General features: G+C 63.8%; 57 protein-coding genes, 1 tRNA gene and 1 pseudogene (2 of these 59 only partly in view). 21 read left to right on the top strand and 38 right to left on the bottom strand.

From position 1 onward, the window contains the following. A protein-coding gene (locus HUV48_RS11645) for a putative bifunctional diguanylate cyclase/phosphodiesterase (protein ID WP_225871667.1) crosses the window boundary here: on the top strand, positions 1 to 2,232 show its 3' portion. 87 nt of this gene lie to the left of the window's left edge; only the last 2,232 of its 2,319 coding nucleotides appear in the window; the start codon falls outside the window, past its left edge; its stop codon occupies positions 2,230 to 2,232. Positions 2,233 to 2,247: 15 nt separating this feature from the next. On the opposite strand, the gene purQ is transcribed toward HUV48_RS11645, so the two are convergent. The 3 genes from purQ to HUV48_RS11630 all read right to left on the bottom strand — a co-directional run bounded on the left by purQ (position 2,248) and on the right by HUV48_RS11630 (position 6,148). After that, a complete protein-coding gene (purQ, locus tag HUV48_RS11640; RefSeq protein ID WP_176267964.1) occupies positions 2,248 to 2,919 on the bottom strand; it encodes a phosphoribosylformylglycinamidine synthase subunit PurQ in 672 nt (223 codons plus the stop codon). Further along, positions 2,919 to 3,155, bottom strand: coding sequence for a phosphoribosylformylglycinamidine synthase subunit PurS (gene purS, locus HUV48_RS11635; RefSeq protein ID WP_176267963.1), 237 nt, complete (start codon positions 3,153 to 3,155; stop codon positions 2,919 to 2,921). Before purS ends, purQ begins: the two co-directional genes overlap by 1 nt. A 98-nt stretch (positions 3,156 to 3,253) precedes the next feature. Beyond that, on the bottom strand, positions 3,254 to 6,148 hold the full coding sequence (locus tag HUV48_RS11630) for a M16 family metallopeptidase (RefSeq protein ID WP_225871666.1): 2,895 nt from the start codon (positions 6,146 to 6,148) through the stop codon (positions 3,254 to 3,256). A 76-nt stretch (positions 6,149 to 6,224) separates the two neighbouring features. Between HUV48_RS11630 and HUV48_RS11625 the strand changes: the two genes are divergently transcribed. Beyond that, the gene (locus HUV48_RS11625; RefSeq protein ID WP_176267962.1) at positions 6,225 to 7,103 is read left to right on the top strand and encodes a diacylglycerol/lipid kinase family protein; all 879 of its coding nucleotides are present in this window, start codon (positions 6,225 to 6,227) and stop codon (positions 7,101 to 7,103) included. A 9-nt stretch (positions 7,104 to 7,112) separates the two neighbouring features. Here the strand turns inward: HUV48_RS11625 and purC are convergent, their stop codons facing one another. Together purC and HUV48_RS11615 are read right to left on the bottom strand one after the other, a co-directional pair. Next, positions 7,113 to 7,916 (bottom strand): phosphoribosylaminoimidazolesuccinocarboxamide synthase, encoded by an 804-nt coding sequence (purC, locus tag HUV48_RS11620; protein ID WP_176267961.1) that lies wholly within the window; start codon positions 7,914 to 7,916, stop codon positions 7,113 to 7,115. Between the two features lie 144 nt (positions 7,917 to 8,060). Further along, positions 8,061 to 9,413, bottom strand: a complete 1,353-nt coding sequence (locus HUV48_RS11615) for a cation:proton antiporter (protein ID WP_318656094.1) — start codon at positions 9,411 to 9,413, stop codon at positions 8,061 to 8,063. Positions 9,414 to 9,457: 44 nt separating this feature from the next. On the opposite strand from HUV48_RS11615, the gene HUV48_RS11610 reads away from it, so the two are divergent. From HUV48_RS11610 to HUV48_RS11600, 3 genes are all read left to right on the top strand, one after another. Beyond that, on the top strand, positions 9,458 to 10,381 hold the full coding sequence (locus HUV48_RS11610) for a phosphoenolpyruvate carboxykinase (ATP) (protein ID WP_176267959.1): 924 nt from the start codon (positions 9,458 to 9,460) through the stop codon (positions 10,379 to 10,381). A 116-nt stretch (positions 10,382 to 10,497) separates the two neighbouring features. Beyond that, positions 10,498 to 11,445 (top strand): ABC transporter ATP-binding protein, encoded by a 948-nt coding sequence (locus HUV48_RS11605; protein ID WP_176267958.1) that lies wholly within the window; start codon positions 10,498 to 10,500, stop codon positions 11,443 to 11,445. Next, the gene (locus HUV48_RS11600) at positions 11,442 to 12,206 is read left to right on the top strand and encodes an ABC transporter permease (RefSeq protein WP_176267957.1); all 765 of its coding nucleotides are present in this window, start codon (positions 11,442 to 11,444) and stop codon (positions 12,204 to 12,206) included. Before HUV48_RS11605 ends, HUV48_RS11600 begins: the two co-directional genes overlap by 4 nt. A 13-nt stretch (positions 12,207 to 12,219) precedes the next feature. Here HUV48_RS11600 and HUV48_RS11595 read toward each other — a convergent pair whose 3' ends face one another. Then, complete coding sequence (locus HUV48_RS11595; protein WP_176267956.1) at positions 12,220 to 12,990, bottom strand: N-formylglutamate amidohydrolase; 771 nt, start codon at positions 12,988 to 12,990, stop codon at positions 12,220 to 12,222. A gap of 89 nt (positions 12,991 to 13,079) precedes the next feature. Between HUV48_RS11595 and HUV48_RS11590 the strand changes: the two genes are divergently transcribed. From HUV48_RS11590 to HUV48_RS11570, 5 genes are all read left to right on the top strand, one after another. After that, on the top strand, positions 13,080 to 13,934 hold the full coding sequence (locus HUV48_RS11590) for a transglutaminase-like domain-containing protein (RefSeq protein ID WP_176267955.1): 855 nt from the start codon (positions 13,080 to 13,082) through the stop codon (positions 13,932 to 13,934). A 61-nt stretch (positions 13,935 to 13,995) separates the two neighbouring features. Beyond that, the gene (locus HUV48_RS11585; protein WP_176267954.1) at positions 13,996 to 14,544 is read left to right on the top strand and encodes a fasciclin domain-containing protein; all 549 of its coding nucleotides are present in this window, start codon (positions 13,996 to 13,998) and stop codon (positions 14,542 to 14,544) included. Between the two features lie 32 nt (positions 14,545 to 14,576). Beyond that, positions 14,577 to 15,641 (top strand): serine hydrolase domain-containing protein, encoded by a 1,065-nt coding sequence (locus HUV48_RS11580; RefSeq protein ID WP_176267953.1) that lies wholly within the window; start codon positions 14,577 to 14,579, stop codon positions 15,639 to 15,641. Positions 15,642 to 15,756: 115 nt separating this feature from the next. Further along, a complete protein-coding gene (locus HUV48_RS11575; protein ID WP_176267952.1) occupies positions 15,757 to 16,494 on the top strand; it encodes a cytochrome c oxidase assembly protein in 738 nt (245 codons plus the stop codon). Further along, positions 16,491 to 17,171, top strand: coding sequence for a cytochrome b (locus HUV48_RS11570; protein ID WP_176267951.1), 681 nt, complete (start codon positions 16,491 to 16,493; stop codon positions 17,169 to 17,171). The genes HUV48_RS11575 and HUV48_RS11570 overlap by 4 nt, the downstream gene beginning before the upstream one ends. Before the next feature lie 13 nt (positions 17,172 to 17,184). On the opposite strand, the pseudogene HUV48_RS14740 reads toward HUV48_RS11570, so the two are convergent. After that, positions 17,185 to 17,484: pseudogene (locus HUV48_RS14740) on the bottom strand (c-type cytochrome); the annotation flags it as partial. 332 nt (positions 17,485 to 17,816) lie between these two features. Here HUV48_RS14740 and HUV48_RS11565 point away from each other — a divergent pair. Genes HUV48_RS11565 through HUV48_RS11550 form a run of 4 tightly spaced genes read left to right on the top strand, consistent with a single transcriptional unit; the run spans position 17,817 to position 22,093 of the window. After that, positions 17,817 to 18,206, top strand: a complete 390-nt coding sequence (locus HUV48_RS11565; protein ID WP_176267950.1) for a c-type cytochrome — start codon at positions 17,817 to 17,819, stop codon at positions 18,204 to 18,206. After that, positions 18,199 to 19,224, top strand: a complete 1,026-nt coding sequence (coxB, locus tag HUV48_RS11560) for a cytochrome c oxidase subunit II (RefSeq protein ID WP_176267949.1) — start codon at positions 18,199 to 18,201, stop codon at positions 19,222 to 19,224. Before HUV48_RS11565 ends, coxB begins: the two co-directional genes overlap by 8 nt. Beyond that, the gene (locus HUV48_RS11555) at positions 19,221 to 21,809 is read left to right on the top strand and encodes a cbb3-type cytochrome c oxidase subunit I (RefSeq protein WP_225871665.1); all 2,589 of its coding nucleotides are present in this window, start codon (positions 19,221 to 19,223) and stop codon (positions 21,807 to 21,809) included. Before coxB ends, HUV48_RS11555 begins: the two co-directional genes overlap by 4 nt. Before the next feature lie 5 nt (positions 21,810 to 21,814). Further along, positions 21,815 to 22,093 carry a hypothetical protein gene (locus HUV48_RS11550; protein ID WP_176267948.1) on the top strand — a complete coding sequence of 93 codons (279 nt, stop codon included), beginning with the start codon at positions 21,815 to 21,817 and terminating at the stop codon, positions 22,091 to 22,093. A 4-nt stretch (positions 22,094 to 22,097) separates the two neighbouring features. Here the strand turns inward: HUV48_RS11550 and HUV48_RS11545 are convergent, their stop codons facing one another. Continuing rightward, positions 22,098 to 22,730 (bottom strand): ZIP family metal transporter, encoded by a 633-nt coding sequence (locus HUV48_RS11545; RefSeq protein WP_176267947.1) that lies wholly within the window; start codon positions 22,728 to 22,730, stop codon positions 22,098 to 22,100. Here HUV48_RS11545 and HUV48_RS11540 point away from each other — a divergent pair. Beyond that, on the top strand, positions 22,713 to 22,871 hold the full coding sequence (locus tag HUV48_RS11540; RefSeq protein ID WP_176267946.1) for a hypothetical protein: 159 nt from the start codon (positions 22,713 to 22,715) through the stop codon (positions 22,869 to 22,871). The two genes, HUV48_RS11545 and HUV48_RS11540, sit on opposite strands and share 18 nt — an antisense overlap. Before the next feature lie 89 nt (positions 22,872 to 22,960). Here HUV48_RS11540 and HUV48_RS11535 read toward each other — a convergent pair whose 3' ends face one another. The 7 genes from HUV48_RS11535 to infA all read right to left on the bottom strand — a co-directional run bounded on the left by HUV48_RS11535 (position 22,961) and on the right by infA (position 27,079). Beyond that, entirely contained in the window at positions 22,961 to 23,563 is a 603-nt protein-coding gene (locus HUV48_RS11535) for a DedA family protein (protein ID WP_176267945.1), read from the bottom strand. Positions 23,564 to 23,657: 94 nt separating this feature from the next. After that, positions 23,658 to 24,677, bottom strand: coding sequence for an SDR family oxidoreductase (locus HUV48_RS11530; RefSeq protein ID WP_176267944.1), 1,020 nt, complete (start codon positions 24,675 to 24,677; stop codon positions 23,658 to 23,660). 266 nt (positions 24,678 to 24,943) lie between these two features. Further along, positions 24,944 to 25,019 (bottom strand) — tRNA-Phe (locus HUV48_RS11525). Positions 25,020 to 25,113: 94 nt separating this feature from the next. Further along, complete coding sequence (yacG, locus tag HUV48_RS11520) at positions 25,114 to 25,284, bottom strand: DNA gyrase inhibitor YacG (RefSeq protein ID WP_176267943.1); 171 nt, start codon at positions 25,282 to 25,284, stop codon at positions 25,114 to 25,116. Further along, entirely contained in the window at positions 25,277 to 26,242 is a 966-nt protein-coding gene (locus HUV48_RS11515) for a ribonuclease E/G (RefSeq protein ID WP_176267942.1), read from the bottom strand. The genes yacG and HUV48_RS11515 overlap by 8 nt, the downstream gene beginning before the upstream one ends. Next, the gene (locus tag HUV48_RS11510; protein ID WP_176267941.1) at positions 26,235 to 26,813 is read right to left on the bottom strand and encodes a Maf family protein; all 579 of its coding nucleotides are present in this window, start codon (positions 26,811 to 26,813) and stop codon (positions 26,235 to 26,237) included. Before HUV48_RS11510 ends, HUV48_RS11515 begins: the two co-directional genes overlap by 8 nt. Positions 26,814 to 26,833: 20 nt before the next feature. Continuing rightward, positions 26,834 to 27,079 carry a translation initiation factor IF-1 gene (gene infA, locus HUV48_RS11505; RefSeq protein WP_047806247.1) on the bottom strand — a complete coding sequence of 82 codons (246 nt, stop codon included), beginning with the start codon at positions 27,077 to 27,079 and terminating at the stop codon, positions 26,834 to 26,836. A gap of 163 nt (positions 27,080 to 27,242) precedes the next feature. On the opposite strand from infA, the gene HUV48_RS11500 reads away from it, so the two are divergent. Continuing rightward, entirely contained in the window at positions 27,243 to 29,705 is a 2,463-nt protein-coding gene (locus HUV48_RS11500) for a TonB-dependent receptor (RefSeq protein ID WP_176267940.1), read from the top strand. Here HUV48_RS11500 and HUV48_RS11495 read toward each other — a convergent pair. Continuing rightward, positions 29,702 to 30,697 (bottom strand): division plane positioning ATPase MipZ, encoded by a 996-nt coding sequence (locus HUV48_RS11495; RefSeq protein WP_176267939.1) that lies wholly within the window; start codon positions 30,695 to 30,697, stop codon positions 29,702 to 29,704. The two genes, HUV48_RS11500 and HUV48_RS11495, sit on opposite strands and share 4 nt — an antisense overlap. A gap of 249 nt (positions 30,698 to 30,946) precedes the next feature. Between HUV48_RS11495 and uvrC the strand changes: the two genes are divergently transcribed. After that, positions 30,947 to 32,899, top strand: coding sequence for an excinuclease ABC subunit UvrC (gene uvrC / locus HUV48_RS11490; protein ID WP_176267938.1), 1,953 nt, complete (start codon positions 30,947 to 30,949; stop codon positions 32,897 to 32,899). A gap of 12 nt (positions 32,900 to 32,911) precedes the next feature. On the opposite strand, the gene HUV48_RS11485 is transcribed toward uvrC, so the two are convergent. The 6 genes from HUV48_RS11485 to hisG all read right to left on the bottom strand — a co-directional run bounded on the left by HUV48_RS11485 (position 32,912) and on the right by hisG (position 39,481). Continuing rightward, on the bottom strand, positions 32,912 to 33,826 hold the full coding sequence (locus tag HUV48_RS11485) for an acyl-CoA thioesterase (protein WP_176267937.1): 915 nt from the start codon (positions 33,824 to 33,826) through the stop codon (positions 32,912 to 32,914). Between the two features lie 105 nt (positions 33,827 to 33,931). Further along, positions 33,932 to 36,082 carry a sodium-translocating pyrophosphatase gene (locus HUV48_RS11480; RefSeq protein WP_176267936.1) on the bottom strand — a complete coding sequence of 717 codons (2,151 nt, stop codon included), beginning with the start codon at positions 36,080 to 36,082 and terminating at the stop codon, positions 33,932 to 33,934. 129 nt (positions 36,083 to 36,211) lie between these two features. Next, entirely contained in the window at positions 36,212 to 37,042 is an 831-nt protein-coding gene (gene thiL, locus HUV48_RS11475) for a thiamine-phosphate kinase (protein WP_217906794.1), read from the bottom strand. A gap of 23 nt (positions 37,043 to 37,065) precedes the next feature. Then, positions 37,066 to 37,536 carry a transcription antitermination factor NusB gene (gene nusB, locus HUV48_RS11470; RefSeq protein WP_176267935.1) on the bottom strand — a complete coding sequence of 157 codons (471 nt, stop codon included), beginning with the start codon at positions 37,534 to 37,536 and terminating at the stop codon, positions 37,066 to 37,068. Continuing rightward, positions 37,533 to 38,822 (bottom strand): histidinol dehydrogenase, encoded by a 1,290-nt coding sequence (hisD, locus tag HUV48_RS11465; RefSeq protein WP_176267934.1) that lies wholly within the window; start codon positions 38,820 to 38,822, stop codon positions 37,533 to 37,535. The genes nusB and hisD overlap by 4 nt, the downstream gene beginning before the upstream one ends. Then, positions 38,822 to 39,481 carry an ATP phosphoribosyltransferase gene (gene hisG, locus HUV48_RS11460; RefSeq protein WP_176267933.1) on the bottom strand — a complete coding sequence of 220 codons (660 nt, stop codon included), beginning with the start codon at positions 39,479 to 39,481 and terminating at the stop codon, positions 38,822 to 38,824. Before hisG ends, hisD begins: the two co-directional genes overlap by 1 nt. 43 nt (positions 39,482 to 39,524) lie before the next feature. Between hisG and HUV48_RS11455 the strand changes: the two genes are divergently transcribed. Further along, positions 39,525 to 40,619, top strand: a complete 1,095-nt coding sequence (locus HUV48_RS11455) for a DUF2332 domain-containing protein (RefSeq protein ID WP_225871664.1) — start codon at positions 39,525 to 39,527, stop codon at positions 40,617 to 40,619. 14 nt (positions 40,620 to 40,633) lie between these two features. On the opposite strand, the gene HUV48_RS11450 is transcribed toward HUV48_RS11455, so the two are convergent. Genes HUV48_RS11450 through HUV48_RS11430 form a run of 5 tightly spaced genes read right to left on the bottom strand, consistent with a single transcriptional unit; the run spans position 40,634 to position 44,274 of the window. Next, complete coding sequence (locus HUV48_RS11450; RefSeq protein WP_176267932.1) at positions 40,634 to 41,539, bottom strand: alpha/beta fold hydrolase; 906 nt, start codon at positions 41,537 to 41,539, stop codon at positions 40,634 to 40,636. Next, positions 41,536 to 42,357, bottom strand: a complete 822-nt coding sequence (locus tag HUV48_RS11445) for an SDR family NAD(P)-dependent oxidoreductase (RefSeq protein ID WP_176267931.1) — start codon at positions 42,355 to 42,357, stop codon at positions 41,536 to 41,538. The genes HUV48_RS11450 and HUV48_RS11445 overlap by 4 nt, the downstream gene beginning before the upstream one ends. Before the next feature lie 35 nt (positions 42,358 to 42,392). Then, a complete protein-coding gene (locus HUV48_RS11440; protein ID WP_176267930.1) occupies positions 42,393 to 43,289 on the bottom strand; it encodes a pirin family protein in 897 nt (298 codons plus the stop codon). After that, positions 43,286 to 43,999 carry a glutathione S-transferase gene (locus HUV48_RS11435; RefSeq protein WP_176267929.1) on the bottom strand — a complete coding sequence of 238 codons (714 nt, stop codon included), beginning with the start codon at positions 43,997 to 43,999 and terminating at the stop codon, positions 43,286 to 43,288. The genes HUV48_RS11440 and HUV48_RS11435 overlap by 4 nt, the downstream gene beginning before the upstream one ends. Then, entirely contained in the window at positions 43,996 to 44,274 is a 279-nt protein-coding gene (locus HUV48_RS11430) for a BolA family protein (protein ID WP_176267928.1), read from the bottom strand. The genes HUV48_RS11435 and HUV48_RS11430 overlap by 4 nt, the downstream gene beginning before the upstream one ends. 52 nt (positions 44,275 to 44,326) lie before the next feature. On the opposite strand from HUV48_RS11430, the gene HUV48_RS11425 reads away from it, so the two are divergent. Beyond that, entirely contained in the window at positions 44,327 to 44,920 is a 594-nt protein-coding gene (locus HUV48_RS11425) for a J domain-containing protein (protein ID WP_176267927.1), read from the top strand. A gap of 16 nt (positions 44,921 to 44,936) precedes the next feature. Here the strand turns inward: HUV48_RS11425 and HUV48_RS11420 are convergent, their stop codons facing one another. Next, positions 44,937 to 45,290 carry a DUF1428 domain-containing protein gene (locus HUV48_RS11420; protein ID WP_176267926.1) on the bottom strand — a complete coding sequence of 118 codons (354 nt, stop codon included), beginning with the start codon at positions 45,288 to 45,290 and terminating at the stop codon, positions 44,937 to 44,939. A 39-nt stretch (positions 45,291 to 45,329) separates the two neighbouring features. Continuing rightward, entirely contained in the window at positions 45,330 to 46,175 is an 846-nt protein-coding gene (locus tag HUV48_RS11415) for an oxygenase MpaB family protein (protein ID WP_176267925.1), read from the bottom strand. A 108-nt stretch (positions 46,176 to 46,283) separates the two neighbouring features. On the opposite strand from HUV48_RS11415, the gene cobS reads away from it, so the two are divergent. Both cobS and HUV48_RS11405 read left to right on the top strand, forming a co-directional pair. Continuing rightward, a complete protein-coding gene (gene cobS / locus HUV48_RS11410; protein WP_176267924.1) occupies positions 46,284 to 47,279 on the top strand; it encodes a cobaltochelatase subunit CobS in 996 nt (331 codons plus the stop codon). Between the two features lie 53 nt (positions 47,280 to 47,332). Next, positions 47,333 to 49,564, top strand: a complete 2,232-nt coding sequence (locus HUV48_RS11405) for a transglycosylase domain-containing protein (RefSeq protein ID WP_176267923.1) — start codon at positions 47,333 to 47,335, stop codon at positions 49,562 to 49,564. Between the two features lie 5 nt (positions 49,565 to 49,569). Here the strand turns inward: HUV48_RS11405 and HUV48_RS11400 are convergent, their stop codons facing one another. The 9 genes in view from HUV48_RS11400 to HUV48_RS11360 are tightly spaced (at most 13 nt apart) and all read right to left on the bottom strand, a layout consistent with a single transcriptional unit that may run on beyond the window. Then, on the bottom strand, positions 49,570 to 49,989 hold the full coding sequence (locus HUV48_RS11400; RefSeq protein WP_176267922.1) for a PaaI family thioesterase: 420 nt from the start codon (positions 49,987 to 49,989) through the stop codon (positions 49,570 to 49,572). Beyond that, entirely contained in the window at positions 49,976 to 50,428 is a 453-nt protein-coding gene (locus HUV48_RS11395) for a PaaI family thioesterase (protein ID WP_404799933.1), read from the bottom strand. The genes HUV48_RS11400 and HUV48_RS11395 overlap by 14 nt, the downstream gene beginning before the upstream one ends. Then, a complete protein-coding gene (gene ruvX, locus HUV48_RS11390; protein ID WP_176268028.1) occupies positions 50,425 to 50,904 on the bottom strand; it encodes a Holliday junction resolvase RuvX in 480 nt (159 codons plus the stop codon). Before ruvX ends, HUV48_RS11395 begins: the two co-directional genes overlap by 4 nt. 2 nt (positions 50,905 to 50,906) lie before the next feature. Next, entirely contained in the window at positions 50,907 to 52,079 is a 1,173-nt protein-coding gene (locus HUV48_RS11385; protein WP_176267921.1) for a DUF3089 domain-containing protein, read from the bottom strand. Positions 52,080 to 52,092: 13 nt separating this feature from the next. Next, complete coding sequence (locus tag HUV48_RS11380; protein WP_176267920.1) at positions 52,093 to 53,175, bottom strand: AI-2E family transporter; 1,083 nt, start codon at positions 53,173 to 53,175, stop codon at positions 52,093 to 52,095. A 4-nt stretch (positions 53,176 to 53,179) separates the two neighbouring features. Continuing rightward, positions 53,180 to 54,085 carry a signal peptidase I gene (gene lepB, locus HUV48_RS11375; RefSeq protein ID WP_176267919.1) on the bottom strand — a complete coding sequence of 302 codons (906 nt, stop codon included), beginning with the start codon at positions 54,083 to 54,085 and terminating at the stop codon, positions 53,180 to 53,182. Continuing rightward, positions 54,082 to 54,486, bottom strand: coding sequence for a holo-ACP synthase (gene acpS / locus HUV48_RS11370; RefSeq protein ID WP_176267918.1), 405 nt, complete (start codon positions 54,484 to 54,486; stop codon positions 54,082 to 54,084). Before acpS ends, lepB begins: the two co-directional genes overlap by 4 nt. Beyond that, positions 54,483 to 54,752 carry a pyridoxal phosphate biosynthetic protein gene (locus HUV48_RS11365; RefSeq protein WP_176267917.1) on the bottom strand — a complete coding sequence of 90 codons (270 nt, stop codon included), beginning with the start codon at positions 54,750 to 54,752 and terminating at the stop codon, positions 54,483 to 54,485. Before HUV48_RS11365 ends, acpS begins: the two co-directional genes overlap by 4 nt. Further along, positions 54,752 to 54,929 carry the final stretch of a pyridoxine 5'-phosphate synthase gene (locus HUV48_RS11360; RefSeq protein WP_176267916.1) on the bottom strand. It continues 563 nt past the right edge of the window, so only the last 178 of its 741 coding nucleotides appear in the window; its start codon lies off the right edge, out of view; its stop codon occupies positions 54,752 to 54,754. Before HUV48_RS11360 ends, HUV48_RS11365 begins: the two co-directional genes overlap by 1 nt.

Below are 54,929 nucleotides of genomic sequence, written 5' to 3'. Positions count from 1 at the left end.
GAGGCGGCGGCATACCGTGTGGCCGGCAATGCCATCGCCTGCATGACGCTGGCATGGCTTTTCGTGGGCAAGGGCGCCTGGTGGGCCATCGTCGGGTGGACGATACTCCTGACCGGAGTGCTTTACCGCAGCCTCGAACTGGAACGGCGTTTCCGCTATGCGCAGCGCCGCTCGCTTCAGGCTGGCGAATATATCGAGCATGCCGCCGTCATGACTGCGCACGCGCTTCTATGGGCGGTTCCCATGATCGCGCTGGCGCTGGCGGGCTCCTTGACCGACTTGCTCGTCGGCTGGCTGATCGTCATGACCCTTGTGGTCGGATCGGCGCTGGGCATCGTGACCGCCCCGATCTGTACCATTATCCTGTGCGGTATAACCTCGGCGTCGTTGGCGTTCGGGCTAATTCATCTGGGCTTTCTGCAGCTTACTATCCTGCCGCCGATATTCTTCGGCCTCGTGACCGTCGGCACGATCGAGAAGTCGCGGATGTTCCTTGCCGCGAAGATTGCCGAAGCAGGGGTCGAGGAAAAGAACCAGGTCGTCTCGCTATTGCTGCGCGAATTTGAGGAAAACGGCGCGGACTGGCTCTGGCAGATCGACGCGTCGCGCCGCTTGCGGAGCGTTTCGCCGCGCTTCGCCTATGCGCTGAACCGCGAACCGCATGCCGCCGAAGGGGAAAGCTTCGTCGAACTCCTTGCCGGCAAGACGTGGAATACCGGACAGCTCAACCAGAGTCTCGCGGAGCTCGCCGAGAAGCTTAACCGGCGCGAGAGCTTCGCCAATATACTCGTTTGCGTCGATTTGAACGGCCGCAAACGGTGGTGGGAGTTGTCGGGAACGCCGATCCTCGACGAACGCAATCAATACGTCGGCTTTCGCGGTGTCGGCTCGGACGTGACCGAGCAGCGCGAATCGAGCGAGAAGATCGCCTATCTCGCGCGCTACGATACGCTGACGCGGCTGCCCAACCGGCTGCTCCTGAACGAAGCGCTGAGCGGAGCGCTCGACTATGCGGCCGAATGGCGCACGCGCTGCGCGTTCCTGATGCTCGATCTTGACCGCTTCAAGGCGGTGAATGATACGCTCGGTCATCAGGTCGGGGACAAGCTGCTCGAACAGGTGGGCGAGCGACTGACCGCGCTGATGGGCGAGAACGAGATGTGCGGCAGGCTCGGCGGCGACGAGTTCGGGGTCGTCATTCGTGATCTCGATGACGCGAAGCGCGTCACCGAACTTTCCCGGCGGATCATCGCGTCGATTTCCGCGCCCTACAATGTCGACGATCACACGCTTTACGTCGGTACCAGCATCGGCTCCGCAGTCGGTCCGCGCGATGGGAAGACCGTAGAAGAACTGATGCGCAACGCCGACCTCGCCCTCTATCAGGCGAAAGACCTTGGCGGCGCGGAACATTGCGGGTTCGAGCCGTCGCTCCATGCTCTCGCGGAAGAGCAGCGGCAGCTCGAAGATTCGCTGCGCAGTGCGCTCGACAACGACGAATTCGAACTGGTCTATCAGCCGGTGGTCGACGCGAACGGAGAAACCGTGGTCAGCTTCGAGGCGCTGCTGCGCTGGAACAGCAGACTGCACGGCCACGTCAGCCCGGCGAAGTTCATTCCGATGGCCGAGGAAACCCGGTTGATCCTGCCGATCGGAAAGTGGGTGCTGCGCGAAGCGTGCAAGCGTGCGATGCAATGGCCGCCGCACGTGATGGTCAATGTCAACGTCGCGCCGCCGCAACTTTTGGAGCCGGGCTTTGCCAAGATGGTCGAGGAGATCCTCGACGAGACCGGATTGCCCGCCGACCGACTAGAGATCGAAGTCACCGAAAGCGTGTTCCTGTCCGATGCGACGGTTGCGCGCACGGCACTCGAATCGATCATGTCGCTGGGCTGCAGCGTGGCGCTGGACGATTTTGGGACCGGCTATTCCTCGCTCGGCTATCTGCGCACGCTGCGTTTCTCGACAATCAAGGTGGACCGCCTGTTCGTGCAGGGCGCAGCGCAGGGCAACCGCGAAAGCCTCGCGATCATCCGGGCGGTCGTCGCCATGACCGAAAGCCTCGGGATGACCACGACTGCCGAAGGGGTCGAGAACGCTGACGAAGCCGCGCTGATCCGCGGGCTCGGCTGTACGAAGATACAGGGATATTACTTCGGACGCCCGATGGCGGCGCGCGAAGCGATTTCGATGCTCCACCGCGAAGCGACGCAGCGTTCCCGCATCGCTTAACGCAGCGGGCGACGTTCAGGCGGCTTCCAGCAGTCCGAGGATTGAGGCGAACAGCACTTTGCCGTCGGTTCCGCCATGCGCAGCATCGACCGCGCGTTCGGGATGCGGCATCATGCCGAGCACGTTGCCCGAGGCGCTGAGAATACCGGCGATGTCGCGCTGCGAGCCGTTGTAGTTCTCGGTATAACGGAACGCGACGCGCCCCTCGCCTTCGAGCCGGTCGAGCGTCTCGGCATCGGCGAAGTAATTGCCGTCGTGATGGGCGACCGGTATCGTGATCGTCTGCCCCTGTTCATAGCCGCGGGTAAAGACGCTGTCCGTGTTCTCGACCCGCAGCAGCGCGTCGCGGCAGATGAAATGCTGCGAGCGGTTGCGCATCAGTGCGCCGGGCAGCAGGCCGCTTTCCGCGAGAACTTGAAAGCCGTTGCAGACGCCGAGTACCGGAACGCCCGCTTCGGCTGCCTTGACCACTTCGCGCATGATCGGACTGTTCGCGGCCATGGCGCCGGAGCGGAGATAATCGCCGTAAGAGAAACCGCCGGGCAATGCGATGAAGTCGAGGCCGTCCGGCAGCGCGGTGTCGCCATGCCAGACCCGCAGCGGCGCCGTTCCCCCGATTCGCTCGATCGCGACCACCATGTCCCGGTCGCAGTTCGACCCGGGAAAGGTTATGACCGCCGCTCTCATCAGCCTTCGACCTTTTCGATCCGGTAATCCTCGATGACCATGTTCGCGAGCAGCTTTCGGCACATCTCGTCGAGTTGTTCGTCGTTCGTGTCATCTGCAACGGTCAGCGAGATGGTGCGGCCGATCCGTACGTCCTCGACGCCTTTGAAGCCCAATCCTTCGAGTGCATGATGGACGGCACGGCCCTGCGGGTCGAGGACCCCCGGTTTCAGGCTGATGTGAACGCGGACTTTCATGGGCTGCCTCAATTATCGAGCGGGTAAACCTTCGGCGAGCCTATGCCGATACCCGGCCTTCCGCACAAGGGACTAAGCCGCATGCATTGCTACGGCAGCTACTGCGCCTGCCCGGCTTGCTCGCGCGGTACGACCCTGATTTCGACCGCTTCAGCCGGCTCAAGATACTGCTGCGCAAGGTTCAGCAAGTCATCCGTCGTCATTGCGCGATAGCGGTCTTCGGCAGCGGATAGACGCTGAAGATAGTCCGCTTCGCTTTGCGCCCGGTCGGCAAGCGTAATCCACCCGGCATTAGTCTTCAGCCGGTTCGCCAGCGATTCGAGGATCGGCTGCCGGGCTCGTTGCAGCGTATCGGCATCTACCGGCGTGCTCCGCAGTTCCGTCAGCACCTCGCCGATCGCCTCGCGCACTGCATCCAGCTGCCCGGCATCGACCTGCGCGCCAACGGAAAAGGTCCCGTAGCCATCGTAGGTATCCGACATCGCACTGGTCGCAGAGGCGGAATAGGCCTGCCCGAGCTCTTCGCGCAGCTTTTCCAGAAGCTTCAACCTGACGACGCTCGCGAGAAGCGTCATCCCGGACGAGCGGTCCCAGTCGCTGTCATCGTCGGTTGGCCAGACCAGGCGCATCAAGGCCTGGTCCTGCTCCCCATCATGCGGAACGACATAGGTGCGCCGTTCGTCAGTGAAGCTGCGCTGCCGGGCGTCGGTTCGTTCCTGGAATGCTGCTTCGCGACTCGGCAAGGCTCCGAAAGTCTGGGCGACGAGGTCAATCGCTTCCGCCTCGTCGATGTCGCCGACAATGCCGATCTCGATCGCACCTGTCGCAAGCCGGTCGTCGAGTACCGTGCGGAGATCGGAGTAATCGAGCGCCTGGTATGCCTCCATGGGCTGGCGCGAGAAGCGCGGATCGCGGTCCGAGAGGATAGGCCCTACGGCTTCCGAATAGGCGGAGGCTGGCGTCTTCCCGAGCCTTGCGAAGAAATCGGCCAAGCTCTGCCGCCACGGGCCTAAGCCTTCATCCCGGTAGCCCGGATCGGTGAGATAGGCCGCCATGAGTTGCAGTTGCAGTTCGAAGTCTCGCGGCGTCGTTACCGCGCTGGCGACGAAGGTCTCGCCGTCCGCCGAGAAGCCCGCACCGACCGAGCGCCCGGACAGGATCGTCTGCAATTCGTCGCGGCTGTGCTCGCCGAGTCCGCCTGCCGAAAGCAGCCCGACGAGTTCGACATTGAGCGGTTCGTCGGGGGTCTTGAGCAGAGCGCCACCGTCGAGGTTCATCGTGACGCGCACCCGGTCGGCCTCCAGTTCGGTCGGCTTGATGTTGAGCATCACGCCGTTGGCGAATCGCACGGTGCGGATGCCATACGGCTCGGTGCGGGTGTCGGACACGACTTCGCCCGCTTCGCCGAAATCGGTGTAAGCGAATTCGGATGTTTCGATCTCGGAAGGCGGCTCTACGCGCGCAGCGAACGCTGCCTCCGCTACCTCACGCAGCGCAGCTTCGCCGCCCGCGGGCGCGGTCTTCCCAGTAAACCGGATGAGCGGATCGCCGAGGTCGATGTACTCGTCTTTAAGCGCCGTCAGCACGGCGTCCGGCGTGATCTGCGGCGCGAACTCCTCGAAGCGCGCGAGGCTTTCGGCAGGACCGGTGGGGACGCCGTTACCTTTGATAATCTTCGCAGCCTGCCCGACGAATTGCGCGTTCGTGCGCGTTTGTGAGTTCGCGGCCGCGTTCTCGAGCGCGGTGCGGATGTTGGCGACCTGCTCGGCCAGTTCGGCTTCGCTGAACCCGTATTCGAGCGCGGTTCGGTATTCGGCAATCGCGGCTTCGAGGCCGCGCTGCCAGCCTCCGTCCTCGGTCGCGACGGAAAGCTGCATCGTGCGGCCATCCTCGAAATAGTCGCTCGCGCCGATGCTCACCCCGCGAAAGGGCGGGTCTTCGCTGCGCGACAGGCGCTGAATACGGCGCGCGATGATCCGCGAGCCGATCGAGGTAAGGAGGCTGCGTTGCCGCTCCGCAAGCGTATCGGGGCGGTCGATGTAGGGCGCGTGCCGTGCGAGCGTGACCGTCTCGGAGAGGGCAGGGTCGAGGTAGATATCGGTCTGGCCCGCAAGCGCCGGATCGACCGTGCCGGCCTCGATCTCTCCCGCTACTCCGACGCGCTGCCAGTCAGCAAAATGCTCTCGTATCGCCTGTTCGGCCGCGGCGGCGGGAAAGTCGCCCGAAAGGACGAGCACGGTATCTTCCGGCAGATATTCGCGCTCCCAGAACGCGCGCAGTCCTTCGGCAGTCGCGCCTTCGAGCGATTCCAACGTCCCGATGGGAAGCCGCTCGGACACGCGGCCATGCGGATAGAGAAACTCGAAGGAATCGATCACATTCTTAAGCGAATAGGTGTTGCGCACCCGCCGCTCCGACAGAATGACCCCGCGCTCACGGGCGACCGCCTCCGCATCGAAGGTTAGCTCGCCGACCGTCTCGCGCATCATCATCAGCGCGGTATCCAGCAGTTCCGGTTCGGCGCGCGGCAAGTCGAGCTTGTAGATCGTCTCGTCGAAGCCGGTGGAGGCATTGGTATCGGCGCCGAAGGCAAGCCCTTCACGCTCGAGCAATTTCACCATTTCCCCTTCCGGCACATTGGTCGAACCGTTGAACGCCATATGCTCCACGAAATGCGCGAACCCGCGTTCGTCGTCGCGCTCATCGAGCGAGCCGGCTGCGATATGGAGCCTGATAATCGCCGTCTGCTCGGGCCGGTCGTTGGGCCGAATGATGTAGCGCATGCCGTTCGCAAGCTTGCCGAAGCGCCAGCCTTCCTCGGGCTGAAACCCGCTGTCGCCGAGATCCCAGTCGCTCGCATCCCAACCATCGGGCGTTTGGGTATCGGATACGGCTATCTCCTGCGCTGTGGCGGGCGGAACAGCGGTGGCGGAGAGGGCAAGGACTGCGCAAAGTGCAGCGCGGGAAATGCGGGAAGCCATGCTAAGCTTCATACTGCATCTCCCTTAACCGCCCATAACCGTAGGCCGGTTCTGGTATTCCCTGCGATCCGGGTGCTAGGCCAACCGAATGAAGCTCGATCTCGTGTACAATCCCGTGTCGGGCGGTTTTCGGCAGGAACGGATGGAGCGCCTCGCCGAGGCTTTCGAGCGGGGCGGAGCAAACGTCACGGCGGTTCCGACGAGCCGCGACGGGATCGTGTTCTCTACAGGCGCCGAACTCATCTGCGTGCATGGCGGCGACGGAGCGCTGCGCGATACGGTGAACGCACTCGGGCCGCGCGTCGCCGAAGTGCCGCTGTGCATAGCGCCTTCCGGAACGATCAATCTCGTGGCGCGCGAACTCGGCTATTCCGCGCAGCCTTCGAAGCTTGCCGCGATGGTTCTGGCGGGCTGGGAGAAGGGGCGAGAAAACTGGCTCGTTTCGCCGGTGTACCGCTTCAACGATACGCCGATTGTTTCGTGCGGCAGCGTCGGTCCCGATAGCCACGCGGTTGCAGGCGTGTCGGCGGCGCTGAAGGCACGGATCGGCCGTTATGCCTACATCGCCGCGCTGATGAAGAACTTCGTGAACTGGCCGCGGCAGGACATTGCGATCGAGGGCGAACTGGCGGCCGGAACGCCCTTCGCCTGCGAGGCGGAGGCGTTCATCATCTCGCACGGCGCGCTTTATGCCGGGCCCTTCCGGCTATCGGCGGAGGCCGGTCTGGCGCGGGATAGCGTGGAGCTAATCACCCTGCGGCGCTCTACCCGGCTTGGAACGCTGGCGCTGAGCAGCGCGGCGGTAATGCGCCTGCCAATCGGCAAGCTGGGACTGGCGGAGATACGCACGGTCCGCCGCGCCAAGATTACGGGCGGTCCGGCCCCAGTGCAGATCGACGGGGACAACCTCGAAACGCTGCCGGGCTCGATAACGCCGAGCGGCTTTGCCGTAACCTACTGCCTTTAGCGCAGCAGCTTACTTCTTGATCGGTTTGGAGCCGCGCAGCTTGTTGCGATGGGTCGACATGTCGAGCACTTCGCCCGGCGCATTGTCGTCATTCTGCAGGATGCCGAGGCGTCGCGCGACTTCGTTATACGCCTCTTCCTCGCCGCCGAGATCGCGGCGGAAGCGGTCCTTATCGAGCTTTTCGCCGGTCTGCATGTCCCACAGGCGGCAGCCGTCGGGGCTGATTTCGTCTGCAAGGATGATCCGGCTGAAATCGCCTTCATAGAGGCGGCCGAACTCGAGCTTGAAGTCGACCAGACGGATGTCGATCGCGGCGAACATCCCGCACAGGAAGTCGTTCACGCGGATCGCCATGCTGGCGATGTCCTGCATTTCCTCGTGCGCAGCCCAACCGAAGCAGGCGATGTGTTCTTCGGAGACCAGCGGATCGCCGAGGTCGTCGTCCTTGAGACAATATTCGAGCAGCGTATGCGGCAGCGGATCGCCCTCTGTCAGGCCGAGGCGCTGGCAGATCGAACCCGCTGCGACATTGCGGACGACGACTTCGATCGGGACGATTTCGACCTGACGGACGAGCTGTTCGCGCATATTGAGGCGGCGGATGAAATGCGTCGGGATGCCGATGTGCGACAGGCGCGTGAAGATATACTCGCTGACGCGATTGTTGATCACGCCCTTGCCGTTGATCGTGCCCTTCTTCTGCGCGTTGAAGGCCGTGGCATCGTCCTTGAAATACTGGATGATCGTGCCCGGCTCGGGTCCTTCGTAGAGAATCTTGGCCTTGCCTTCGTAAATCTGGCGGCGACGCGACATGAGAAATCCTTCGCTCGAAAATAACGGCGCCCCGGTGTGGCAGGCCCTGAAGGCGTGCTGTGACCGGGGCGGAACCTTAGGCGTCCTGTAAGCCGTAACGGCGGTGAACGCAATCGCGCTGCGCCGCTGTCCGGGCGGAGGCTATCAGGGCGGCGGAGCTATCCCGTTTGCCGTACTGCGGCGCTCGATCCCCTCGGCGTGCTGTTCCTTGAGGCTCGTGATGAGCTTGCCGAGCGTTGCGCGCTGGACAAGGACGGAGAACAGAACCGCTGCAAAGGTCGCAGCCAGCAGCAGTTCCCGCGTATCGCCTGTCGGAAGTGAGAGCGCGAGAGCGATGGAAATGCCCCCGCGCAGCCCGCCCCACCACAGGACCCGCCCCGCGCCCTTGGTGTCGAGCCGTGCAGCCGGCACGATCTTGGTCATGCCGATCACTGCAACCCCGCGCGCCGCCAGCGTGATCGCGATCGCGGCAACGCCAAGCGCCAGATGCGGAACGCCCGGTACGAGCGCGATGAGTTCGAGGCCGATGAGGAGGAACAGGATCGAGTTCAGAAGTTCGTCCACAAGCTCCCAGAACTTGATGACGTAATCGCGCGTCACGTCGCTCATCGCGTAAGTCACGCCGTGGTTGCCGATTAGCAGCCCTGCCACCGCCATCGCCAGCGGGCCTGAGATATGCAGGTTCGAACATAGCGAGTAGCCGCCCATAACGATGGCAAGCGTGATAAGCACTTCAAGGCCGTATTCGTCCATGCTCGCGAGCGCCCGGTAGCCGAGCCACCCGAACACCAGGCCGACCAGTACGCCGCCGCCCGCCTCGATTGCGAACAGGCGCGCGCCTTCCGACACGGAGAACTCTGCGCCGGTGATGGCCGCGCCAAGCAGGATGGTGAAAACGACGATGCCGACGCCGTCATTGAACAGGCTCTCACCCGCGACTGCGCTTTGCAGCGATTCGGGCACGGCCTCTTCCTTCAGCACGCCGAGGACCGAGACCGGATCGGTCGGCGAGATCAGCGCCCCGAACACGAAGTACCAGATCGGTGTGATGCCGAGGCCGAGGAGGGCTCCCACGCCCCAGGTTGCAAGGCCTACGATGACCGTGGAGATAATGACGCCGATGGTGGACAGCAGCAGAACCGGCAGCCAGTCCGCGCGCAGCCGCTCCAGATCGACGTGCAGGGCGCCTGCGAACAGTAGGAAGCTCAGCATTCCCTGTAGCAGCGTCTCGGTGAAATCCATCTGCTCGAGCAGCCGCGCGACCGTGTCGTCGAGCGTGACGCCGGGGAGCAGGGCGTTCGCCGCCATCAGCAGCATCGAGGCCAACGCGCCCATGACCGTCAGGCCGATGACGTGCGGCAGCTTGATGAAGTGATGGTTGAGATAGCCGAGCAGCGCGGCGGCGACGACCAGCATCGATGCCATATCGAACGCGGACAGGGACGAGGTTTCGTGCATCTTTGGTGCGATAGCGGGGTTGCCGAAGCCGTCAAACACGAAGCGGGCTGCGCCGGGCTTTCCGTTTTGCCAGCGGCGGGGTTATGGAGCCGTCTATGCACTACTACCGGCATTCCGGCTTACTCTTCGCTTCGGAAATCGCGCTGCCCGATTGGGACTTCTGCGCGGTCGAGGCTGCGGCTGCGGACGTGATCATATCGGTGGGCAAGGATGGGGCGGATCAGCCCTCGCAGTCCGACGGCTGGGTTATTGACAGCGATACCCTGCGCTTCACCATCGACGGAACCGGCTCGTGGAAAGTGAGCGGAGGGCGGCGCATCGAGATTTTCCCGGCAGCGGATGCCGATCCGCGGGATCTGACGCTGTTCACGCTCGGCACGGCGCGGGCGGCAATCGGCTATCAACGCGGGCATCCGATGTGGCACGGCAGTGCAGTCGCTCCGCAAAGCGGCGGGGAAGCGCTGCTGTTTTGCGGCACCCAGGAGCAGGGCAAATCGACCCTAGCTGCGGCGCTGGTGGCACGGGGGTTCACGCTACTCGCTGACGATCTCAGCCGCGTCGTCGTTCCGTGCTCGGGGAACCGGGCAGCGATCTATCCTTCGGCCGCCCGGATGAAATTGTGGGCGGATGCGGTGGAGACACTGGCACTGAAAGGCAGCGTAATGGCGCAGGACGCACGGCGCGCAGACAAGTATCATTGTGAGATTGGCCAGCCCGACCGGGCGGACGCACCCATGCCGCTGGCCGGAATAGTCGTGCTCGACTGGGGCGAGGATTGCGGCTTCGAGCGGCTTTCGGGCGCGGAGGCGGCGGTCGCTGCAATCGCTGCGACGAATTACCGGCCGCAATTGCTCGAAGCGCTCGGACTACACGAAGCGCAGGCGCGTATGGTACTTGCCGTTATCGCCGAAGTGCCGGTTTACCGCCTGACGAGACCGCGTAACCTGTCTGCCTTGCAAGACAGCGTGAACCTTATCAGCCCGCTGTTGCTGCTCGGCCAAAAATAGTCGTGCGTTCGGCGGCACGTGTCTAGCCACCTGCGCCAATCGTGCTTACCTGCGAACAACCTGCAACGGATCGGAGCGCAGCCGTGCCCGATCAATCTCGAACCCGGATCCGAACCTTGGACGCTTCCGCCTCACCCATTGTCGATATTTCGGCGCTTACCAAGGTTTATCCCGGCGGGCTGACGGCGCTCGACGGCGTGGATCTGCGCATCAGGAAAGGCGAGATCTTCGCGCTGCTCGGCCCTAACGGAGCCGGAAAGACGACGCTGATCGGCGCGATATGTGGTCTGGTCACGCCGACGTCCGGTTCGATCCGGGTCTTCGGTCACGACCTTGCGACCGATTGGCGCAAGGCGCGGCAGCGCATCGGGCTTGTGCCCCAGGAACTCAGCACCGACATGTTCGACCCGGTCATGCGCGCGGTCAGCTATTCGCGCGGTCTGTTCGGCCTCGCGCCCGACCCCGCCCGGATCGAGGAAATCCTGCGCTCACTCAGCCTGTGGGACAAGCGCGAAGAGCGGATCATGGCGTTATCGGGCGGGATGAAGCGGCGCGTGCTGATCGCCAAGGCGCTGGCGCACGAACCCGACCTTCTGTTCCTCGACGAGCCGACCGCGGGCGTCGATGTCGAACTGCGCAAGGGAATGTGGTCGATCATCGACGAGATGCGCTCGCGCGGCGTCACCATCATTCTGACCACCCATTACATCGAAGAAGCCGAGGAAATGGCCGACCGCGTCGGTGTGATCCGTAAGGGCAGGATCATCGCGGTGGACGAGAAGGAGGCGCTGATGGCCCGGCTCGGCCGGACCGAAGCACACATTGCGCTCGCTGCGCCGCTGCAGGTGCTGCCGCCCGAGATCGCGCGCTTCTCGGTCGAGCTTGAGGATGGCGGAACATCGCTCTGCTACCGCGGCGGGGACGGAACCGGGAAAGGCAAGGCGGAAGTCGCCGAGCTTACGAAAGCGCTTTATGCCGCTGGAATTGACTACACCGGCATCGAAATCCGCGAGAGCAGCCTCGAAGACATCTTCGTGTCGCTTCTGGGGGAGGGCGAGCAATGATCGCGTGGCGCTCAACATGGTCTATCTATACGCGCGAGCTGATGCGTTTCTTGCGGACCGCGTTCCAGTCGGTGCTTGCGCCCGTGCTGACGACCTCGCTCTATTTCATCGTCTTCGGCGCAGCGATCGGCGGGCGGATGCCCGATCTCGGCGGCGTGGATTACGGCGCGTTCATCATTCCCGGACTGCTGATGCTGACATTGCTCGGCGAAACCACCAGCAATTCGAGCTTCGGAATCTACATGCCGCGCTTCACCGGCACGATCTACGAACTGCTCAGCGCGCCCGTGGGCGTCGCCGAAACGTTGCTCGGCTTCGTCGGCGCGGCGATCACCAAAAGCCTGATCCTCGCGGCGATCATTCTCGTTACCGCGCGGCTGTTCGTAGACTACACGATCGTGCATCCGTTCCTGGCGCTGATCTATATCATGCTGGTCGCCGCCGCATTCAGCCTGTTCGGCTTCATCCTCGGCATCTGGGCCGACAACTTCGAGAAGCTCGGGATCATTCCGCTGTTATTCTTGACGCCGCTGACGTTCCTCGGCGGGACATTCTATTCGATTGATATGCTGCCGAAGCCGTGGGACACGATCGCGCTTGCCAACCCGATCGTCTATCTCGTCAGCGGTCTGCGCTGGACGTTCTACGGCAGCAGCGACGTGAACATCTGGATCAGCTTCGGCATTACCCTGGCGTTTCTAGCGATCTGTGTCGGCGTCATCACGTTCATCTTCCGCACCGGCTGGCGCCTGCGGTCGTAAGCTTGCACGAACGCTAGCAATACCCTTCGCGCGTTGCCGCTTCCCGGAACGCCTGCGCCAAGGTGTCGGCAATCTTCTCGGGCTGTTCCGCCAGAACGTCTTGGCGAACCTCGATTTCCGCGTAGGATAGCCCACGCGCGAAGGCGTGGTGCGGCACCGTGAAGTCGGTATCGTCCATGTGATAGGGTTCGTTATCGCCGACGACCCACGGTCCGCGGCCGAGTAGCTCAAGCAAATCAAGCGAAAACGCGTCCTGCGCTCCGTCGTGCAGGATGCCGATCTCCCACGGTCGCGCGTTTCCGTTCATGATCGGCGTGAAGCTGTGCAGGGAGATGAAGACCGTCTGCAGCCCGGTCGCAGCGCGCTGATTGAGCAGATCGGCGATCGCTTCGTGATACGGGTCGAAAACTTCCTCCTTACGCTGGGCCAGCGCATCTCGATCGAGGTCGGCGTTGCCCGGAATGGCGGAGCCGTCGCTAACGGGCGCAACCCAACCCTCGGTTCCGGGATGGCGATTGCAATCGACTACGAGCCGCGAATACGCCTGCCATACGAACGGAGCCGAAAATATATCGGCCAGATGGCGTCCGAGCGTCTCTACTCCGAGGTCGACGGCGATGTGACGCCCCCGATCGTGTGCGGATAGACCAAGGTCGCCGAGCCGGGCCGGAATGGCCGTTCCGGCGTGGTCCCCGACGAAGACGAAGAGGCCGTCATTCAGAAAATTGCCGACTTTTCGGACCGGATGCGGGTCTGAATTGTTGATTAGGGTTGTAGCGTTCATTCGTTACGTTCTTGCAGCATTCATCCTCGCGGACCACCCATGCCGACATTAATTGCCAGCACTGCCCACGATCTCACGGATAGCGCTTCATGCTGATCAGAACCGGCTTCGAGATAGCGTTCGAGACCGATCGGGAAGTTCCGGTCCTTGCGCTGCTTAACGTGCACCCGGACCGACAGGCCGATCTGAGAACCCCTGAAGTCCTGAACACCGAACCTTCCGTCGAGGTAAGCCAGTACCGCGACTTTTACGGTAATATATGCAGCCGCTTCGTCGTACCCAAAGGCGGCATCACGCTTTCGAGCGACTTCATCATCGAGGACAGCGGCAAACCCGATCCGGTCGAACCTTCGGCGCAGCAGCACCGCGTCCAGGATCTCCCAGACGAGGTTCTCCATTACCTGATGAGTTCGCGCTACTGCGAAGTCAGCAAGCTGGGCGACGAGGGCTGGGACATCATCGCCGGCCACGACACCGGATGGAGCCGCGTGCAGGCAATCGTCGATGCCGCTCACGAGCGGCTTGAATTCGACTACCAGAAGGCAAGCTGCGAGCGGACCGCAAGGAGCGCATTCGACGAGCGGTTCGGCGTGTGCCGCGATTTCGCGCACCTCGCGATCACGCTATGCCGCGCGGTCAACATTCCGGCACGGTACTGCACCGGCTATCTCGGCGATATCGGCATCGAACCGATCGACGCGCCGATGGATTTTTCCGCATGGTTCGAAGCCTATATCGGCGGGCGCTGGTACACTTTCGACGCGCGCCACAACACGCCGCGCATTGCCCGGATAGTGATGGCGAGGGGCCGCGATGCGACCGACACCGCTATTACGACAGCCTTCGGAGAAGCGCGCCTGACCAAGTTCGAGGTGCATACGGACGAGGTGAACTCGCTCGACCTGAATGCTCCGCCAGACGAAACCGCACTACCACAACCGTGAGTGCAAGCGCGGCCATCTCCATATACCGAAAGCTATCGAAGCCATAGTCGAGGACAAAGTCATGACCCGTTACCTTATCGCCCCTTTCGCTGCCCTCGCGCTTGCCGCGTGCTCCCAGGCGGAAACCGACGACATTCAGCAGGAACCGGTTAACCAGGCACAGTCCGGACAGGCAAACGGCGACATGACCCCGTCGAGCGTCGATGTCGTCGAGGTGGCAAGCGCCAACGGGAACGTCGATACCTTCCTCGAGGCGGCGGTTTCCGCAGGGGTTGGCGAAACGCTCGCCAACGCCGAACAGGTTACCATTTTCGCGCCGATCGACGAAGCTTTCGGAGCCGTCGAGGGGTTCGATCAGATCCGGCAAGACCGCGAACAGCTTGCCGATCTCCTAAGGCGGCACGCTGTTCCCCGAACCTATCTTTCAAGCGACATCCCGCAAGGCGAAACAAAGCTCCAAACGCTGTCGGGCGAAACGCTGACCATCACGAACGAGAACGGTCAGATGTTCGTCACCGGCCCGTCCGGCACCCGCGCCAGAATTGTCGAGGCTGACATCGAGGGCGAGAACGGCGTCGTACACGCGGTCGATACCGTTCTTGTCGATTGAAGCGAACAGTCAGCCATTTCGCCGGTCGATCGATGCGCATTGCTAACGTTGCTTTAGCCGCAATCCTACTGGCCGCATCGGGCTGCGGGGAAGCGCGGAATACCGCGCAAACCGCGCCCGCCGAGAAGCGGGATACGGCGTCTGCGACGAGCGGGCTCGACCCAGCGCAACTGGAACGCGCGCTGGAGCGTGCAGAAGAACTTCCGAACCTGCGCTCACTGATCGTGATGCGCGGCGGGGAGGAACTTGTCGCGCGGCGATTCAACGGCGGGCCTGACCTAGACTGGACGGTAAACATTAAGTCCGCTTCCAAATCCGTCATTTCGGCACTGGTCGGCATTGCTATCGAGCGCGGCATTCTGGAGGGTGTCGACCAGTCCGTCCTCAGCGAACTCGATCGCTACGCACCGCGCGATCCCGATCCCCGGCTGCGCGAGGTGACGGTCGGCAATCTCCTGTCGATGCAGGCCGGGCTAGAGCGCACGTCCGGCGGCAATTACGGGCGCTGGGTGTCGAGCCCGAACTGGGTCCGCTACGCCCTTTCGCGCCCTTTCGTGGAAGAGCCCGGCGGCGCGATGCTCTATTCGACCGGCAGCACTCACTTACTTTCCGCGATGCTGACCGAAGCGTCCGGCGAGTCGACGTGGCGGCTGGCACAGCAATGGCTGGCAGATCCGCTCGATATCGCGATCCCGCAGTGGGAGCGCGATCCGCAGGGGTATTACCTCGGCGGCAACCAGATGGCGATGAGCCCGCGCGCCATGGCGAAGTTCGGCGAGCTTTACCGCCAGGGCGGCACGTTCGGCGGCGAGCGCGTGCTGCCGGAGCAATGGATCGAGCGGAGCTGGCAGCCGCAGACCACTTCGCCGTGGAGCGGCGAGCAATACGGCTACGGCTGGTTCATTTCGGAGGTAAGCGGTCATCCGCTCTACTACGCGTGGGGTTACGGCGGGCAGATGATTTACATCGTGCCGGAGCTGGAACTGACGGTTGTGATGACGTCCGCGACCGATGTGGAGCGGGGTTCCGGCCACGTCGATGCACTGCGGAGGCTGCTGGCCGAACATATCGTACCGGCCGCTGAGATCGGCGCCTGAAGGAAAAAAGAGGTTTGCGTCCTGCTCTTTGTTAGACTTTGGAAACAACGGCGGTGCGGGCCGCTTTTTATGGCAGGCGTTGTTTTTCGATACGAAGGATGGAAAGAATAGAAGGATGACAGGTTCGGCATTCCCTGCTGCGACATGGATACCCTACTGCGGGACTGCGCCTGAACCGACGGGCTGGCTCGGCGCATGGAATGTCGATGTCGTACTGCTTGCCTTGGTGAGCGCGGCAGTGGTTTTCGCGGTGCGGACCGACCCGGCTAGAACGCGGTCCAGCTTGATGGCCGCGGCAGTTTTCCTTGTGCTCTATGTTTCTCCGCTATGCGCCATGGGGTCGGCGCTTTTCACGGTCCGCGCGCTTCATCACGTTGCCCTCGCTCTCGTCTTGGCGCCGCTATTGGTGCGCGCGTCCGATCTCGAACGGCTTGCGGAGCGTTGTTCCTTTCCGGTCCTGACGGCTTTGCAGGCGGTGGTTTTCTGGTTCTGGCATGCGCCCCCGGCCTATGCGGCGGCACTGTCCAGCGATATCGTCTTCTGGATCATGCAGGCGAGCCTGATCGCCACGGCGGCCCTGTGGTGGGCCGCGTTGCGCCGCGCAGAGGCCCCGGCGGCCGTCGCGATGAGCCTCGCCACGATGGTGCAGATGGGCGCGCTCGGTGCGCTGCTGACGTTTGCGGGGCGGGCCTTCTACGCGCCGCATAACCTGACGACGCAGGCGTGGGGATGGACGCCGCTGGAGGATCAGCAGATTGCCGGGCTGATCATGTGGGCACCGGCTTCGGCTGCCTACCTGCTGGTCGCGCTCGCCATTCTCTACCGCTCCATGCAGCCTGCGCTCGCCCGATGAAGCCTTGGGTCCAGCAGTGGCAGGAATGGTCCGTCAGCTACCGCGAACGGGGCAAGTACACGCCTGTCGGAGTGGCGTTCCATTGGATCATGGCGGCGCTCGTCACGTGGCAATTGTTCACCGGCTGGGCGATGCAGCGGTATCTCGTCGGTGCTGAGAAGCTCGAAGCCTACCAGCTCCATTCCGAGATTGGGCTGACGCTGCTGCTGCTCGGAGCGTTGCGGCTGTTATGGCGCCTGATCGTGCCCGGTCCGATCAACGATGCCGACAACCAGGGCTGGCGCTCCGCGGTGGCGCATACGATCCACGCGATCTTCTACCTGTTCTTCACGCTTCTGCCGCTTTCGGGCTGGGCGATGTGGTCGGCGATCTATCCCGCCAGAGACCTGTATCTCGCCGGGATCGTTCCTGTACCCGCGATGCCGTTCCAGGACTTCTCGCCTGAGCTGCAGTTCTGGGTGCTGGAAACCGCAATGGACGTACACGTGACCTGCGTCGTCCTGTTGACCCTGCTGATCCCGGCGCATGCGTTCGCGGCGATCAAGCACCACTTCTGGGACCGGGACGACGTTCTAGAGGGCATGTTGCCGGAGGTGCCGGATACCCACTGGCACCCGGGAGGGCCGAACTATAGCCGGCCAGGCGAGCCATCTCCTGCTCCGTCAGAAGCTGGCTGATGCGCGTCATCGTGTTGTTCGGATCGCCATATCGCTCGCCCGCATCCCAGGCCTTCAATTGCGCTTCGAGGTAGTGCGCCGGTTGGGCGGCGAGGGGCGGATTGCCCTGTCCGACACCGGCGCCGTCCGGGCCGTGGCAACTCGCGCAGGAGGGAAGGCCGCGCGAAGGATCGCCGCTCTGGTAGAGCTGCGCAGCGGCGCAGTCCTCCGCGCTCGGCGTACTGGCTGCACCTTCGGGGACGGGGAGCTGCGCGTAATAGTTCGCCACCTTCTCGCGCGCCGGCCAGTCGAGATGATCGGCGATCCAGGTCATCTGCGGATGGCGGCGCTGGCCTTCGGCGAAGTATTCGAGTTGCCGCAGGTGATATCCCGGATCGAGCCCGGCAAGCCGCGGGACGCGGTTGCCGTTCCCCTGGCCGTTCAGCCCGTGACAGGTCACGCAAGCGCCGCGCGCGCCGGCATCCCCGCCGCTGAGCGCGATGATTTCGCCCGACATCTCGTACCTGCCGGTAGTCGGTTCCGCTTCGGTGCAGGCGGGAAGGGCAGCCACGAGAGAAAGGCTTGCAAGAATCGCAGGCGGTTTGCGCATTGCTTCGGGAACAGTCGCGCTGCCATGGCGGTTCCCGCTTGCGTGGGGGAACGGCCATGAACACGTTGCAGTACCGACCGCGGCTTGCCGCGGCGGCCTTGCTGTGCCTGGCGCTGACAGCTTGCAAGGAGCCGCCGGGCGCGCGCTACGTTCCGGACCCGGAGGATACGAAGCGCGGGCTTGCAGCGATCGAACGGACCGGCTGCGCCGCCTGCCACGAAATACCCGGTATCGATTGGCCGCGGGGACAGATCGGTCCCTCGCTCGAAGGGTTCAACAATGCGGGCCTCATTGCCGCGGCGCTGCCCAACACGCCGGAAAATCTCGCCTTGTTCGTTCGCAACGCGCCTGCCGCCAAGCCCGGTTCCACCATGCCCGCCATGCCGCTGACCGAAGAAGAATCTCGCGATGTAGCGGCTTATCTCTATGGTCTCGACGATGAGTAATCCTGCTTCCGATATTTTCGACGCGTGGTGGGGCTGGCCGCCGCCGGTTCTCGATCCGGCGGGACCTTACGCCGATAGCGTGGTGGTCCTTGCTTGGGCGCTGATCGGTATGGGAGTAGTCGTCACGGGGATCGTCGTGGCTGCGCTTTACGTCGCCATCAAGGGGCCGGAGCGCTGGCGCGCGAGGCTCGGCGGCGAGAAGGCGGTCTGGATCGGCGGCATCGCCTTTCCGGGCGTCGTGTTGACCGGCCTGCTGGTCTGGGGTCTGACGCTCACCGCGTCCCTGACCGAGCCCGTGCCCGAAGACGCGATGCGGGTCCGCGTCACCGGCTATATGTGGTGGTTCGGGGTCGAATATCTGGACGAAGACGGCGACGTCGTCATGCGCGATGCGAACGAGCTTCATGTGCCGGTAGGCCGGCCGGTAGTGGTCGAGCTTTTCAGCGAAGACGTCATTCACAGCTTCTGGGTGCCGAACCTTTCGGGCAAGGAGGACATGATCCCGGGCCGCACGAACGAGCTCGTGATACAGGCGGACAGCCCCGGCCGATACGGCGGCGTATGCGCCGAATATTGCGGCGGGCCGCACGCCTTGATGGGCTTCGTCGCAGTTGCCCACGAACCTGCGGACTGGAACGCTTGGCTTGCCGGACGCAGGACTGCGCGACCGGTAGCGGCGGACCAGGACGTTCCGGGCGAGGTTCCGGCTATCCTGCCCGCAGTCGAGCAAACCGGCGGGACGAACCTGGCCGGGCGGCAGCTGTTCATGGACAGCGGCTGCGCGGCTTGCCACCGCGTCGAAGGAACGGAAGCGAACGGCCTCGTCGGCCCCGATCTCTCGCATGTCGGCAGCCGCTTGACGCTGGGCGCAGGCATTCTGCCCAACAATCGCGGCACGATGATCGGATGGATCGGCAACAGCCAGGCGATCAAGCCGGGTAACCGCATGCCGAGCTACGACATGCTTTCGGCCGAAGAGCTCGAAGCCATCGCGATCTGGCTCGAGCAGCAGCGATGAGCAGCCGCCCGCTGGACAAAACGCGCGACGCGATGGAAGGACGCACGTCCGAAACCGGCTTCGACCACGAACTCTACCGCCTGTTCCCGACCCACCGGCCCCGCCCGGAAGGTGAGGTCGAGGAGCTCGAGAGGATCTGGGACAACCCCAAGGGCTGGGGCCTGCTGACGGTCGTCAACAACAACTACATCGGCTTCTTCTACGTCGCGACCGCGTTCCTGTTCTTCCTGCTCGCGGGTATCCTCGCGCTCGGCATGCGCGTGCAACTCGCCGCCCCTCTGCAGGACTTCCTGCCGCAGGAGACCTACAACCAGTTCTTCACCATGCACGGCACGGTGATGATGTTCCTGTTCGCCGTACCCATGGTCGAGGCGATCGGGATCATGCTGCTGCCGCAGATGCTGGCGGCCCGCGATCTGCCGTTTCCGCGCCTCTCCGCCTATGCCTTCTGGGCCTATTTCGTGGGCGGGCTGTGCTTCTTCGCCAGCATTTTCGTCGGCCTGGCGCCCGATGGCGGTTGGTTCATGTATCCGCCGCTGACCTCCATCGCCTACAGTCCGGAGATTAACACCGATTTCTGGCTGCTCGGGATCGGTTTTATCGAGATCAGTGCGATTGCCGGCGCCATCGAGATAATCGTCGGCGTCCTGCGCACCCGCGCGCCGGGCATGACGCTCGACCGGATGCCGATGTTCGCCTGGGCCATGCTGGTGTTCGCGGTGATGATCGTCATCGCCTTCCCTAGCGTCATCCTTGGCACATTGCTGCTGGAACTGGAGCGCGCGTTCAACTGGCCGTTCTTCGATCCGACCCGCGGCGGCGACCCGCTTCTATGGCAGCACCTGTTCTGGTTCTTCGGCCATCCGGAAGTCTACATCATCTTCCTGCCCGCCGCAGGGCTGATGAGCATGATGGTGGCGACGATCGCGCGCACCGAACTCGTTGGCTACCGCCTCAACGTGCTGGCGCTCGTCGCGACCGGCTTCATCAGTTTCGGTGTGTGGGCGCACCACATGTTCGCAACCGGGATGCCGCGCGTTTCCACTGGCTACTTCAGCGCCGCGAGCATGGCGGTAAGCCTGCCGGCAGGAATTCAGGTCTTTTGCTGGATCGCGACGCTGGCAGCCGGAAAGATCAGGTGGTCGACGCCTGCGCTGTTCGTCGTCGGCAGCATCGTGATCTTCGTGATGGGCGGGCTGACCGGCGTCATGGTCGGGATGGTGCCGTTCGACTGGCAGGCGCACGACACCTATTTCATCGTCGCACATCTCCATTATGTCCTGCTCGGCGGAATGGTGTTCCCGATGTTCGCGGCGTTCTATTACTGGGTCGGAATGACGTCGACGAACGCGCTGTCGGAGAGGCTCGGGAAATGGGTCTTCTGGCTGATGTTCACCGGCCTGCATGTCACGTTCCTGCCGATGCACCTGACCGGCTTCATGGGCATGCCGCGGAGGGTCTATACCTATCTGCCCGACCGCGGCCTGGATCTGCTCAACCTGATCTCGACGATCGGCGCATTCATTATCGCGGCGGGCGTGGTCGTCTTCCTCGTCGACCTGGCCCGAAGCTTCCGCTTCACCACCAGCGACGATGCAGGCAATATCTACGGCGGCGGTACGCTCGAATGGCTGCCTACGGGCATGTACTCGACCCGTTCGATCCCGCTCGTAAAAAGCCGCGAGCCGCTGTGGGACGATCCGAATATTTGCGACGACGTGGCGGCGGGGCGCTACTTCCTGCCCAACAGCGCGACCGGCCTGCGCGAAACGATCATCACCAGCCCGATCAACGCAGAGCCGCAATATCTTCAGCTCATGCCCGGCCCGTCGCCCTGGCCCGTCAGCGCAGCGGTCTTCACCGCCGCCTTCTTCCTCGCACTGACGGTTCAGGCCTATGCCTTTTCCGCTTTCAGCGGCGTGGTCGCGGTTGGATGCGTTCTGCGCTGGCTGTGGGAAACCGACCGACCGATCAAGCAGGACACGGCGGACATCGGCGGCGGCATCGTCGTTCCGATCGCCATTACCGGTCCGTCCAGCCACGGCTGGTGGGCGCTGAACACCCTCATCGTCGTGATGGGCATGATCGTGTTCATGGGCATCTTCAGCTATCTCTACCTTTACGGCATTAACCCGTCGTTCTGGATCGCTCCGCCCCCGCTTTTGCAGACCGGCGGGATTGCCGCTCTGCTGCTTCTTGCGTTGGGTTCGGTGTGGCTGTCGCGGCGCATTCTCGCATCCAAGCCCGAGAAGACGTTTCCCGGTCAGGGGCCATGGCTCATGGGGGCAATAGGTGCGGCGCTGCTTTGCGCAGCGATCTGGTGGGACTGGACGGGATGGACCGCCGCCGGCCTCGAACCGGACGCCTCCGGACAGGGAGCTACGGTGTTCGCGCTGCTCTCGTTCCAGACCTGCGTCGTCGCGGTTGCCGTGATCATGGCGCTCTATCTTGGCTACCGGAGCGGCAAGGGGCTGCTGGTCGCACCGGCCAGCGTCACGCTCGACGTCGTGGTCCGCTTCATCGGCTATGCGGCCCTGCAAGGCCTTGCTATCGCGCTGGTCGTCCGCCTGTTTCCGGGAGCGTGAACACCATGCGCGATTACCGCAACGCGATCGACTGGCTGACCCCGACGCTCGCACTGAGCGTCTGGGCCGCGCATTTCTCGCTCCTCTGGGCGGCGAGCAGCGCGTTCCCGGATCAGCCGGCTGCGCGCTGGATCGCAGCGGCGCTTACCCTGCCGGCGTTGGGTGCGATGGCGTGGCTTTGGCGGCGCGCAGATACGGTCTCGCTCACCAGCATACCGGGACTAGGCATCGCGATTTCTGCCGTGGGCATCGTCTACAGCGTACTCCCCGCAGTCGTCGGGTGACGATTTAGCCTAGGTAGGCGGAAGTCAGCAGGAGGGCTGCGAACCCAAGCGCAAAGGCCGGGCTCGAAATCCGGCGTTTCGCTTTGGGCTGGTCGGCTTCGGGTACGATATCCTCGATCGTCGCGGTCAGCAGCAGGCCCGCGAACAGTGCGAGGACGAAGCCGGTAAGTATTTCGCCTGCATCTGCGAGCACGACGTAGCCGATAAATGCGCCAATCACCGGGAGGAAGGGATAGAGCGCAAAGGCTCGCCACCGCGAGCCGCGCGCTATCTTGGCTGACCGAAAATCGGCCGCAATCGCGAAGCCGCCGGGTAGATTGCCGACCACTTGAGAGAGGGCGAGCAGCAGGCCGAGTTCCTGCGCCACCGCGCCTCCGCCGCCCGTCATCAAGCCGTCGGTGAAGAGGTCCACGCCGACAGCCGCATAGGCTCCCCAAGTCGTGGCCCGACCGGTGGTACTCCCCATGTGCGCCCGGATCCCCCGCGTCGCCTTCGCGATGCCGGCAGAACCTACCGCCCCGATGATGATTGCGAGCGCCAGCATCCAGGTTTCGATCCGGTCCTGCGAACGCGGAATGAGTTCGATCGCAGCGACCGCCGTGGCGATCCCGGCCGCAGCATGAAGCGCGCCGCCCACGAGCCACTCGGGCGGCCGCCGCCATTCGGCAAGCCCGATACCGATGAGGTTACCGAGCGAAGGCAGCAGCGCGAGGGCAAGGATCGTCAGCAGAAGCTAACCCCCGACCCGGCCGACGACGGACGCTGCATCATGCCGTGATGTGCTTCTCACCGGAGCCTCGACGCGCTTGAGGCCGCGCTCGGTGCATTTGTGGACGTCTCGCATACCTCTTTGGCAGGAGTACACGGTCACGCCTTATCTGATCGAAACGTGATAACCCGGTAAAGATAGTAGAGAACAAGTATCACGAATATGCCGGTCGTGACCGGGTTGAGGTAATGTTCGATCTGCTGATACCGGTTTCCGAGCTTATAGCCCGCGAAAGCCAGCGCACCCTCCCAAAGAAGCGTGCCTGCGAAGGTCAGGGGAATGAATTTCGCGAGCGGCATGGCGAAGATGCCCGCCGGGATTGCAATCAGAGTGCGGAGCGTAGGGACCATCCGGGCAAGGAACACCGCCTTCGTCCCGTGCTTCTTGAACCAGTTTTCCGCCTTGTCGATATCGTCAGGGCCAAGCGTGATCCAGCGGCCATGCCTTTTGCTCCAGTGCCTAAGACGCTCGTCGCCCATCATCTTGCCGATTGCATACCAGAGCAGCGCTCCCGCCAGCGAACCGGCAGACCCGGCGGCGATCACGCCGATGATGCTCAGCTGACCATTTGTCGCCGAGCTTCCGGCAAGCGGCATAATGACTTCGGAGGGAATGGGAGGAAAGACGTTCTCGAGAAACATGAGTAGAGCAATCGTGAGATAGCCGCCGTCCTCCATCAGGCTCCTGATCCAATCGGCCACGCTCTTCCTCCAATTCCTCCCTCAGAATTACGTTAATCCGACCTTCAGTCGCTTGCCCGGAAAAGGTTTAGCGGCCCAGCAATAGTCCGGAAAACTAGGCCTTCGACCTCGCTTCCGTTACTGCCCAGATGCCGGCCACGGCGATGCCCGCCAGCGCTCCCACCACTGTCCAGGGATGCCGCCCCGCGGCGGTGGTGACGCTGAAGTGCCTGCCGTGCTGGCGCCCCTCGACCTTGCCGTCATTGCCTTGCGGGTCATACAGATTGCCTTCTCGGTCCGGTATGGGCTGGCTCTTGTCGACGAGCTTGTCCGCCATGGTGGTGGCGATCTTGTCGAACAGGTTCGGCAGCATCGCGGAACCGAGAACCTGGAACTTGCCGGCCCCGCCTACGACAACGTCGCGGCGGCTGTTCTGCGCCGCATCTAGGATCGCGCGCGCCACGACTTCCGGCGCGTAAATCGGCTTTGGCAGACGGGCCTGATATCCCGTGGTATTGCGGGCGTGCTGCGGGAAGGGCGTTCCGATCGCGCTCGGCTGGATCAGCGTAACGGATACGGGCTGTTCGTTCATCTGAAGTTCGATCCGGAACGAGTCGGTAAAGCCTTTAACCGCATGTTTCGATGCGTTGTAGGATGCGAGTATGGGGCTTGGTATGTCCGAATTGATCGAACCTACGTTGATGAGCGCGCCGCCGCCGGTCTTGTCCTTCAAATGGCGTGCGGCGATCGTCGAGCCGTAGACCACGCCCCAGTAATTGGTCTCGAAAACCTTGCGGTGATCCTCCATTTCCAGATCGAGAACCTGCGAATAGACGCCTATGCCCGCGTTGTTGACCCAGGTGTCGAACCCGCCGAACCGCTCGATCGCGCGATCGGCGAGGCGCTGCATATCCTCTTCGACCGATACGTCGGTGGCTACGTATTCAGCTGTCCCGCCCTGGCGGCGGATATCGCTGCAAACCTCAGCCAGTGCCTTTTCGTCACGAGCGGCAAGCATGACCTTGGCGCCGCGCTTCGCGGCCATCTGAGCAGTGCACAGTCCGTGTCCTGACGTGGCTCCGGTGATGACGAGAACCTGTTCGTCGATGGGCTTCAATTTAAGCTGACTGCGCATGTTGATACTTCCGGCATTTCAAAAGAGGACGGTTATTCTACGGACCTTCCCATGTCCGGGTTCCCTTAACGCTTGTTAATAGGGCTGTCGGCTTGAGCAGTCAGACAGCATAAGACCCGGCACCTGCATTCCGGGACGCTCGTTCGGCGCCAGAGCTCAACCAGTACGTTGCGCACCCGAACCTAATTCTTTGACAGGGCAATAGGGCGCGCAGAGAACATTCGCTCAGTAGCGCCTGATGGCTGTGTTGCTTAGCGAGGGAAGAGTGGTGCCCAGGGGCGGGATCGAACCACCGACACTGCGATTTTCAGTCGCATGCTCTACCAACTGAGCTACCTGGGCATCGCCGCTTCGGTCATTCGAAAGGACTGCCGAGCGGGTGAAGCCGGGCCTATGGCGAACCCTCGGCGCGATGGCAAGGGGGTTTAAAGCGAACCTATTCCTCGCCGGTCATTTCTTCCGGGCTCGCCGGGCGTCCCGGCACGCTGTAGCCGTCGCCGAACCAGCGATTCAGATCCCGGTCGCGACACCTGCTGGAACAGAACGGCGAAAATTCCTCGCTGCGCGGCTTGCGGCAAATCGGGCAGGGCTTGGCTGCTTTACTCATGCGGGACGATCTGGGCCTGCCCCGCCTCGATCGCAAGACCGGGGTCGGTCTCCACCCGCACCGGCCGGCCGGTGCGGCGTTCCAGTTCGCCGAGCCATTCGGGCTCAAGCTTGGCTTTTAGCGCGGGATGCACGGTCAGAAGCGTAACACCCGGCCCATCGACCATCTCCGCCCGGCGCAGCGCCATGCGCGCGGCCATGCCGATGCGCGAAGCGGCGAAGCGGTGGAGAAGCGATGGTCCCTCCAGCCGCGCGACGATCTGAACCAGGCCGAAGCCGTTCATCGCCGTGCGCTCATGCGGCCAGTCGCGCAGGGCGTCCTCCAGCGCGGCGTCCACGACCTTCCGGTCTGCCTTGGCCGGCAGCGTGGGGAAGTCGATTGCGATCGAGCCGCCCAAGTCGAAGAGCCGCAGCGCGCGAGCAAGCGGCGGGACCGCAGCGAGAGCGAGTTCGCGCGGCGGGAGGCTGCCGTCGATGTCGATTACCGTCATCGCAGGTGTCACGCTGAAGAGCAGTGTTCCGCCAGCAAACGCGATTTCTCCCGACGACGCGGCGTCCCAGACGTCTTCCCAAGCCCCAGCCGGGAAGCGGCGGACGACATCACCGACCAGCATGGTCTTTTCTTGCACCAGACCGTGTTCGATCTCACCGCCGATCACACGCGCCTGAGCTCGCTTGAAGCGGCCGCGCTCTGCAATGGCTGTACGCGTTATGACGAGCAGAAGCGCGCTACCCTCGGTCGCACTCGGAGGTATCCGGTCGAGAAGAACTTCGGTTCCGTTTTCCAGTCGCGCTAACCCGCGTGACCGTCCGGCAGGCTTGGATAGAAGCTTCCCGGGAATATGCGCGCCGACCGGCAGATCGCCCGGCCAACGCATCTTCGCCGCCAGAACTGTGTCGCCGTTCATCAGCAGCGCGCGCTGCTCGCCGATGCCCTGCTCGACGAGCCACTCACCCAATGGTGAGGCCCGCAGCTTTGAGCAATGCGCGTGTCTCGAACAGCGGCAATCCGACGACGCCCGAGTAGCTTCCCTGGACCCAGCTTATGAGGCCCTCCGCCGCGCCCTGTATGGCGTAGCCGCCCGCCTTGCCGATCCCTTCGCCGGTCGCGACATAGGCAGCAATCTCGTCTTCGTGCAGGACTTTGAACTTCACCGAGGTTTCGGAAAGCTTCGTGCGCTGAACCCCGTCCGGGGAGATGACGCTGACCGCACTCAAGACGCGGTGGCGTCTGCCGGACAACAGCCGCAGAAAGTCGGCGTTCATCGCCGCGTCTTCGGCTTGCTGCAGAATGCGCCGGCCGGGAGCGACCGTGGTATCGCCGGCGATGACGATCTCGCTCTCACCGCGGGTCACCGCGCGTGCCTTTTCTTCCGCCATACGCACGGCGTAGACGCGCGGCTGTTCGCCCTCGTGCGGCGTTTCGTCGATATCGGGGGAAGCGATCCGGTTCGGCGTCACGCCGATCCGCGCGAGAAGTTCGCGCCGACGCGGGCTGGAGGAAGCGAGGACGAGCGTAGGCGTCGCCATGCCGGGCGAGCCGCCGGCCGTTATTGCGGGCCGGGGCCGCCGCGGCCGGGCATGAAGCGGTAAGTGATGCGCGCCTTCGTAAGGTCGTAAGGCGTCAGTTCGCACAGCACTTCGTCGCCGACGAGCACACGGATGCGGTTCTTGCGCATCTTGCCTGCCGTATGGCCGAGCACTTCGTGGCCGTTTTCAAGCTCCACCCGGAACATCGCGTTCGGCAGCAGTTCCACTACCTTGCCGCGCATTTCGAGGAGTTCTTCTTTGGCCATATACTTAATCGTTCCCGGTTCAACTTGTCGCAATATCGCGCGGCACATAGCGACGACCCGAGGAAAAGGGAAGGGTTGCCGCTCGGTAAGGCGAAGAATTGGTTGTTTTGCCGGGTCTTTACTGCAACGGGCGGCCCGGGGGCGAGAGTAAGGAAGTTGTTACGTGAAATCCCCCCTTCGCCGCATTTCGGCTGTTGCCTTTCTGACTGCTTCGGCATCGCTGCCCATACCCGTCGCAGCGATCGCTCAGGAAGCAAATCCGGAGGCGGAGCCGGGCGACGGTTTCTCGCAGGACGATGACGAGAACGTTATTATCGTCACCGCGCCGCGAATTCGCGGACAGGTGGACACCGACGTACCGCCGATCGCCGAACTCGACGAAGCGGACATAGCCGCGCTCGGTGCCGGGTCGCTCGAAGAAGTCCTTGAAGAGGTCGGCTCACAAGCGCAATCGGGATCGGGACGAGGCGACGGGCGGCCCATCATCCTCGTGAACGGACGACGCGTATCGAGCTTTCGGGAGCTTCGCTCCTATCCGCCCGAAGCGCTCAAACAGGTGCAGATCCTGCCCGAAGAAGTCGCGTTGCAATATGGCTATCCACCGACGCGGCGCGTCGTGAATTTCATCCTCAAGGACAATTTTGAAAGCAAGGAAGTGGAGGTCGAATATCGCCAGCCCGCGCGTGGCGGTTTCAACCGGACCGAACTTGAAGGCACGTACCTCAGGATAGCGGGCCGAGACCGGCTCAATCTCAACGTTGAGTGGGAGCAGCGCACGACATTGACCGAGGCGGAGCGCGGCGTGGTGCTGACCGACCCGGTTCTCCCCGGCGATCCCGATCCCGCCCTTTACCGTAGCCTTATCGGCGCTTTCGATAATTACGAGGCGACGGCCAATTGGTCGCGCGGTCTGGGAGAGGAAGGCGCGGGCGGCTCGCTTGCGCTCAACGCGACGTTCGAGCGCGAGGATTCGCGGTCGCGCGAGGGGCTGGGAACTGTTCGCCTGTTCGCTCCCGACGGCAGCAGCGCGTTCCGTTCGTTCGGGGCGGATAGTCCGCTTCTGAACATCGGGCGGACCGATACTTATTCGCTCGGTTCGAACCTCGATCTGCCGGTCGGCGACTGGCAGCTGACGTGGACGACAGATGCGAGCCGGGTGGAGGTCGACGCTGAGAGCGATCTCGATGCCGATACGCTGGCGCTGCGTGAAGCCGCACTGGCGGGCCTTGTCGATATTGCGGGTCCGCTGCCTGCGGTCGCCGATGGCGGCGTCGCTCTCGCCAGCAGCGAAACCCACACTGTCGGAACGCTGGCGACGCTTGTCGGCGAATTGGGTCTGCTGCCCGCGGGCGCTGTGACCGCGACGTTCGATACCGGATACAACTGGCGGCGCATCGACAGCCGCGATACGCGCAGAACGGGCGAGGAAACGCAGCTTACCCGCGGTGACCTGTCCGCCGGGTTCAACCTCGGCGTACCCATCGCCAGCGCGCGCGAAGATTTTCTGGCGCCGCTCGGCACGCTCACCCTCAATCTGAGCGCCGGTGTGAACCACCTCTCAGACTTCGGAACACTCACCGATGCGAGTGCCGGGCTGATCTGGCGGCCGGCAGAGCGCCTGAGCCTGCAGACGACCTATACCATCGCAGAGGCACCTCCGGGACTGGGCCAGCTCGGCAATCCGGTCATCGTCACGTCGAACGTGCCGGTCTTCGATTTCGCGACCGGGGATACGGTGCTGGTGGAGCTAACGACCGGCGGAAATCCGTTCCTGCTGGCCGAAACGCAGCGCGACTGGAAGGTTTCGGCCGACTACGAATTCGACCTGCTGCGCGAAGCACGCCTGACGCTCGAATATTTCACCAACTCTTCGCGAGACGTAACCGCCGGTTTCCCGCTCCTGACACCGGCGATCGAAGCCGCCTTTCCCGAGCGTATCGTGCGCGACGCTTCGGGTGCGCTGGTCGCGCTCGACCGTACGCCGGTCACTTTCGCCGAAACCGATTCGAGCCGCCTGCGCGCCTCGTTCTCGCTGTCGGGCGCGATCGGAAAAGAGCCCCAGCGTGAAGAACGCGGCGAGGGCGAGCGAGGCGGCAAGGGCGGCGGCAATCCTGCTGCCATGCTCGGCGGCGGGCGCGGCGAAGACCGGCAGGGGCGCTGGCGCACCAGCCTCGATTACACTTACGCGCTGACCGACACCGTCCGCATTGCCGACAATGGACCGCTGCTCGACCAGCTCGGCGGGGACGCTACCGGTGCAGACGGCGGAGCGGCGCGGCATGTCGTATCCGCGAACGCCTTTGGATGGTATCAGGGCTACGGCGGATTCATCAGCGCCGACTATCGCAGTGCGACCCGTGTCAACGGAAGCGAGCTTCCGGGCAGCAGCGACCTGTTCTTCGGCGATCTGTTCAAGGTCGACCTGCGGGTCTTCACCGACCTAGAACGCGTTTTTCCGGACACAAAAGCTCTGAAGGGCGTGAGGCTGTCGGCACGGATGGACAACGTCTTCGACACCCGCCAGGGGGTCACCGACGAGAACGGCCTCGTGCCCTCGCGCTATCAGCCGTTTTTGATCGACCCGGTAGGCCGCTACATCGGCTTCGAGGTCCGCAAGCTGTTCTAGGCGCGGCGCTTGCCGGCCAGATGCGCTTCGAGCGACTGCAGATACCGCTCGCGGGTTCGCGCCAGTACGCGCGCCTGCGCGGTCGCGGTGCTGACTGCACACAGGCCCATCGGCGGGAGGCGCAACTCGGCGAGAAGGCGGTCGATGTCGCGCGGCGTATTGCTTGCCTTGCCTTTCAGCTGCGGGATGTTCTTGAGGTCCGCATGGATGAGGCCGAACACGAACAGGTCGCGGTAGGCGACGCGTTCGGTCAGCCCGCTGGCCGTGCGCGATCCGAATGTGTCGTTGAGTTTCACGAGTGCGTCGTCCACCCGTTTTTGCTGGCGATGCTCGCTTGCGCGGACGCGGTTTTTGAGCAGTACCCAGTCGCTCGGTGCCATGCCGCGCGCGACCTTCTCTTGCTGAAGATGGTGCACGAGGTTGGCGAACGGTCCTGCAGTCGTCAGATCGAGCGTTACCGGATTGAAGCGGGCAAGCTGCTGCAGATCGACGAAGGATGCATTGACCGGCGTCACCAGCGTATCGGCGAGCGCCACCGCTCGGCGTGCGGCGACGCCGTCCTGACCCGGAGCGTCGATGATAACGAAGCGCGCGGTGTTGCCGAGGCGGACGATCTCCTGGCTAAGCGCCGCTCCGCTTTGCTTTTCCACTACGCTGTAGCGCGGGCACGCGATCGGCACGTTGAGGCAGGTCGCGGTCGCCTGCCGGTTTTCGAGCGCGGTCGACAGAGTGCGCTGCCGGTTGTCGAGGTCGATGGCGAGCACTTCGGCACCCGCATTGGCAAGCGCGACCGCGCAATTGAAGGCGAGGGTCGATTTGCCGACACCGCCCTTTTCGTTGGCGAAAGTGATGACATGAGCAGCGGGAAGCGGACGGCTATGAATGTCCTCGACAATGCGTGCCGCGCTCTCGGCCATGCCGCCGGTTCCGTACCGTGCCGCAAAACTTACCGAATTCCGGGGCGTATCGCCCGATCCAGTATCATGTCCCATAGATTGCCTTCCCCGCACGCCGATCCAGCATGCTTAATCGAATCAGTCCCGTCATTAACCATAATCTTCCTTTACAAATGGTTTTCCACAAGTTTTTTCGGGACTGCTGAGGATATTTCGTGCCGAGGCGGGCGCGAGAGCCGACGGGTCGCAACAAACTGCAGCGGTTTTCGGGCTTTCGCTGAAGCGTAGCCGCCCTAAATAGGCCGCATGGCCGATGCCCCCACTCGCAAGTCCGATAAATTAAGGATGAAAGACAGCCGTTCCGGCCGGCCGCACGATCCGCGGGGCGCGCAGCGCTTCGACGAGAGCAATGCCGCGAAGACGGTCGCCTCTGCGCAGCCTGATCTCGAAGCGGGCGTCGCGGCAATTCGCGAGACGGTAAAAACACTGAAGGCGCAGCCGGGAGTATACCGGATGCTCGATACGCGCGGCGATGTCCTTTATGTCGGTAAAGCGCGGGCGCTGAAGAACCGCGTCGCCAATTACGCGCAAATCGCCAATTTGTCGCAGCGCCTCAAGCGCATGGTCAGCCAGACGCGGCGCATGGAGATCGTCACAACCAATTCGGAAGCGGAAGCGCTTCTACTGGAAGCGCAGCTCATCAAGCGCTTCCGCCCGCCGTTCAACGTGCTGCTGCGCGACGACAAGAGCTTCCCCTTCATCCTGCTGCGCGAAAACCACAAGTTCGCCCGCATCCAGAAGCATCGCGGCGCGCGGCGCGCGAAGGGGCAGTATTACGGACCATTCGCCAGCGCCGGATCGGTCAACACCACCATCAATGCGCTGCAGAAGCTGTTTCTGCTCAGAAGCTGCACCGACAGCTTCTTCGCCAATCGCGACCGGCCGTGCCTGCTCTACCAGATCAAGCGCTGCTCTGCCCCTTGCGTAGGGCGGATCGACGAGGCGGGATACGACGATCTGGTCAACCAGGCGAAGGCGTTTCTGGCTGGCAAGTCCGGGCAGGTGCAGGCCGACCTCGAAAAGCAGATGGCGGTAGCCGCGGAGAAGCTCGACTTCGAAACCGCCGCCATGCTGCGTGACCGTCTGCGCGCCGCGACCTTCATACAGGGAAGCCAGGCGGTCAACGCTCGCGGCGTGGGTGATGCGGACGTTTTCGCGCTTGCATCGAAGGGCGGCCAGATCGCGATCCAAGCGTTCTTCATCCGCGGCGGACAAAACTGGGGCCACCGCTCGTTTTTCCCTACTCACACACAGGACGTCGACGAGGACGAGGTGATCGCCCGCGTTCTCGCGCAGTTCTACGAGGAAGTGCCGCCCCCGCGCACGGTTCTCGTGGACCGCGAATTGCCCGAAGGTGACGTGCTGGAGCAGGCGCTAGGAGCCTTGGCGGAGCGCAAGGTCGAGATCTCGGTTCCGCAGCGCGGCGACCGGCGCAAGCTGATGGAACAGGCGCAGCGCAACGCGCGCGAGGCGCTCGACCGGCGGCTCGCTGAAAGCGGGACCAAGGCGAAGACCATGCGCGAAATGGCCGAGTTCCTCGAACTCGAGGAAGTGCCGCAGCGCATCGAGATTTACGACAACAGTCATATCCAAGGGACGAAGGCGATCGGCGCGATGGTCGTGGCCGGACCCGAAGGTTTCCAGAAGGGGCAGTACCGCAAGTTCAACATCAAGACTGCGCAGACGAACGACGACTTTGCGATGATGCGCGAAGTGATGGAGCGGCGCTTCTCGCGCGCGATGAAGGAAGACCCCGACCGCGAAACCGAAGGCGAAAAGGCGGTCTGGCCGGACCTTGTCCTGATCGATGGAGGCAAGGGGCAGATGTCCTCGGTCCGCGATACTCTGGAAGAACTTGGTATCGAAGACGTACCGCTCATCGCGATCGCGAAGGGTCCCCATCACGGCCGGGAAGGGCGCGAGGTATTCCACTTCCCCGATGGGCGGGAGAAGACCTTGCCGGTCAATTCGCCGATCCTCTTCTACCTGCAAAACCTGCGCGATGAGGTGCACCGCTTTGCCATCGGCGCACATCGGGCGAAGCGCAGCAAGGCGATTACCGCCTCGCCGCTCGACGAGATTCCGGGCATCGGTCCTTCACGGAAACGCGCGCTGCTGCTGCATTTCGGCACGGCAAGCAAGGTGCGTGCGGCGGCGCTCGAAGATTTGCAACGAGCACCGGGTGTCAGCGCGGCGGTGGCGCAGACCGTCTGGGACTATTACCACGCAGGCGGGTAGGCCCGCTTTACCCTACCGCTTCTTGTGCGTCTGCCGCAGGACGCCTTCCTGCGCGGTGCTCGCGATCAGTCTGCCATCCCGCGTGAAGATGCGGCCCCGGTTGAAGCCGCGTCCGCCGCCGGACCAGGGGCTGTCAGTTACGTATAGCAGCCATTCGTCGGCCCGAGCCGGTGCATGGAACCACACCGCATGGTCGAGGCTCGCGCCCTTGATTTCGCCGCGCATAAAGGAAATGCCGTGCGGGAGAGCCGCGGTGCCGAGCAGCGAATAATCGCTCGCGTAAGCGATGACTGCGCGGTGGATCGCCGGATCGTCAGGCAGCGACGCGACGGTTCGCAGCCACATGGCTGCCTCGGGTTCGCGCGGTTCGCTCTCCCGCCAATCGACCGGATTGGTGTTCCGCATCTCGATAGGACGGGGGCGCAAGGCCCAATTGCGCTGGTCTTCAGGCACGTTCGGCATGTCCTCGAGGAACTGCCGCCGTACCTCGGCATCGGTCAGCAGCTCTTCTGGGGGCGGCACGTCGGGCATCGGGCTCGCTTCGTGGGACAGGCCCTCTTCGGGGCGCTGGAAGCTGGCGGTTAGGTTGAGGATCGGGCGGGGCGTTCCGTCCTTGTCCGTCTGGCTTGCGACAACGCGCCGGTTGGCGAAGCTGCGACCATCGAAATCGCGCGCGATCGACAGGTCGATCGGCGGACCTTCCTCTCCGCCGCGCAAAAAATAGGCGTGGAGCGAATGCGCAACGAGGTCGTCCGGGACCGAAGCCTGTGCCGCCTGCAAGGCTTGTGCGACCACCTGACCGCCGAAGACCCGGCCGATCCCGCCGGGTTGCGGCTCGGCTGCGTAGGCGTCCTCGCTTTTCCGGCTGACGGTAAGCAGGTCGACAAGGCCTGCGACGAGTGTTTCGGGAGTGTCCTGTTCGTTCATGGCAAGCGGCTTTGGTCAGGCTGGTGCGAGCGGTCAATACGGCGCAGAAAAGAAAACCCGTCCGACATGGGGCCGGACGGGTCGCCGAGGTAATCGGTCCGCGAACTACGCGGCGAGAGCGGCCAGAAGCAGCAGTGCCACGATGTTCGTGATCTTGATCATCGGATTGACGGCAGGACCGGCAGTATCCTTGTAGGGATCGCCGACCGTGTCGCCGGTGACCGCGGCATGGTGCGCCACGGAGTTCTTACCCCCGTGGTTGCCGTCCTCAATGTATTTCTTGGCATTGTCCCATGCACCGCCCCCGGCGGTCATGGACAGCGCAACGAAGAGACCGCTGACGATGACGCCCAGCAGCAGCGCACCGAGCGCGGCGAAGGCATTTTCCTGCCCCGCGATCAGCAGTATGCCAAAGTAGACCACGATCGGCGCCAGCACCGGCAGCAGGCTCGGAATGATCATTTCCTTGATCGCCGCCTTGGTGACGAGGTCGACGGTGCGGGCATAGTCGGGCCTGCTGGTCCCTGCCATAATGCCCTTGTCGGCTGCGAACTGCTCGCGCACGTCCTTTACCACGTCGCCCGCGGCACGGCCTACGGCGGTCATGCCCATCGCTCCGAAGAGGTAGGGCAATAGCGCGCCGAGCAGCAATCCGACGATAACGTAAGGGTTCTCCAGACTGAAATCGACGTCAGCTTCCGGGAAGAATTCGGCAAGATCGGTCGTGTAGGCTGCGAACAGCACGAGAGCGGCGAGACCGGCGGAGCCGATGGCATAGCCCTTAGTCACTGCCTTTGTCGTATTGCCTACCGCGTCGAGCGCGTCGGTCTTCTCCCGCACGCTTTCGTCCAGCCCAGCCATTTCCGCGATGCCGCCGGCATTGTCGGTGACGGGACCGTAAGCGTCGAGCGCCACGACCATCCCGGCAAGCGCAAGCATCGAGGTCGCTGCATAGGCGATGCCCATGAGCCCGGCGAGCTGGTAGCTGACGATGATGCCGCCGACGATGGCAAGTGTCGGCAGTGCGGTCGACTCGAGGCTGATAGCAAGGCCCTGGATGACGTTCGTACCGTGACCGGTTTCCGAGGCCTTTGCGATGGAGCGGACCGGGCGGAAGCCGGTACCGGTATAGTATTCGGTGATCCAGATGATGAGGCCCGTCAGCACCAGCCCGACCACCGACGACAGGAACAGGTCCAAGCCGGTGAAGCTGGTGATGGCTGCCGTGCCTTCTTCGGCGAGCGGTGCTCCCACGTCGACGTTACCGAGGTTCTCGGCTCCGATCGCCGTATTCAGATCGCCGCCGAGGGCGAACCAGATCGCGCCGAGGATCGCCGGAACCGACAGGACTGCTGTCAACAGGAAGCCCTTGTACATCGCTCCCATGACGTTCGTCCCGCCGCCGAGGCGGACGGCGTAGGTTCCGATGATGCTGGTGACGATGCACACGCCGCCGATCAGCAGCGGCAGAGCCATCATCGGCATGAGAAGGTCGCCGAGGTCCGACAGCAGCAGAGCGGTCAGCACCATCGTCGCGCCGACGGTTACTACATAAGTCTCGAACAGGTCGGCGGCCATCCCGGCGCAATCGCCGACATTGTCGCCTACGTTGTCCGCGATAACGGCGGGGTTGCGGGGATCGTCTTCGGGAATGCCCGCTTCGACCTTGCCGACGAGGTCAGCGCCGACGTCTGCGGCCTTGGTGAAGATGCCGCCGCCAAGACGCGCGAAGATCGAGATGAGCGACGCGCCGAACGCGAGCGCCACCAGCGCATCGATCACTTCTCGCTCGTTCGCGGCATGACCGGCGATGCTCGTGAGATACCAGAAGAAGACTGCGATCGCGAGGAGGGCGAGTCCCGCCACCAGCATCCCGGTGATCGCACCGGCGCGGAATGCCAGCGTCAGGCCTTGCTGCAGGCCGCTTTGCGCAGCGGCCGCGGTGCGCACGTTGGCGCGGACCGAGATGTTCATGCCGATGAACCCGGCGACGCCGGACAGGATCGCGCCGATCACGAAGCCGACACCGGAGGTAATTCCAAGCGTCAGCGCGACGATCACCGCGACGACGATGCCGACTATACCGATCGTCGTATATTGCCGTTTGAGATAGGCTTGCGCCCCTTCCTGGATTGCCCCCGCAATCTCCTGCATGCGCTCGTTACCGGCACCGGCTCCGAGCACCTGGCGACTGGTCACGAAGCCGTAAATGACTGCTACCAACCCCAGCACGATGGATATTATTACTAAATCCACGAGCATCCCCTCTATGTTGTGTCGCTAACCCTCGCATTGGCTGCGAGTGGCGGAACAGTACGAGGGGTATCAGTAGTTTCGCGCTACTGACAAGCGTTATTCCGTTACTGCTCCGGGCGCTCCGCAATTCTAGCTATGCGTGTAGCCGAGGTTTTCGGGGTCGGCGATTAGTTCACCGTCGAGGCGTATGGGCGCGAAGCCGTCTTCAACAACAGTTCCGATCCGCGTCGCCGCTACCGGCAAATTCGTTTCCGGTGCAGCTGTGAAAAGTAGCTGGTAATCGTCTCCCCAACGCATGCAATCGAAGCGGCGGGCGGGGTCGGCAACGGGGATGAGATCGGACGCTATCTCGAAGGTCACGCCGCTCGCCTGTCCCATCCGCCACGCATCGAGCAGCAGGCCGTCGGATACATCCATCATCGCTGTCACGAGCGGCGCGAGCGCGTGACCTTCTGCAAGAAGCGGGCGCGGGCGGTCGTAGGCTGCACGGTGTTCGGAGACGCCTTCGAAGCCCAGCATCGCCCGGCCGATTATGCCGGTCACGTAGATCGCATCGCCCGCTTGCGATCCGCTGCGGTCCGGTACGGGTGTATAGGTTGCTCTGCCGATTGCGGTCAGGCCGAAGCTGCGCGCGCCGGTGGCGGAAATCGTGTCGCCGCCTATTAGCGGCAAGCGGTATTCCTCCATCGCTTCCCGCAAGCCTGCCAGGAACCGCTCGTCGTCGCTGCCGAGCGCGTAGGAAAGCAGTACTCCGACCGGCTCCGCGCCTTTCGCGGCAAGGTCGGACAGGTTGGTCGCAACAAGCTTCCATGCGACGTCAGCCATATCGGCATCGGCGCGGAAATGCGTGCCCTCCGTCATCGCGTCATGAGTGAGGATCAGCGTTTCGCCGCCGATCTCCAGCACCGCCGCGTCATCGTAAAGTCCGCGCGCTCCCGAATGCAGGGGAAGGGCGCGCAAAGCAGCGATGAATTCGCGTTCGTTTATGACCGGACCTCTTTGCCCACTGCATCGAGCACGCCGTTCACGAACTTCGCTTCGCGGTCGTCGAAGAAAGCCTTCGCCACGTCCACATATTCGCTGATCGCACTGGCCTTTGGGACATCGCGCCGGGCAAGCAGTTCGTAGGAACCTGCGCGCAAGATCTGGAGCATCGTCTTGTCGAGCCGCTGTACAGTCCAGCCTTCGCGCAGCTTCGAGGTCAGCAGCGTGTCAATTTCTTCCAGACGGGCGATAGTGCCGGTCACCAGATCATCGAAGAAGTCCGTTTCGGCTTCCGCATACTGCTCGTCTTCGATTTCCGCGCCGAGCCGGTGCTGGTGAAATTCGTCGAGCAGGCGTGCCTGCGCCGTCTTTTCCATGTGGTGCTGGTAGAGCGCCTGCACCGCGGCGAGCCGCGCGGCGGAGCGGGCGGTCGAGCGCGAGGGAGCGGCGGCAGAGGAATTGTCGGTCATGTAAGCCTTAGCGAGATGGATTTGGCGTGCGCGGGCAGCCCTTCGGCTTCGGCTAGCGCCACGGCGGCCGGACCGATAGCGCGCAGCGCATCGTCCGAAGCGGAAATGAAGCTGGTACGCTTCATGAAATCGAGCACCGACAGCCCGCTTGCAAAACGTGCGCGGCGGCCGGTGGGAAGGACGTGGTTGGGTCCGGCGACGTAATCGCCTACCGCCTCGGGAGTCGTGCGGCCGAGGAAGACGCTGCCGGCATGGCGGATCTGCGGAAGCAGGGCTTCCGGATCGGCGACGGCGAGTTCGACGTGCTCCGCCGCCAGCCGGTTGGCGAGCGCGGGCGCTTCGGACAGATCGCCGACGACCAGAATGACACCGTGCGCGTCCCAGCTTGCCAGCGCCGTCTCGCCGGTCGGCAGATCGTGAAGCTGCCTCGCGACCGCATCTTGCACGCGGCCTGCGAAGTCCGCATCGTCGGTAATGAGGATGCTTTGCGAAGTCGGATCGTGCTCCGCTTGGCTGAGCAGGTCGGCAGCGATCCATTCGGGATGGTTGTCGCCGTCTGCAATGACAAGGATTTCGGAAGGGCCGGCGACCATGTCGATACCGACGACGCCGAACATCTGCCGCTTCGCTTCGGCCACCCACGCGTTGCCGGGGCCAGTGATGACATCGACGCGGGCGATCCTCTCGGTTCCGTATGCGAGCGCCGCAATCGCCTGCGCTCCGCCTACGCGCCAAATCTCGTCGATGCCTGCGACGTGGGCGGCGGCCAAGACCAGCGGATTGACGTTTCCGTCGGGCGTGGGGGTCACGACGGCGAGGCGCTTCACGCCCGCGACCTTGGCCGGAATGGCGTTCATCAGTAGCGAGGACGGATAGGCTGCGCGGCCGCCCGGCACGTAAAGACCAGCGGCATCGACCGGCGTCCACCGTGCGCCCAGTCTGACACCGGCCTCGTCCGTATAGTCGCGATTTTCGGGAAGCTGCGCTGCGTGATAGGCGCGGATACGCTCCGCCGCGAGTTCGAGCCCGTCACGTAACTCGCTATCGAGCGCTTCATAGGCTTCGCGGCATTCCTCTGCGCCGATCCGCCAGTCGGCATCCGATGTTAGGACGTGGCGATCGAAACGCTGCGTGTAGTCGCCTAGGGCGGCATCGCCCTTTTCGCGAACATTTTCGATGATTGCGCGAACGTCGGCGGCAACATCGTCGTCGCTGCTCCGCCGTGCGTCGACGATCGCTGCGAAGGCCTTCTCGAAGCCCGCGTCACTGGTGGAAAGCCGCTGCATCAGGCGGCTCCGCGAAAGCGGTCCGCGCGGAAAGCGTCGATGAGTTCGGCCACGCGCCGGTCGGTCTTGAGCGCCGCCCGGTTCACGATCAGCCGTGCCGTGATGTCCATAATATGCGCCGTTTCGACGAGCCCGTTGTCCTTCAGCGTCTGCCCGGTCGAGACAAGGTCGACGATCCGCTTGGCAAGGCCGAGTGAGGGCGCAATTTCCATCGCACCGTTCAGCTTGACGCATTCGGCCTGCACGCCTTTCGCTTCGAAGTGGCGGCGGGTAATGTTCGGGTATTTGGTAGCGACCCGCAAGTGGCTGACGCGGTTCGGCCTGGTTTCGGCGCCGTTAGCCTTGGGCTCGGCGACCGCGAGGTGGCAGTGTCCGATGTCCAGATCGACCGGCGCATAGAGGTCGGGATAGCCGAATTCCTCGATCACGTCGCTGCCGACTATGCCCATCTGAGCAGCGCCATGCGCGACGAAAGTTGCCACGTCGAAGGCGCGTACCCGGATCAAACGCATGTCCTCGCGCGTCGTGGCGAAGGTCAGCGAACGGTTGGCCTTGTCGTGAAACGCCTCTTCCGGCACGACGCCGGCAGCGGCCATGACCGGCAGCGCTTCTTCGAGGATGCGGCCCTTGGGGATGGCGAAAGTAAGCTGGCTCGGCATAGCGAGCGCGAGATAGGGTGCAGGCCGGAAAAGGGCAATCGAAATGGTGGACGTTAAGGATAGCGGAAAGAACGGTGTGGTGATGGAAATCCGCGACATCGCCGATGCGATCCGCTGGCAGGCGAACCATGCCGAGGAAGCCGGGGCGCCGGCCACGACGCGCGTGATCCGCGCGCAGCTTGCCATGATCGAGAACGAGGAAACCGCCACTGCCCGTCGGCTTGCGAACTGGCACGGTCCGGCGGTGCAGGACGCCGTTCCGCTGCGCATAGCCGGCGGATTGCACCATCTGCTGCTGAGCGACACCGACCGCGCGCTGGAGCCCGTTTATGCCGGACTGACCACCGACCAAGGCACGGTCGACGAAATCGTCTGCGATCTCGCGGCGACTTACGACAACCTTCTCCTGCCATGGCTCGACACGCCGCCGCAGACGAACGAGGCAGGGCGCGCCGCCTCGATAATGGCGGGGCTCGCGTGGTTGACCGAACGGCTGGGCAAGCGGTTCCGGCTTTACGAACTGGGCGCGAGCGCTGGCATCAACACGATGATGGATCGGTTTCGATACGATTTGGGCGGAGTGCAGTATGGCGCGCCAGGCTCACCGGTCGTGGTCGAGCCGGAATGGCGCGGCGATGCGCCGCCTTCCGGGGACGTGGAGATCGATTCCGTTTTTGGCTGCGATCTCAAGCCGATCGACCTGACCGATCCGGAGCAGGCGCTGCGCCTCAAGGCCTATGTCTGGCCCGAAGCGACCGAGCGCATGGCGCGGATCGATGCCGCAATCCGGCTCGCGAAAGAGCAGCCACCCCTCGTCGCGCGGCAGTCCGCCGGCCAGTTCGTGACCGAACTTCTGACGGAAGAGCAGGACTCTGGCGTCTGCCGCACATTGTTCCACTCGATCGTCTGGCAGTATCTGTCGGATTACGAACAGGGCGTAATTACGGAAGCGCTCGAAGAAGCCGGACGTTCGGCGACACGGGAAAAGCCGCTCGCCTGGGTCAGGCTGGAAACCAACCGCGAAACGTTCCGCCATGAATTGACGGTGCGTTATTGGGATGGCGAGGCAGGGGACGGCTCGCCGCATTTGCTCGCCGAGGCGCACCCACACGGCGCTTGGGTCAACTGGCTACAATGATGCCTAAAGTGCCCTCAAGCGTCTAGAAACGCACTCATCGCCTTGTTGACCGCGTCTGGCGCCTCCCACGGCACGAAGTGGCCGCAATCGGGCACGCGCTCGATTGTGAGATTGGTGATGTGATCTTCTAATCCGTCGAGGTTGGCCGCGGGCAGGGCCAGATCGTCCATCGCCCAGATGACGAGCGTCGGGATTTCTAGCTTGGGCAGCGGCGGCGGGCTGTAGTCTTCGGGCAGTGCGTAAGGCGCATCGAGCGGCGGCACGACGATGGGCGAGCCGCGGTACCAGTTGAGCATGGCGAACGCCGCGTCGCGGTCCTGCCATTCCTCCATAAGCCGGTCGCGTTCCTCCGCCTCCATGTTGTTGGGGCGGTCCCAGCGAACGGCTTTCATGAGGATGCCGACGAGGCCTTTCTCTCGCACCAGCGCGTCGTTCGCGGGGTCGCGGAACTCGCGAATGTACTGGCTCGCCTCGCGCTGCTGCTCGTTCGTGTAGAGCAGCCGCTGGAAAACCGCCGGATGCGGCGCGTTCGCAATAATTGCGCGCGTAACCCGGCCGTTCGTCTGCCCGCCGAGCGCCGTGCCCCAGGCGATCGCTCCGCCCCAGTCGTGGCCGACGACGGTGAAGGCACCCACGCCGAGCGCGTCGGCCAGTTGGAACACGTCGCCGATCAGCTTGTCGGGCGTATAGGCTTCGGCCCCCTGCGGTTTGGAGGAGCCGCGATAGCCGCGCTGATCGGGCGCGATGCAGCGAAACCGGTCCTTGAAATGCGCGATCTGGTGCCGCCACGTGCGGTGGCTCTCGGGAAAACCGTGCAGGAACATCAGGACCGGGGCGTCGTCCACGCCTTGAGGATTGCCCGTATCAACGACATCAAGTTCGATCCCGTTCGCGAGTTTAACGCGTTTCTGGTCCATCATTTCGCCCCTTCCTTCATCTTCTCCGCATAACCGTCCGACACCAGCCGCGCGATCTGGTCGAACAATTGGTCCGGCGTTCGGCGCGCTTCGCCCATCGCCTCTTCCATGCCCTCGGCCACGATGATTTCGCGCTGGTTGAGCTCGATGGCATCGACGATCCGCTTGGCTGCGTCATCGGGCGCAATGCCTTCGTCGATCGCCTTGTCGCTGCGCCCGCGGGTCTTGCCGTTACCTTCGAGCGCATTGCGCGCCACATTGGTGGAGACCGATCCTGGCGCGACTACGTGCACATCGATACCGGCTACCGAAAGCTCGGCGCGCAGCGCGTCGGCGTAACCGATGAGGCCATGCTTCGCTGCACAATAGGCAGTGCGCATCGGCACGCCGACCTTTCCGGCTATCGAGGAAATGAAGACAAGTTTGCCGGATTTGCGCTCGAGCATATGCGGCAGAAGCGCCTGCGTCGCCGCGATTTGCGCCATCAGATCGACTTCGATGATCTCGCGGAAGACCTTCATGTCGGTCTCGGCGGCGAGACTGCGCTGCGAAATGCCTGCGTTGGCGACGAAGATGTCGACGCCGCCCTTCTGCCATTCGGTCGCCTTCGTAGTGGCTTCGGCGAGCGCCTCTTCCTCGGTAACGTCGAAGGGAAGGCGCAGCTTTTCCGTGTCGAGCTTCGCTGCGACATCCTGCAGCCGCGTGCGGTCGCGGCCCGACAGGATCAGCTTCGCGCCGCGGCCCGCCCATTCGCGCGCCAGCGCCGCGCCGATGCCGGAGGATGCGCCGGTGATCCACACCGTCTTGCCGTAGAAACTCATTACCATTCTCCTCGGCCCCGCGTGCGGGGAAAACTTTACGGGTAGCTGACGGTCTTGGGCTCGCCGTCGGGTAGCGGAATACGCTCGTTCGCGTCGTCGGGCACAATTTCGAAGCGCCCTTCGCGCCAGTCGTCGCGGGCCTGCGCGATACGGTCCTTGCTGGAACTCACGAAGTTCCACCAGACATGGCGCTTCGTCGCGAAGGCTTCGCCGCCCAGCAGCATGACCCGCCCGCCGGACCTCGAACTGAGCCGCATGGCGCGGCCCGGTTCGAGCACGCACAGCTGGTAGAGCGGCAGCGCCGTCCCGTCGACTTCCGCTTCGCCGCCGACGCACATGACCGCGCGCTCGTCCGCATCGGCATCGAGCGGGATCGATCCGCCTTCGCCGAGCACGATCTCGGCATAGATGCTCTCGGCATAGGTCGCAGTAGGCGCGCGCTTGCCCCATAAATCGCCCATGATGACCGTCGCCTTCGCGCCGCCGTCGTCGATCACCGGCAGGTCCGAGATCGCTTCGAACGCCGGGTCGATTTCCTCGCGGTCCTCGGGCAGCGCGAGCCAGGTCTGCATTCCGTAAAGCTGCGGCCCTTCCTTGCGCTCGTCCTGCGGGGTGCGCTCCGAATGGACGATGCCGCGCCCCGCCGTCATCAGATTGACCGTGCCGGGCCGGATGGTCGAGAAACTGCCGATGCTGTCGCGGTGGTCGATCGCTCCCCGAAACAGCCAGGTCACGGTGGCGAGGTTGATGTGCGGGTGCGGGCGCACGTCCATGCCGCTGCCGATATCGAGGTCCGCCGGACCGAATTGATCGACGAAGATGAAGGGACCGACCATTGTGCGCGCCTTTGAAGGGAGCGCACGGCGCACCTCGAACTGGCCGAGGTCGTGCGTCACCGGCTCGACGGTTATTTCGAAGGGATTGTCGCTCATTCTGCGTCCAGTTCGGGGTAATGACGGAAAATTCCGTCTTCGTTGAAATCGATCCGCTTGTCCGAGGCGAGATAGGTCTTCACGCCGTCGATCTCGGCCACCGCATTACGGCAGGCGGCAATTCGCGGATATTCGCTCATCAGCTCGGACATGCATTTCGGAAAGGCATAGCGCAATCCCTCGACCAGCTGGAACAGCGAGGTGTCGACGTGGCTCCACCGCTCGCCGAGCATGAACGGGCCGTCCTTTACGCCGAGCGCCTGTTCGAAATGATCGAAATATTTCGGTATGCGCTCATCCCTGAACTTCTCCGCAGCCTGCTTGGCCGCGTCCTTCTGATCGTCGTAGTAAAGGCTTGAGGCGACGGGATGGTGGACGCTGTGAACCTCCTCCACGATGTCGGTAATGTCGAGTTGCAACTGGATCAGGTGCAGGTCGTCCGGCATATTGCCCGAACCGAGGTCGTGCCGATCGGTCAGCCAGGTCACGATATGCGCGACCTGCGCGATCGCGAAGTCGCCGTCGACGAGATAGGGCGGAGCGTAGGGCGCGAAGCCCGCCTCCTTGCGCGCTTCCAGGTCTTCCATCAGCGCTTGAGCATCCTGCTCCCGCGCGCGGTCGCGCCATTTTATGTCCGCTGCCGCCATGAACAGCCGCACGAACTCGCCGCGCCCCTGGATCGATGGCCAGTACCACAGGTCGTAGCTCATGCGTTCTCCTCCGGCGCGCTGGCCTTGATCGCGAGCGCGTGGACCCGCTCGCCCGGTATGTCGCCCAATGCGCGGTTCACCATCCGCTGCCGCTCCAGTCGCGACTTGCCGGCGAACTGGTCCGAAACGATATGCAAGGTGAAGTGCGATGCGCCGCTGCCGTCGTCGCCCGAATGGCCGCTGTGCGCGGCGCTGTCGTTGACGATGTCGAGCCGCTGGGGAGCAAATGCGTCGGTGAGCAGTCGCTCCATCTCGGTCTGGATGGGAGTAGTCATAAGCCTCATTTCCACTTGGAATGCGTGATCCGTGTCCCCATCATAAAGGCCTATGCGCCGCGACAGGTTCCACGGAAGATTCGATACCGAAGGTCAGCTTTGCCAGCATCCGGGATGCGACGAGGCCGGAGAATTTCGCGCACCATCGGGTAGCGGCAACAGTTTCGACGGGCCGGGCCGGTGGCGCTGGTTCTGCCTCGACCACGTGCGCGAGTTCAATGCCGGTTACGACTGGTTCGAAGGCATGAGCGCCGAGGAAATGCTGAGCGCGCAGTCGCCGTCCGCCGGATGGCAGACCGAGACGCCCGCCTTCAAGCCGACCGCAGGCGTTGACGGAATGCCGCGCTGGGCCGACTTCGCCGACCCGCTCGATGCGATCGGTGCGCGCGCCGGGGGCATCAAGAACCGCGCGCGGCGCGAGGCGCAGATGGCGATGGACGGGCGCTTCTCGAAAGAGGAGGCGCAGGCGATGGAGGTCATGGGGCTCGGCATCGACACCGACCGCCAGCGCCTCCGCCGCCGCTATTCCGATCTCGTGCGCCGCTATCACCCCGACCGCAACGGCGGAAACCGCAAATACGAGGCGCGCCTGACCAAGGTCGTCGAGGCGTACCAGCTGCTGAGGAAATCGAACGTCTTCAGCTAGGCGGTCTCGGCGCCGGTCAGCGGCCCATCGTGAAGATCGGGGCAAAACCGCCCCACATCATGCGCTTCCCGTCGAACGGCATGTCGCCCATTTCTGACCAGAAGGGGTCGCTTTCCATCTTGGGGCCGGCGGCATCGCAGGTTTCGCGATCGGGCCAGATCATCCAGGAGAAAACGATCTTTTCGCCCGCTTCCGCCTTGGTAGCCATGCGGAAATCGGTAACCTTGCCATCGGTCACGTCTTCCTCCCACGCTTCGACGATCTCGGTCACGCCGTATTCGCGAAACCTCTCCGCAGCCTTTTCGGCGAGCGCGCGATACGCGTCCTTCTTGTCTTCGGGAACGGCAATCAGAAAGCCCTGCACGTACATGGATCGTCTCCTTCGAGTCGCTGAAAAACCGAAGATGACCTAAGTTTGCCGGAACGCCCAGCGCAGAGTCTTGCCCATGCCCCAGGTCGCGGCGCGAACGGGAAGGGCTGCGAGACCGGGCCGCTCGATACCCAGCATGGCGCGGGCCTGCGGTGGGAGCATCGCGCTCGCCTCGGCAGCGAGAATCGGCTGAAGCGCCGGCGGCGTACCTTCAGGTTTCTGCTGGAGCACGAGCCGGGCGACCTCGCGCGCTTCGGGGGTGGCGCGTTGGAGGCTACGCATCTCGCGCATGAGCCGGTCGGCCTCCGCCTTGGTTTCCGGGACCGGATTCGCGTCGAGCGAGCGGGCGATAATGGCGAACTGCCGGTAGTATTCGTCCTGTTCGCTCGCGGGCATATCGGGCCGGACGTGCCGCAGATAGGCGGCAAGGAAGCTGGTCGCCTCAACGACGTGGACATAGGCGAGCGTTTCGGGATCGCGCGCCGAATAGGGCGTCCCGTCGGGCAAGGTTCCCTTCACGTGTTCGTGGATGCGGTTGACCCGGTCGATCGCGTCCATTGCATCGTCGCGGTGTCCGAAGGTGGTAACGGCGATGAAGCGCGCGGTGCGCCGCAGCCGGCCATGCATGTCAGCCCGGAAGTTGGAATGATCGAGCACGCCCTGCAAGGCATGCGGATGCAGCATCTGCAGCAGCAGCGAGCGAATGCCGCCGACCATCATCGCGATCACGTCCGCATGAACGAGGCGGATCGGCGTATCCTTCGCGAACAGAGCGTCGTCGGACGGCGGAACGGGCTGCTGTCCGCCCTTCGTGTCGTTGAAGACCGCGCGCACGCGCTCGACAAGCCTCTGGCGCAGGAATTCGGCGGGATCGGGCGCGGGCATTGGGCCAAGATAGTGGCAGCGCGCGGATTTTGCGAGCCGCGTACCGCATGGCGGGGGCCAGATCGGTGCTTGCGAGGCGGTCCGCGCACGTCTAACCGCAGGAACGCAATGAACGACCTCACCGAAAAAAGCTTCGACGCTCACGAAAAAACCGTCCTCGCCGCGCCCGATACGAGCGTAAACGTGCGCGAGACGTTCGGCATTGATATCGACTGGGACGTGCCCGCTTTCTCGAAAGCCGACGCGCGCGTGCCCGACCTCGACGAAGGCTACGTCTTCGATCCCGACACGACGCTGGCGATCCTGGCCGGCTTCGCCAACGACCGCCGCGTGATGGTGCAGGGCTATCACGGCACGGGCAAGTCGACCCATATCGAGCAGGTTGCCGCGCGCCTCAACTGGCCGTGCATCCGCATTAACCTCGACGCGCATATCAGCCGGATCGACCTGATCGGACGCGACGCGATCGTGCTGCGCGACGGACTTCAGATCACCGAGTTCAAGGAGGGCTTGCTTCCCTGGGCGCTGCAGCATCCCGTGGCGCTGGTGTTCGACGAATACGACGCTGGCCGGCCCGACGTGATGTTCGTGATCCAGCGCGTGCTGGAGCAGCAGGGCAAGCTGACCCTGCTCGACCAGAACCGCGTGATCCGGCCCGATCCGAACTTCCGCCTGTTCGCGACGGCGAATACCGTCGGCCTCGGGGATACAAGCGGGCTCTATCACGGGACGCAGGCGATCAACCAGGGCCAGATGGACCGCTGGAACATCGTCGTCGGCCTCAACTACCTGCCGGCCGACACCGAGCAGGAAATCGTGCTCGCCAAGAACCCGGACGCGCCTGCGGACATGATCAAGAAGATGATCCAGGTCGCGGACATGACGCGGCAGGGCTTCATCGGCGGCGACATCTCGACCGTGATGAGCCCGCGCACGGTCATCACCTGGGCGCAGAACTACGCGATCTTCAAGGATGTGGGCTTCGCCTTCCGCGTGTCCTTCCTCAACAAGTGTGACGAGGAAGAGCGGATGCTGGTCGCCGAATACTACCAGCGCGTTTTCGCCGAAGATCTGCCCGAAAGCGTGGTCGCGAGCACCCGCTGACAAGGCGGGTTCAGCTTGCGTAAAGCTGTGTTAGCCTGCTAACACGCCTAGCTATGTTCGGCTTTTTCAAACGCAGGCGTGACGACGCCTATGACGACGCGCAGACCGCTGCGCGCGAGCCGGGCTATTATTCGCTGCAGGACCCGTACGGGAACAGCTGGGACGACCGGCTGGACCGCTTCGACCGGCTGACCGGCTACGACGATGGGCGTTCGCCGCCGCCTTTCGGCGAGGACAAGCCGCGCTCGACCCGCTGGAAATGGATCAAGCGCGGCCTGATCGCACTTGCCATCCTCTTCGCGGCGCTGGTCGCATGGCTCGCCGTGACTGCCCCGCTATCGAAGTCGTTGGAGCCCATCGAGCCGCCGCAGATCACGCTTCTCGCCGCCGACGGTACGCCGATCGCGCGCAAAGGGGCAGTCGTCGAAAAGCCGGTCGTGGTGGATGAACTCCCGCAGCATGTCGTCGACGCCTTCCTCTCCGTCGAGGACCGCCGGTTCTACGATCACTGGGGCATCGATCCGCGCGGCATCGCCCGGGCCGCCTGGACCGGTTACGGCGGCGGCAGCACGATCACGCAGCAGCTCGCCAAGTTCACCTTCCTGTCGGCAGAGCGCAGCCTGTCGCGCAAGGCGCGCGAGATGCTGATCGCGTTCTGGCTGGAGGCGTGGTTGACCAAGGACGAGATCCTCAGCCGTTACCTCTCCAACGCCTATTTCGGCGACAACATGTACGGCCTGCGCGCGGCGAGCCTGCATTATTTCTACCGCCAGCCGGAAAACCTGACGCTTCCGCAGGCCGCCATGCTGGCCGGTCTCGTGCAGGCGCCATCGCGCTATGCACCGACGAAACATTACGAGCGCGCCGAGGACCGGATGCGCACGGTGCTTTCCGCGATGGTGGGGGCGGGGACTTTGACCGAAGCGCAATCGCGTGCCGTCCGCTCGCCCGCGCTCGACGTCAGGCTCAAGGACAAGGTTCCGACCGGAACCTACTTCGCCGACTGGGCACTGCCGCAGGCGCGCGAGATGGTCGAGGGCGGATACGAATCGCAGACGCTCACGACGACGCTCAATTCACGCCTTCAGAACATCGCACGGCGGGTGGTGGAGCGCGCGCCGCTGAACGGGGCGCAGGTCGCTCTCGTCGCCATGCGCCGCAACGGAGAAGTCGTAGCGATGATCGGCGGGACCGATTATGCCGAGACGCCGTTCAACCGTGTCACGCAGGCGCGGCGGCAGCCGGGGTCGACCTTCAAGACCTTCGTTTACCTCGCGGCGCTGAACGACGGGATGGATCCCGACGATACTATTTCCAACGAGGCGATCACCGAAGGCGGCTACACGCCAAAGAATTACCGGGACCGCTATTCCGAAAGCCTGACCTTGCGGGAGGCCTTCGCCCAGTCGAGCAATGTCGCGGCGGTCCGCCTCTACAACCAGGTCGGCTCGCGCGACGTGATCGACCTCGCGCGGCAGTTCGGCATCGAGGCGAAGATGGACGCAGGCGATCCCAGCGTCGCTCTAGGCACCTCGGCAATGACGTTGCTCGAACTGACTGCCGCCTATGCGGGCATCGCCGCGAACGACTTTCCGGTGAAGCCGCACGCATTCGCCACCGAGGAAAGCGGCTGGTTCGGCCGGATGGTCAGCGGCCAGCGCAGCCTCTCGAGTTCGACGCATCAGGAGATCGAGCAGCTTCTGAAAAGCGCCGTCGACAGCGGTACCGCGCGCGGGGCGCGCCTCGCAGCACCTGCCTACGGCAAGACCGGTACGACGCAGGACAACCGCGATGCGCTGTTCGTCGGCTACGCAGGCGATCTGGTGGTCGGCGTATGGGTCGGTAATGACGACAACTCGCCGCTCGAGGGTGTGACCGGGGGCAGCCTGCCCGCGCGCATCTGGCGTGATTTCATGTCGCAGGCCGGCGTCGCTCCGGTAGCGAACGACCGACCGGCTCCCGCCGAGCAGACCGATCCGGGCGGACCGGTCGAGCCTTTCGACGTGCCGGGTCTCGACGACATTCCCATGGGCGAGGGCGGCAATACGCGGATGCGCGTGCAGGACGGCGAGGTGGTCATCACGACCGAGATCGACGGCGTTCCGGTCGACGTGCGCCTCGGCGACGAAGGATTGCGCATCGGCGACGACGGGATCGAGGCAGCGCGCCGCCGCGCCGAGGAACGGGCGCGCGAGGCGCAGGAACGCGCGGCGGAACGGTTCGAGGAACGACAGCGAAGGTTCGAGGAAGCCTTCGAACGCGAGCTCGAAGAAGCGCCGCGCTAGGCGCGTCAGTCGCCGTCGGGCGATGCCATCAGGATATTCATCACCGCGCTTGCAATAAGGCGGCTACGATCGTCCTGCCAAGCCTCGACGACGAGATTGGCATTGCGCCGCCCCAGCCGCGTGATGCGCGCCTTGGCGAAAGTGCGCTTCATCTTGCCGGCCGACAGGAACTGGACCGTAATATTGATCGGTTTCAGCCGGTGTTCGCGGCGCTGTTCCTTTAGCGCCTCGCGCAGTCCCGCGTAACCCGCGACTTCGAGCAGGCCGCTCGTCGCGCCGCCGTGAAAATGCTGCGGCCGGCCCTCGACCATACTGCCGAAATCGACGGCCAGGACGGGTAGACCGTTCTCGATACGGTCCAGCACGATCCCGAGAGAGCGCGCGTAGGCAGGCAATTCGAGAGCGGGTTCGTCACTCCGGGACACGGCGCGTATCCCCTGCGATCGACATGAAGCAGCCAGCCATGTTGGCGACCGGGTCGGCAGGATCGCCGTCGTGCGCAACACCCCTCACGAACGCGGCGCTGCGGGTCAGACGGTAGCATTCGACGCGCCCGATCACGCCCGTTTCCGCTCGCGCCGGGCGTTGGTAGTCGACCCGCAGGTCGAGCGTCGCGATTGCCTTGAAAACGCCGGTCGTGTTCCAGATCGCCATGCCCGATGCCATGTCGAGCAGACTGATGATCGGCCCGGAGGCAAGGATGTTGCGGCTTTTCTCGCCCAGCAGGTCTTCGCGCCAGGGCAGTTCGAGTTCGACCCAGTCTTCGCCCGCATCCCGGTACTTGAGACCGAGCCAGCCGACATGGCCGTGCTTCAGCATGAACGGCGCCGCGGTTGCGGGATCGAAACGCTGCGGTTCGCTCACCAGGCCGATCCGGTCATGGCGTCGATCGCGCCTTGCAGGATGATCGCGGCGGCATGGCTGTCGATCCGCTTGGCGCGCTTGGCGCGGCTCAGGTCCTGTCCGATCATGTCGCGTTCGGCGCTGGTGGTGGACCAGCGCTCGTCCCACAGCAGGACCGGAAGCGCAAAGGCTTCGTAGAGGTTGCGTGCATAGGCGCGGGTGGCCTGCGCGCGCGGGCCTTCGCTGCCGTCCATATTGCGCGGCAGGCCCATGACGAAGCCCTTGATCGCGCGCGTATCGATCAGCTTCTGGATCGCCTCGCGGTCCTTGCCGAACTTGGCGCGCGGCAGGGTCTTGTCCGCATTGGCGAAGCGCCAGCCGGCATCGCAGATCGCGACGCCGATAGTCTTCGTGCCGAGGTCGAGTGCCATCAAATTGCCGCCGTCGGGCAAGGCGTCCGCGAAATCGCGAGCATTGTCGGACACCGCCGCAAGCATTGTTACGGCGCGACCTGCCAAGCGGCGACGCGCGCCGCGACATCATCCTTCAGCGCGCTCCAGAAAAGCGGTATGTCGTAAACGTGGTAATTGTTGCCCGGCAGAACCGCGCTGCCCATTTCCGGCGGCTCCCCGATCAGCAGTAATCCGCGCTCGTCGCAACGTGCGCCGACATAGCCCGCCTGGAGCGATCCGCTCGACATGTCCTCTTCCGGTACGAGCGTTCCGGGGTTTTCGGTTGCCGGTGCCGTGCCGTTCGCAGCGCCCGTAATCGGGTTGGTGCACAGGATGGCAGTTTCGCCGCGCGGCATCCCGTCGAAGCCGATCGAGGCGCTGTAGGTTTCGAGCAGGGCGGCGGGATCGGCTGGCTCCGCGAAGCTCGACCAGCTGGCGATGCAGCTCGCCTGCTCGCGCGTTTCGCACTGCGGGAAGGGCAGGGCCGCTAGGTCGCGTTCGAGCGAGATTGGCCAACCCACCGGATAGACGGCGGCGATCCGCTCTGCTGCGGGCGTACCGGCGATCTCCTCCTGTAGCAGCGAGATGAGGTGGAGCGCGCCCTGGCTGTGCCCGGCAAGCACGATCGGAAGGTCCGGATCGGTTTCTGCGAGGAAGTAGCGGAAGGCGGCGGCGACGTCCTGATAGGCGGCATCGAGCGCCATCCCGGCTTCCTCGCTGTCGGTCAGGAAGGCGCCGAATGTCGCCTGCCGGTAGCGCGGTACCCAGATTTCCTCGGCATTGCCGAATGGGCTGGCGAGGCCGCGCACGAAGATGCGCGCCACGCGCTGCGATTCGCTGTCGCCGAGCGGAGCGTTCCAGTGCGAACGATCGAGGTAGCTGGTCGGATGGACGAAGAACACGACGTAGCCGCCGTCGGCAGCCTGCCGTTCAGCAGGAGCGGCGGGTGCCTGTTCGCTCGTTGCAGTTTTGTCTTCTTCGCCTTCTGCGCTGACAAATTGCGGCTGCCAGCGCGCCAGCATCTCGCCCTTGCCGGGGCGTACGAACCACATGTCGCTGGCCGCGTAGACGTTCTCGGAAAGCGGTGCCTGCTGCTCGAATTCGGTGGTCGGGACGAAGGCGAGTTCGGTCAGCTCCTGCGACCAGACGCGGAAGACGACGAGTGCGACGATCCCGAGGACGATCAGTCCTGCGACGAGGTAGAGGAATTTGCGCGCCATGATCTTACCGTTGTTATGCCGCCTGCGGCGATGCATCGCGGATGGCGGTTTCGCGCGCTTCCGCGCGCTCTGCCCGGCGTTCCAGCATGACCTTGATCATGGCAAGCAGCGGGTCCGCCAGGAACAGGCCGAGAATGCCGAACAGGATCCCCATGATGAGCTGCGCGGCGAGCACCAATGCCGGCGCGAGATCCACCGTCTTCTTCGCGATCATCGGGATGATGATGTAACCGTCGAACGCTTGGACGAGAGCGTAGACGAAAATCGTGTAGAGGCCCATCTCGACCCCGCCGGAGAAACCGACGAGCACCATCAGGACGCCCGAGACGAAAGCTCCGAGATTGGGGATGAAGGCGAGCAGCGCCGTCAGGATAGCGAGCAGCGCCGCCATCGGAACGCCGTACCAGGCGAGCAGGATGTAGGTGAAAATCCCCTCGAAGACCATGCCGACCAGCCGGCCGGCCATCAGGCGCCGCATGGTGTAGGCCATCCTGTCGGCGGTGATGTGGAATTCCTTACGCCGGTTGCGCGGCAGGATCCATGCGACACCGCGTTCGTAAAGCTGCGGTTCGAGCGCCACGTAGATGCCGATGATAAGGATGAGGAAGATCGTCGCCAGTCCGCCGAAGATGCCGCCGATCGCGCGCGTGACCGTGCCGACGCCGCTCATCACCGTGCCCGAAATGCTGGAAATCTGCGACTGGTCGATTGCGATGCCGCGACTGTTCAGCCATGCGAGCAGGTCCCGGACCTGGGCCTGCACGATCGAAGGCAGCTGCGCCGCCTCGCGCGAAATCTGCGAGCCGGCGAAAAATCCGAGCCACAGGAAGAACGCGACGGTCAGGAGCAGGACGAGACCGACCCGCAGGCCGCGCGGTATCGGCAGAACGCGTTCGAGGAGGCGTGCGCCGCCGTCGATCATCGCGGCGAAGACCATGGCGCCGAAAACCACGAGCAACGGCTGCGCGATGTAGACGGCCAGCACCACCAGACCGATGACGCTCACCCATACCAGCGCCCGCGACGCTTCCGCCCTCAGTTCCGGGCTCTGGATGCGCGAAGGGCTCGAGCGATCGTCCGCTTCTTCGTCGGTCACCGCGTCAGTTCGCCTTTTCGGTCTGCGTTTGCGGCGTGTCGACCTGAGCTGGACGCAGCGTGCTCCATGCGCGGTTCTCACGCAGCGAGGTGAACCAGCTGATCGGGTTCAGATTGGTCGTACCGTCGAGCGAGAAGGTAATGAACTCCGCGCGTCCGCCGATGTTCTCGAGCGGTACCGGACCGCCGAGGCCGCCGCCCACCATCGATAGCGGCGCGCGGCTGTCGGCGGAATGATCGCGGTTGTCGCCCATGACGAACACCGAACCTTCGGGGACCGTGATCTCCGCCATGTCGTCGAGCGGCTGATCGGCGCGGTCGTCGATCACGAGATAGGTCGCCCCGTTGGGCAGCGTCTCGCGCAGCGTCGGCATTTCGCAGACCATCTCCCCCGTTGGTAGGCGCTTGCGCATGCCCTCGTACTCGTATGGGTCGCAGCGCGCGTTGAGGTCGATCGGCAGGCGCACCGGCGGTTCCACTTCCTGCGGAACCGGCTCTCCGTTCAGGATGATCTGTCCGCCGCGAAGAGCGATCCTGTCGCCGGGCAACGCGACCACACGCTTGATGTAATCCTCGTTGCGCTCGGGGTGCGTCGGGATCACGATGTCGCCGTATTCGGGCGTGCTGCCGAAGATGCGCCAGTCGCCGCGCGGGGCGAGGTGGAAGCTGATCGACGCCCAGCTCCACCCGTAGGGATATTTGCTGACGATCAGCCGGTCGCCTTCCATGAGGTTGGGCAACATGGATTCGCTCGGGATGTAGAACGGCTTTGCGATGAAACTGTGAAAGCAGAAGACGGCGAACAGCATCAGGGCGAGCCCGCGCAGCTCGCTGAGCCAGTTGACGGATTCGGATTTGTCGTTTTCCGCGGTGGAGGTGGTTTCGGTCACTGATCGGCTGCCGGAGTTCATGGTTTCGGATGGGCCTCGATAATCACGAACGCCTGAGCCCAGGGGTGATCGTCTGTCAAAGTGAGATGTATCGCCGCCTCATGGCCGTCCGGGGTTATTTCCGCAAGCCGCTTTGCCGCGCCGCCTGTCAGCGCGAGCGTCGGGGCGCCCGATTTCGCATTCACGACACCGATGTCCTTCATGAACACCCCGGCATTGAAACCGGTGCCGACGGCCTTGCTGAACGCTTCCTTGGCAGCGAAGCGTTTCGCATAGGTTCCGGCTGTCGTATAGGGGCGCCGCCGCGCTTTGGCGCGCTCGGTCTCGGTGAATACGCGGTTCTCGAACCGTTCGCCGTAGCGTTCCAGCGAGTTCGCGATGCGCTCGATATTGCACAGGTCGCTGCCGAGGCCGATGATCATAATGCTTTCGCCAATATCGCACCCAGCAGTGCAAGAACCATGTAATGAAGCGCGACTTGCGACACGACCAGACCGTGCGTGACGTCGCCTTTCGCCAGGTTTAACGTCATGTAATAACCGAAGAGCTGGAACAGCGGCCACGCGATCGCGAACTTAAGCAGCAGCCCGGTGTTCACCGCATAGCCGAGCAGCAGCAAGCTCATCAGGAACGGCAGGGCGCCGGCAAGGAAGACGAGTTTCGCTTTGGGGGTAGGGGCAGCCTTCATCAGCGGGCGTCGTCCATGAGTGCGCGCATCCGCCGCACCGCGTGTTCGAGCCCGACGAAGACCGCTTCGCCGACGAGATAATGACCGATGTTGAGCTCGGCGAGCTGCAGGATCGCGGCAATCGGCTGCACGTTCTCGTAGGTGAGCCCGTGGCCGGCATGCGGCTCGATGCCGTTC

The organism is Qipengyuania atrilutea (assembly GCF_013370205.1).
GTDB classification, from domain to species: domain Bacteria; phylum Pseudomonadota; class Alphaproteobacteria; order Sphingomonadales; family Sphingomonadaceae; genus Actirhodobacter; species Actirhodobacter atriluteus.
Note: the sequence above shows the minus strand (reverse complement) of the source record. Positions and strands in the feature narration are given on the sequence as shown.

What these genes read in the sequence shown, in the direction of transcription:
- purQ (WP_176267964.1), bottom strand. Translation starts at nt 2,919, where the DNA reads ATGAGAGCGGCGGTCATAACCTTTCCCGGGTCGAACTGCGACCGGGAC.
- purS (WP_176267963.1), bottom strand. Translation starts at nt 3,155, where the DNA reads ATGAAAGTCCGCGTTCACATCAGCCTGAAACCGGGGGTCCTCGACCCG.
- HUV48_RS11630 (WP_225871666.1), bottom strand. Translation starts at nt 6,148, where the DNA reads ATGAAGCTTAGCATGGCTTCCCGCATTTCCCGCGCTGCACTTTGCGCA.
- HUV48_RS11625 (WP_176267962.1), top strand. Translation starts at nt 6,225, where the DNA reads ATGAAGCTCGATCTCGTGTACAATCCCGTGTCGGGCGGTTTTCGGCAG.
- purC (WP_176267961.1), bottom strand. Translation starts at nt 7,916, where the DNA reads ATGTCGCGTCGCCGCCAGATTTACGAAGGCAAGGCCAAGATTCTCTAC.
- HUV48_RS11610 (WP_176267959.1), top strand. Translation starts at nt 9,458, where the DNA reads ATGGAGCCGTCTATGCACTACTACCGGCATTCCGGCTTACTCTTCGCT.
- HUV48_RS11600 (WP_176267957.1), top strand. Translation starts at nt 11,442, where the DNA reads ATGATCGCGTGGCGCTCAACATGGTCTATCTATACGCGCGAGCTGATG.
- HUV48_RS11595 (WP_176267956.1), bottom strand. Translation starts at nt 12,990, where the DNA reads ATGAACGCTACAACCCTAATCAACAATTCAGACCCGCATCCGGTCCGA.
- HUV48_RS11590 (WP_176267955.1), top strand. Translation starts at nt 13,080, where the DNA reads ATGCTGATCAGAACCGGCTTCGAGATAGCGTTCGAGACCGATCGGGAA.
- HUV48_RS11585 (WP_176267954.1), top strand. Translation starts at nt 13,996, where the DNA reads ATGACCCGTTACCTTATCGCCCCTTTCGCTGCCCTCGCGCTTGCCGCG.
- HUV48_RS11580 (WP_176267953.1), top strand. Translation starts at nt 14,577, where the DNA reads ATGCGCATTGCTAACGTTGCTTTAGCCGCAATCCTACTGGCCGCATCG.
- HUV48_RS11575 (WP_176267952.1), top strand. Translation starts at nt 15,757, where the DNA reads ATGACAGGTTCGGCATTCCCTGCTGCGACATGGATACCCTACTGCGGG.
- HUV48_RS11570 (WP_176267951.1), top strand. Translation starts at nt 16,491, where the DNA reads ATGAAGCCTTGGGTCCAGCAGTGGCAGGAATGGTCCGTCAGCTACCGC.
- HUV48_RS11565 (WP_176267950.1), top strand. Translation starts at nt 17,817, where the DNA reads ATGAACACGTTGCAGTACCGACCGCGGCTTGCCGCGGCGGCCTTGCTG.
- coxB (WP_176267949.1), top strand. Translation starts at nt 18,199, where the DNA reads ATGAGTAATCCTGCTTCCGATATTTTCGACGCGTGGTGGGGCTGGCCG.
- HUV48_RS11555 (WP_225871665.1), top strand. Translation starts at nt 19,221, where the DNA reads ATGAGCAGCCGCCCGCTGGACAAAACGCGCGACGCGATGGAAGGACGC.
- HUV48_RS11550 (WP_176267948.1), top strand. Translation starts at nt 21,815, where the DNA reads ATGCGCGATTACCGCAACGCGATCGACTGGCTGACCCCGACGCTCGCA.
- HUV48_RS11540 (WP_176267946.1), top strand. Translation starts at nt 22,713, where the DNA reads ATGAAGCGCGCCGCCCACGAGCCACTCGGGCGGCCGCCGCCATTCGGC.
- HUV48_RS11530 (WP_176267944.1), bottom strand. Translation starts at nt 24,677, where the DNA reads ATGCGCAGTCAGCTTAAATTGAAGCCCATCGACGAACAGGTTCTCGTC.
- yacG (WP_176267943.1), bottom strand. Translation starts at nt 25,284, where the DNA reads ATGAGTAAAGCAGCCAAGCCCTGCCCGATTTGCCGCAAGCCGCGCAGC.
- HUV48_RS11510 (WP_176267941.1), bottom strand. Translation starts at nt 26,813, where the DNA reads ATGGCGACGCCTACGCTCGTCCTCGCTTCCTCCAGCCCGCGTCGGCGC.
- infA (WP_047806247.1), bottom strand. Translation starts at nt 27,079, where the DNA reads ATGGCCAAAGAAGAACTCCTCGAAATGCGCGGCAAGGTAGTGGAACTG.
- HUV48_RS11495 (WP_176267939.1), bottom strand. Translation starts at nt 30,697, where the DNA reads ATGGGACATGATACTGGATCGGGCGATACGCCCCGGAATTCGGTAAGT.
- uvrC (WP_176267938.1), top strand. Translation starts at nt 30,947, where the DNA reads ATGAAAGACAGCCGTTCCGGCCGGCCGCACGATCCGCGGGGCGCGCAG.
- HUV48_RS11485 (WP_176267937.1), bottom strand. Translation starts at nt 33,826, where the DNA reads ATGAACGAACAGGACACTCCCGAAACACTCGTCGCAGGCCTTGTCGAC.
- nusB (WP_176267935.1), bottom strand. Translation starts at nt 37,536, where the DNA reads ATGACCGACAATTCCTCTGCCGCCGCTCCCTCGCGCTCGACCGCCCGC.
- hisD (WP_176267934.1), bottom strand. Translation starts at nt 38,822, where the DNA reads ATGCAGCGGCTTTCCACCAGTGACGCGGGCTTCGAGAAGGCCTTCGCA.
- hisG (WP_176267933.1), bottom strand. Translation starts at nt 39,481, where the DNA reads ATGCCGAGCCAGCTTACTTTCGCCATCCCCAAGGGCCGCATCCTCGAA.
- HUV48_RS11455 (WP_225871664.1), top strand. Translation starts at nt 39,525, where the DNA reads ATGGTGGACGTTAAGGATAGCGGAAAGAACGGTGTGGTGATGGAAATC.
- HUV48_RS11450 (WP_176267932.1), bottom strand. Translation starts at nt 41,539, where the DNA reads ATGATGGACCAGAAACGCGTTAAACTCGCGAACGGGATCGAACTTGAT.
- HUV48_RS11445 (WP_176267931.1), bottom strand. Translation starts at nt 42,357, where the DNA reads ATGAGTTTCTACGGCAAGACGGTGTGGATCACCGGCGCATCCTCCGGC.
- HUV48_RS11440 (WP_176267930.1), bottom strand. Translation starts at nt 43,289, where the DNA reads ATGAGCGACAATCCCTTCGAAATAACCGTCGAGCCGGTGACGCACGAC.
- HUV48_RS11435 (WP_176267929.1), bottom strand. Translation starts at nt 43,999, where the DNA reads ATGAGCTACGACCTGTGGTACTGGCCATCGATCCAGGGGCGCGGCGAG.
- HUV48_RS11430 (WP_176267928.1), bottom strand. Translation starts at nt 44,274, where the DNA reads ATGACTACTCCCATCCAGACCGAGATGGAGCGACTGCTCACCGACGCA.
- HUV48_RS11425 (WP_176267927.1), top strand. Translation starts at nt 44,327, where the DNA reads ATGCGCCGCGACAGGTTCCACGGAAGATTCGATACCGAAGGTCAGCTT.
- HUV48_RS11420 (WP_176267926.1), bottom strand. Translation starts at nt 45,290, where the DNA reads ATGTACGTGCAGGGCTTTCTGATTGCCGTTCCCGAAGACAAGAAGGAC.
- HUV48_RS11415 (WP_176267925.1), bottom strand. Translation starts at nt 46,175, where the DNA reads ATGCCCGCGCCCGATCCCGCCGAATTCCTGCGCCAGAGGCTTGTCGAG.
- cobS (WP_176267924.1), top strand. Translation starts at nt 46,284, where the DNA reads ATGAACGACCTCACCGAAAAAAGCTTCGACGCTCACGAAAAAACCGTC.
- HUV48_RS11405 (WP_176267923.1), top strand. Translation starts at nt 47,333, where the DNA reads ATGTTCGGCTTTTTCAAACGCAGGCGTGACGACGCCTATGACGACGCG.
- ruvX (WP_176268028.1), bottom strand. Translation starts at nt 50,904, where the DNA reads ATGCTTGCGGCGGTGTCCGACAATGCTCGCGATTTCGCGGACGCCTTG.
- HUV48_RS11385 (WP_176267921.1), bottom strand. Translation starts at nt 52,079, where the DNA reads ATGGCGCGCAAATTCCTCTACCTCGTCGCAGGACTGATCGTCCTCGGG.
- lepB (WP_176267919.1), bottom strand. Translation starts at nt 54,085, where the DNA reads ATGAACTCCGGCAGCCGATCAGTGACCGAAACCACCTCCACCGCGGAA.
- acpS (WP_176267918.1), bottom strand. Translation starts at nt 54,486, where the DNA reads ATGATCATCGGCCTCGGCAGCGACCTGTGCAATATCGAGCGCATCGCG.
- HUV48_RS11365 (WP_176267917.1), bottom strand. Translation starts at nt 54,752, where the DNA reads ATGAAGGCTGCCCCTACCCCCAAAGCGAAACTCGTCTTCCTTGCCGGC.